Annotated in this window: 32 protein-coding genes; 27 read left to right on the top strand and 5 right to left on the bottom strand. The window is 72.7% G+C overall.

Annotated features, from left to right (window positions below; translation table 11 throughout):
* Positions 1–92 precede the first annotated feature (92 nt).
* Positions 93–338 carry an antitoxin gene (locus ACFWBW_RS08120; protein WP_266881466.1) on the bottom strand — a complete coding sequence of 82 codons (246 nt, stop codon included), beginning with the start codon at positions 336–338 and terminating at the stop codon, positions 93–95.
* Positions 339–360: 22 nt separating this feature from the next.
* Positions 361–576 (bottom strand): gliding motility protein, encoded by a 216-nt coding sequence (locus ACFWBW_RS08115; RefSeq protein WP_327255260.1) that lies wholly within the window; start codon positions 574–576, stop codon positions 361–363.
* A gap of 174 nt (positions 577–750) precedes the next feature.
* Between ACFWBW_RS08115 and miaA the strand changes: the two genes are divergently transcribed.
* The 6 genes from miaA (at position 751) to hflX (ending at position 8739) form a co-directional block, all read left to right on the top strand.
* Positions 751–1689, top strand: a complete 939-nt coding sequence (gene miaA / locus ACFWBW_RS08110) for a tRNA (adenosine(37)-N6)-dimethylallyltransferase MiaA (protein ID WP_385369516.1) — start codon at positions 751–753, stop codon at positions 1687–1689.
* Between the two features lie 132 nt (positions 1690–1821).
* Positions 1822–2346, top strand: coding sequence for a hypothetical protein (locus ACFWBW_RS08105; RefSeq protein WP_385369610.1), 525 nt, complete (start codon positions 1822–1824; stop codon positions 2344–2346).
* Positions 2347–2414: 68 nt separating this feature from the next.
* Complete coding sequence (gene dapF, locus ACFWBW_RS08100) at positions 2415–3290, top strand: diaminopimelate epimerase (RefSeq protein WP_385369514.1); 876 nt, start codon at positions 2415–2417, stop codon at positions 3288–3290.
* Between the two features lie 140 nt (positions 3291–3430).
* Positions 3431–5530, top strand: a complete 2100-nt coding sequence (locus ACFWBW_RS08095) for a RelA/SpoT family protein (protein ID WP_385369512.1) — start codon at positions 3431–3433, stop codon at positions 5528–5530.
* A 76-nt stretch (positions 5531–5606) separates the two neighbouring features.
* Positions 5607–7055, top strand: coding sequence for a M1 family metallopeptidase (locus ACFWBW_RS08090; protein WP_385369510.1), 1449 nt, complete (start codon positions 5607–5609; stop codon positions 7053–7055).
* A gap of 175 nt (positions 7056–7230) precedes the next feature.
* Positions 7231–8739: a GTPase HflX gene (gene hflX, locus ACFWBW_RS08085; protein WP_385369508.1), complete on the top strand. Its 1509-nt coding sequence runs from the start codon at positions 7231–7233 to the stop codon at positions 8737–8739.
* A 77-nt stretch (positions 8740–8816) separates the two neighbouring features.
* Here hflX and ACFWBW_RS08080 read toward each other — a convergent pair whose 3' ends face one another.
* Positions 8817–9986 (bottom strand): hypothetical protein, encoded by a 1170-nt coding sequence (locus tag ACFWBW_RS08080; RefSeq protein WP_385369506.1) that lies wholly within the window; start codon positions 9984–9986, stop codon positions 8817–8819.
* A gap of 377 nt (positions 9987–10363) precedes the next feature.
* Here ACFWBW_RS08080 and ACFWBW_RS08075 point away from each other — a divergent pair, with 377 nt between their 5' ends.
* From ACFWBW_RS08075 to ACFWBW_RS08055, 5 genes are all read left to right on the top strand, one after another.
* Positions 10364–11698, top strand: coding sequence for a diaminobutyrate--2-oxoglutarate transaminase family protein (locus ACFWBW_RS08075; RefSeq protein ID WP_385369608.1), 1335 nt, complete (start codon positions 10364–10366; stop codon positions 11696–11698).
* 2375 nt (positions 11699–14073) lie between these two features.
* Entirely contained in the window at positions 14074–15972 is a 1899-nt protein-coding gene (locus tag ACFWBW_RS08070; protein WP_385369504.1) for an IucA/IucC family protein, read from the top strand.
* A gap of 33 nt (positions 15973–16005) precedes the next feature.
* On the top strand, positions 16006–16722 hold the full coding sequence (locus tag ACFWBW_RS08065) for a GNAT family N-acetyltransferase (protein ID WP_385369502.1): 717 nt from the start codon (positions 16006–16008) through the stop codon (positions 16720–16722).
* A gap of 117 nt (positions 16723–16839) precedes the next feature.
* The gene (locus tag ACFWBW_RS08060) at positions 16840–18726 is read left to right on the top strand and encodes an IucA/IucC family protein (RefSeq protein ID WP_385369500.1); all 1887 of its coding nucleotides are present in this window, start codon (positions 16840–16842) and stop codon (positions 18724–18726) included.
* Positions 18727–18778: 52 nt separating this feature from the next.
* Positions 18779–20749: an ATP-dependent DNA helicase gene (locus tag ACFWBW_RS08055; RefSeq protein ID WP_385369498.1), complete on the top strand. Its 1971-nt coding sequence runs from the start codon at positions 18779–18781 to the stop codon at positions 20747–20749.
* Between the two features lie 156 nt (positions 20750–20905).
* On the opposite strand, the gene lexA is transcribed toward ACFWBW_RS08055, so the two are convergent.
* A complete protein-coding gene (gene lexA, locus ACFWBW_RS08050) occupies positions 20906–21697 on the bottom strand; it encodes a transcriptional repressor LexA (protein WP_385369496.1) in 792 nt (263 codons plus the stop codon).
* Positions 21698–22174: 477 nt separating this feature from the next.
* Here lexA and nrdR point away from each other — a divergent pair, with 477 nt between their 5' ends.
* The 10 genes from nrdR to ACFWBW_RS08000 all read left to right on the top strand — a co-directional run bounded on the left by nrdR (position 22175) and on the right by ACFWBW_RS08000 (position 33844).
* Positions 22175–22684, top strand: coding sequence for a transcriptional regulator NrdR (nrdR, locus tag ACFWBW_RS08045; RefSeq protein ID WP_250748823.1), 510 nt, complete (start codon positions 22175–22177; stop codon positions 22682–22684).
* 144 nt (positions 22685–22828) lie between these two features.
* Positions 22829–25723 carry a vitamin B12-dependent ribonucleotide reductase gene (locus ACFWBW_RS08040; RefSeq protein ID WP_385369494.1) on the top strand — a complete coding sequence of 965 codons (2895 nt, stop codon included), beginning with the start codon at positions 22829–22831 and terminating at the stop codon, positions 25721–25723.
* 254 nt (positions 25724–25977) lie between these two features.
* A complete protein-coding gene (locus ACFWBW_RS08035; protein WP_385369492.1) occupies positions 25978–26718 on the top strand; it encodes a class I SAM-dependent methyltransferase in 741 nt (246 codons plus the stop codon).
* Positions 26719–26946: 228 nt separating this feature from the next.
* Positions 26947–27771, top strand: a complete 825-nt coding sequence (locus ACFWBW_RS08030; RefSeq protein WP_385369490.1) for an arylamine N-acetyltransferase — start codon at positions 26947–26949, stop codon at positions 27769–27771.
* 32 nt (positions 27772–27803) lie between these two features.
* Positions 27804–28409 carry a YdbC family protein gene (locus tag ACFWBW_RS08025; RefSeq protein WP_250748831.1) on the top strand — a complete coding sequence of 202 codons (606 nt, stop codon included), beginning with the start codon at positions 27804–27806 and terminating at the stop codon, positions 28407–28409.
* Positions 28410–28516: 107 nt separating this feature from the next.
* Entirely contained in the window at positions 28517–29176 is a 660-nt protein-coding gene (locus ACFWBW_RS08020; RefSeq protein ID WP_385369488.1) for a histidine phosphatase family protein, read from the top strand.
* A gap of 11 nt (positions 29177–29187) precedes the next feature.
* The gene (locus tag ACFWBW_RS08015) at positions 29188–30102 is read left to right on the top strand and encodes an ADP-ribosylglycohydrolase family protein (protein WP_385369486.1); all 915 of its coding nucleotides are present in this window, start codon (positions 29188–29190) and stop codon (positions 30100–30102) included.
* Positions 30103–30228: 126 nt separating this feature from the next.
* Entirely contained in the window at positions 30229–31935 is a 1707-nt protein-coding gene (locus ACFWBW_RS08010) for a DUF4173 domain-containing protein (RefSeq protein WP_385369484.1), read from the top strand.
* 542 nt (positions 31936–32477) lie between these two features.
* Complete coding sequence (locus ACFWBW_RS08005; protein WP_385369482.1) at positions 32478–33188, top strand: ribonuclease HII; 711 nt, start codon at positions 32478–32480, stop codon at positions 33186–33188.
* Between the two features lie 59 nt (positions 33189–33247).
* Positions 33248–33844 (top strand): hypothetical protein, encoded by a 597-nt coding sequence (locus ACFWBW_RS08000; protein WP_385369480.1) that lies wholly within the window; start codon positions 33248–33250, stop codon positions 33842–33844.
* Positions 33845–34057: 213 nt separating this feature from the next.
* On the opposite strand, the gene ACFWBW_RS07995 is transcribed toward ACFWBW_RS08000, so the two are convergent.
* A complete protein-coding gene (locus ACFWBW_RS07995) occupies positions 34058–34687 on the bottom strand; it encodes a hypothetical protein (RefSeq protein ID WP_385369478.1) in 630 nt (209 codons plus the stop codon).
* A gap of 366 nt (positions 34688–35053) precedes the next feature.
* Here ACFWBW_RS07995 and ACFWBW_RS07990 point away from each other — a divergent pair, with 366 nt between their 5' ends.
* From ACFWBW_RS07990 to ACFWBW_RS07965, 6 genes are all read left to right on the top strand, one after another.
* Positions 35054–37204, top strand: a complete 2151-nt coding sequence (locus ACFWBW_RS07990) for a RecQ family ATP-dependent DNA helicase (RefSeq protein ID WP_385369476.1) — start codon at positions 35054–35056, stop codon at positions 37202–37204.
* A 250-nt stretch (positions 37205–37454) separates the two neighbouring features.
* Positions 37455–38744 (top strand): DUF4192 domain-containing protein, encoded by a 1290-nt coding sequence (locus ACFWBW_RS07985; protein WP_385369474.1) that lies wholly within the window; start codon positions 37455–37457, stop codon positions 38742–38744.
* 407 nt (positions 38745–39151) lie between these two features.
* On the top strand, positions 39152–41086 hold the full coding sequence (locus ACFWBW_RS07980) for a glycogen debranching N-terminal domain-containing protein (protein WP_385369606.1): 1935 nt from the start codon (positions 39152–39154) through the stop codon (positions 41084–41086).
* 138 nt (positions 41087–41224) lie between these two features.
* Entirely contained in the window at positions 41225–41971 is a 747-nt protein-coding gene (locus ACFWBW_RS07975; protein WP_385369473.1) for an NUDIX domain-containing protein, read from the top strand.
* 206 nt (positions 41972–42177) lie between these two features.
* Positions 42178–43980, top strand: coding sequence for an ATP-binding cassette domain-containing protein (locus tag ACFWBW_RS07970; protein WP_385369471.1), 1803 nt, complete (start codon positions 42178–42180; stop codon positions 43978–43980).
* Positions 43981–44130: 150 nt separating this feature from the next.
* Positions 44131–45072, top strand: a complete 942-nt coding sequence (locus ACFWBW_RS07965; RefSeq protein ID WP_385369469.1) for a FadR/GntR family transcriptional regulator — start codon at positions 44131–44133, stop codon at positions 45070–45072.
* The last annotated feature ends 115 nt before the right edge of the window (positions 45073–45187 follow it).

Here is a 45187-nt window from a genome sequence, read left to right as displayed (position 1 = left end):
TTGTTGTTGGGTGCGAAAAAGGAAAGCCACAACAAGAAAGGGTCCCCCCCCCCCAGCTTCCCCCCCCCCCCTTCCGGGATTCCGGGACCGCGTCAGGAAGCGGCCGGCGGCGTCGGCCCGCCGGGAGCGTCCTTGTGCGCGATCTTGCCCAGGGCGTCCTTCGCCTTGTCCGCGCCGCTAGAGATCTGGCCGCTGTACTTGCCCTTGGTCTTGGAGTCGACGGCCTTGGCCACCTTCTCCAGATTCTGGGTGATCTTGCCCTCGTGCTGTGCAGCGAGGTCGCCGACCTTGTCCTTGGCGGGCGCGAGCTTGGCCTTCAGATTGTCCAGCAGGCCCATGGGTCACCTTCCAATAGCGAGGCTACGTACGGGCACCCTCTGCGGCCTCGCTGTCCGCGCTGACCTCCGCCGACTGCTGCTTCGGGATCTCGACGGCTTCCACCGCGCTCTCCTCCGCCACAGCCTGCTCGGTCCCGGCCTCGTCGGCCGTCGCGGACTCCGCCGTCAGATCCGCGGAAACGGCCTCATCGGTCGTCGCCTGGGTCTTACGGCCGAGAAGCCGGTCCAAAATGCCCATGTCTACTCCTATAACGTTACTCGTGTGAGTGAAGTTCCGCCGTGGACGGGCCGTCGTACGGCAGGCGCGCGGCGGGCCGGAACCCCGCCAAGGCAACGACCTCGGTCCGGTCCCGTCACGTAGCTCGATCGGGTACATGGCGTGGCCTTGACCGGGGGCTGCGAGACTGGTGCGGTGAGGAAAGCAGCCCCCGCCCCGCGGGTCATCGCCGTCGTAGGACCCACCGCGGCCGGAAAGTCCGATCTGGGCGTAGCACTGGCCCGTCATTTCGACGGCGAAGTCGTCAACGCGGACTCGATGCAGCTGTACCGGGGGATGGACATCGGTACCGCCAAACTGACGACCGAGGAGCGCGGAGGGGTCCCGCACCACCTCCTCGACATCTGGGACGTCACCGAGACGGCGAGCGTCGCCGAGTACCAGCGCCTCGCCCGCGCCGAGATCGACAAGCTGCTCGCCCAGGGCCGTACGCCGGTCCTCGTCGGCGGTTCCGGCCTCTACGTCCGCGGCGCGCTCGACGCCATGGAGTTCCCCGGTACCGACCCCGAGGTCCGGGCCCGGCTGGAGGCCGAGGTCACCCTGCGCGGCCCCGGCGCCCTGCACGCCCGCCTCGCCGCCGCCGACCCGGCCGCCGCGCAGGCCATCCTGCCCAGCAACGGCCGCCGCATCGTGCGCGCGCTGGAGGTCATCGAGATCACCGGACGGCCCTTCACCGCGAACCTGCCCGGCCACGAGTCCGTCTACGACACGGTCCAGATCGGCGTGGACGTGGCCCGGCCCGAGCTCGACGAGCGGATCGCGCTGCGCGTGGACCGGATGTGGGAGGCCGGGCTGGTGGACGAGGTCCGCACGCTGGAGGCCGCCGGCCTGCGGGGCGGAATCACCGCCTCCAGGGCGCTCGGCTACCAGCAGGTGCTGGCCGCCCTGGCCGGGGAGTGCACGCAGGAGGAGGCGCGCGCCGAGACGGTCCGCGCCACCAAGCGGTTCGCCCGCAGGCAGGACTCGTGGTTCCGCCGCGACCCGAGGGTGCACTGGCTCAGCGGGGCCGCCGAGGACCGGGAAGAACTCGCCGGACTCGCGCAGTCGTTGGTCGAACGAGCGGTCACAGCCTGATCACGTGATGGCATCGGGACGCCCCGCACGCCCGTCCCGGGCCTGACGGCGTGCCATCATCAAACTTCCGCCGGTGCCGTCACCGGTGGTGAACGACGGCGTACGAAGTCCAAGTGGGGAGGGCGCGTGGCGATGGAGGCCGGCCCTCGTGACACCGGTCGGGACGACACCCGGCGGGAAGCGGACCCGATGCTTCACGGCGCCCTCGCCGACGGCGACGGGCTCACCGACGGCCTCGGACTGCCCGCGGATCCCGCGCGGCTGACCCCCGACGGCCCGGACGCGCCCGACTCCGCCGAGGCGGAGGCGGCCGCCGCCCCCGCCTTCGAGGTGGAGCTGCGCCCGCAGCGCCGGCTGAGGCTCTGGCAGATCGCCCCCATCGTCATGCTGGCCGCGGCCGGATCCCTGATGTTCGCCTTCCCCCTCGCCTTCGAGTTCGGCGACGGCGGAGCGGTCGTCGCCATGCTCGGATTCCTCATCAGCTGCTGCGCGGGCGGCTGGGGCCTGATGGCCGCGCGCCGCGTGGGCTACGCCCTGCCGGGGCTCCCGGCCCGCGGTTCGGGGCAGCGGCCCGACTGGCGCCTCGCCCTGCTGTACGCGCTGGTCGCGCTGGGCGTCGTAGCGCTCGCGGTGTACCGGGTGGCCCGGCTCCGCTAGCGGGGCGGCCCGGCTGCGCCGACAGGGCGGCCCGGCTGTGACGGGCACCGGCTCGGTACCATGGGCGGGTGACGCAGACGAGCCTCTCCTTCCTCAAGGGCCACGGCACCGAGAACGACTTCGTGATCGTCCCGGACCCGGACAACGCCATCGAGCTGACGGCCTCCGCCGTCGCGCGGCTGTGCGACCGAAGGGCCGGGATCGGCGCGGACGGCGTCCTGCACGTCGTGCGCTCCGCCGCGCACCCCGAGGCGGCGCACCTGGCCGACGAGGCCGAGTGGTTCATGGACTACCGCAACAGCGACGGCTCCATCGCCGAGATGTGCGGCAACGGCGTCCGCGTCTTCGCCCGCTACCTCCAGCACGCGGGGCACGCGGAGCCCGGCGACCTGGCCGTCGCCACCCGCGGCGGGGTCAAGCGGGTGCACCTCGACAAGACCGGCGACGTGACCGTCTCCATGGGCCGCGCCGAGCTGCCCGAGGGCGAGGTCACCGTCTCCGTCGGGGACCGGTCCTGGCCCGCGCGCAACGTCAACATGGGGAACCCGCACGCGGTGGCCTTCGTCGACAGCCTGGACGATGCCGGGAAGCTGCTCGACCCGCCCCCGTACAGCCCGGCGTCCGCCTACCCGACGGGTGTCAACGTCGAGTTCGTCGTCGACCGCGGCCCGCGGCACGTCGCCATGCGGGTCCACGAGCGCGGCTCCGGCGAGACCCGCTCCTGCGGCACCGGCGCCTGCGCGGTCGCCGTGGCCGCCATCCGCCGCGACGGCGCCGACCCGGCCGCCACCGGCGCGCCGGTGACGTACACCGTCGATCTGCCCGGCGGCACCCTGGTCATCACCGAGCACCCCGACGGGCGGATCGAGATGACCGGACCCGCCGTGATCGTGGCCGAGGGCGAGTTCGATCAGGCCTGGCTCACCGAAACGGCTTTCGCCTGAAGCTTCCCTCTAATGGGTGATCCATTTCACGCTGAGCGAGAGGTGGACTGCGCCACGTGGTGGGGTCGGTAGCATCAGGCACCGGCCCTGAGGGCTCACCCCATGCCCACCACCGCCGGTCGATGCCGTCGGAGGTGCCCATGAGTGCAGAGGCCACGAACCCCGAAGCACGTCCCGAAGCGCTCCCTGAACTTCGCAGACGTGGCAGGACCAGGCTTGACCTGCGACGACTCGGACGCGCCGCGCTGCTCGGTCCCACGCCCCGGGACCGGCTGCCGGACGCCATCGGCCATGTCGCCGAAGCGCACCGCGCTCATCATCCCGACGCGGACCTGTCGCTCCTGCGCCGCGCGTACCTGCTCGCCGAGACCTCGCACCGCGGCCAGATGCGCAAGAGCGGTGAGCCGTACATCACACATCCGCTCGCCGTCACGCTCATCCTGGCCGAACTGGGCGCCGAGACAACGACTTTGACGGCCTCGCTGCTCCACGACACCGTCGAGGACACCGACGTGACCCTCGATCAGGTCCGCGAGGAGTTCGGCGACGAGGTCTGCTTCATCGTCGACGGCGTCACCAAGGTCGAGAAGATCGACTACGGCGCCGCCGCCGAGCCCGAGACCTTCCGCAAGATGCTCGTCGCCACCGGCAACGACGTCCGCGTGATGTCCATCAAGCTCGCCGACCGACTGCACAACATGCGCACCCTCGGGGTGATGCGGCCCGAGAAACAGGCACGCATCGCCAAGGTCACCCGCGACGTCCTCATCCCGCTCGCCGAACGGCTCGGCGTACAGGCCCTGAAGACCGAGCTGGAGGACCTCGTCTTCGCGATCCTGCACCCCGAGGAGTACGAGCACACCCGCGCCCTCATCGCGGCCCACGCGGGCGAGCGCGACCCGCTGCCGGCCATCGCCGACTCGGTACGGACCGTCCTGCGCGACGCGGGCATCGCCGCCGAGGTGGTCGTACGGCCCCGGCACTTCGTCTCCGTGCACCGCATCTCCCTCAAGCGCGGGGAGCTGCGCGGCTCCGACTTCGGCCGCCTGCTGGTCCTCGTGGGGGAGAACGCGGACTGCTACGCCGTGCTGGGGGAGCTGCACACCTGCTTCACCCCGGTCATCTCGGAGTTCAAGGACTTCATCGCCTCCCCGAAGTTCAACCTCTACCAGTCCCTGCACACCGCCTTCGCGACACCCGAGGGGTACGTCGCCGAGGTCATCGTGCGGACCCGGCAGATGCACCGGGTCGCGGAGGCGGGCGTGGTGGCGCTCGGCAATCCGTACACCTCCCCGCAGCAGGCCGAGTCCGCCGACCAGATCGCGGCGGCCGACTGCGAGGAGGAGCGGGTCGACCCGACCCGGCCCGGCTGGCTGTCGCGGCTGCTCGACTGGCAGCAGTCGGCGCCCGACCCCGACACCTTCTGGGACGTCCTGCGCTCGGAGCTGGCCCAGGACCGGGAGATCACCGTGTTCCGCGCCGACGGGGGCACCCTGGGCCTGCCGGCCGGCGCCAGCTGTATCGACGCCGCCTACGCGCAGTACGGCGAGGCGGCCCACGGCTGTATCGGCGCCCGGGTCAACGGGCGCCTGACCTCCCTGTCCTCCCGGCTCTCGGACGGGGACACCGTCCAGCTCCTGCTCGCGCACGACGCCTCCTCGGGGCCCGCCGCCGACTGGCTGGAGCACGCCAAGACCCCGGCCGCCCGGATCGCCATCAGCAGCTGGCTGGAGTCCCACCCCGACGGGGTCCGGCCCGCCGACGCCGCCCCCAGGGCGCCGCTGTCGGTGATCGGCCTCCGCAGCGGCGGGGGCAACGCCGTCGCCGACCTGCCGGACGCCACCGTGCGGCTCGCCGGATGCTGCACCCCGGTGCCGCCGGACGCCGTCGAGGGCTTCGTCGTACGCGGCGGGGCCGTCACCGTGCACCGGGTCCACTGCGCGACGGTGGCCCAGATGCGGGCCGTGGGGCGGACCCCCATCGCCGTGCACTGGCGGGCGACCGCGGACTGCCGGGTCACCCTGCTCGCCGAATCGTTCGGCCGCCCGCACCTGCTGGCCGATCTGACCGAGGCCATCGCCCGCGAGGGGGTCGAGGTGGTCTCCGCGACGGTGGAGCCGCCGGTCGAGCAACGGGTCCGGCACAGCTACACCTTGCAGCTGCCCGACGCGACGGGCCTCCCGGCGCTGATGCGGGCCATGCGGGACGTGCCCGGCGTCTACGACGTCAGCCGGGCGTAAGGAGTCCGACCCCTTTCGGGTGGAGCCGTCGCGCGCCGTTCGCGGGCGCGTGGCGGGCGCTGATAAGCGGTGGGGGATGCAGCTCACCTCCCGGCGCCTGCGCGCCGCCCTGCTCGCCGCGGCCTCCCTCACCCTCGTCGCCGCCGTCGTGCCGCCGCCCCGGGCGCTCGGCATCGGCGACCCGCTCTTCCCCGAGCTCGGCAACCCCGGGTACGACGTGCTCGCCTACGACCTGTCCTTCTCCTACAAGGACAACAGCACCCCCCTCGACGCGGTCACCGTCATCGACGCGCGCAGCCTCGCGCGGCTCGAAACCGTCAACCTCGACTTCACCCACGGGAAAGTGGCCTCCGCCGAGGTCAACGGCGAACCCGCCGCCTTCGCGAGCGTCGGCGAGGACCTCGTACTGACCCCGGCCCGGCCCGTGGAGCCCGACCTGCCCCTCCACATCACCGTCCGGCACACGAGCGACCCGCGCGGCCGCGGCGACGGCGGCTGGGTGGTCACCGAGGACGGCCTGGCGATGGCGAACCAGGCCGACGCCGCGCACCGGGTCTTCCCGTGCAACGACCACCCCGCCGACAAGGCGTACTTCACCTTCCGCGTGAGCGCGCCGGCCGGGACGACGGCCGTGGCCAACGGGGTGCCGGGCGCGCTGCCGGCCCGCCGGGCGGGCGCCGCGACCACGTGGACGTACCGGACGCTGCACCCGATGGCCACCGAGCTCGCCCAGGTCTCGATCGGCGACTCGGCCGTGGTCCACCGCACCGGGCCGCACGGACTGCCGCTGCGCGACGTGGTCCCCGCGGCGGACCGGGAACGGCTGGAGCCCTGGCTGAAGAAGACCGCCGGACACATCGAGTGGATGGAGGCACGGGTCGGCCGCTACCCCTTCGAGAACTACGGGGTGCTGATCGCGAAGGCCCGTACCGGCTTCGAGCTGGAGACGCAGACCCTGTCGCTGTTCGAGAGCGCGCTCTTCGCGGGCAGCGGCGGCTACCCCGAGTGGTACGTCGAGTCCGTGATGGTCCACGAGCTCGCCCACCAGTGGTTCGGCGACAGCGTGAGCCCGCGCACCTGGTCCGACCTGTGGCTCAACGAGGGCCACGCCACCTGGTACGAAGCCCTGTACGCGGACGGCCTCGGCAAGTACTCCCTGGAGCGGCGGATGCGCGAGGCGTATCAGCGCTCCGACCAGTGGCGCGCGGACGGCGGCCCCCCGGCCGCGCCGAAGCCGGCCGCCCCGGGCCAGAAGATCGGGCTGTTCCGGCCCGCGGTCTACGACGGCGCCGCGCTGATCCTTTACGCGCTGAGGCAGGAGATCGGGGTCAAGGCCTTCGACCGCGTGGAGCGGCGCTGGGTGGGCGAGCACCAGGACGGGGTCGCGGGCACGGAGGACTTCGTCCGACTGGCCTCGCAGGAGGCGGGCCGGGACCTGGGGGCGTTCCTGAAGCCGTGGCTGTACGGGAAGAAGACGCCGGCGATGCCGGGGCACCCGGAGTGGAGCGCCGCGAAAAGCGTGTGACGCGTGCGGAACGGGCATGCCACCATCGACGAGGCCGTTCCGCGGCGCGCCACCGGGAATCTCGGGGGAGTGTCACACGTTGGACGTGACAGTGTTATGTCACGCGCGGGAGTAGCTTTGGCCTTGGCTCCGCTTCGCCTGACGCGGACGCATTCGAAAACGACGTAAGGATCCAATGACCTCCTCTTCTTCCCCTTCCCAGGACGCGCGGGACGACGCACAGGATGCGCCGGATCCGCAGAGCTTCACCGAGAGCCTTCGGGCCGACGCCCTGATGGAAGAGGACGTCGCCTGGAGCCACGAGATCGACGGCGAGCGGGACGGCGCCCAGTACGAGCGCTCCGAGCGCGCGGCCCTGCGCCGCGTGGTCGGCCTCTCCACCGAGCTCGAAGACGTCACCGAGGTCGAGTACCGCCAGCTCCGCCTGGAGCGGGTCGTCCTCGTCGGCGTATGGACCTCCGGCACGGTGCAGGACGCGGACAACTCCCTCGCGGAGCTGGCCGCCCTCGCCGAGACGGCGGGCGCGCTCGTACTCGACGGAGTGATCCAGCGCCGCGACAAGCCCGACCCGGCCACCTTCATCGGTTCCGGCAAGGCGCGCGAGCTGCGCGACATCGTGATGGAGAGCGGCGCCGACACCGTCGTCTGCGACGGTGAGCTCAGTCCCGGCCAGCTCATCGCCCTCGAAGACGTCGTCAAGGTGAAGGTGGTCGACCGGACCGCTCTCATCCTCGACATCTTCGCCCAGCACGCCAAGTCCCGAGAGGGCAAGGCGCAGGTCGCACTCGCGCAGATGCAGTACATGCTGCCGCGACTGCGCGGCTGGGGTGCCTCGCTGTCCCGTCAGATGGGTGGCGGCGGCGGTGGCGGCATGGCCACCCGCGGCCCCGGTGAGACCAAGATCGAGACCGACCGGCGCCGGATCCGCGAGAAGATGGCGAAGATGCGCCGGGAGATCGCGGAGATGAAGACCGGCCGTGACATCAAGCGGCAGGAACGGCGCCGCAACAAGGTGCCCTCGGTCGCCATCGCCGGATACACCAACGCCGGCAAGTCCTCGCTGCTCAACCGCCTCACCGGCGCGGGCGTCCTGGTGGAGAACTCGCTGTTCGCCACCCTCGACCCGACCGTGCGCCGGGCCGAGACCCCGTCCGGCCGGATCTACACGCTGGCCGACACGGTCGGCTTCGTCCGGCACCTGCCCCACCACCTCGTCGAGGCGTTCCGCTCCACGATGGAGGAGGTCGGCGACTCCGACCTCATCCTGCACATCGTGGACGGCTCGCACCCGGCGCCGGAGGAGCAGCTGGCGGCGGTCCGCGAGGTCATCCGCGAGGTCGGCGCCGTCAAGGTGCCCGAGATCGTGGTGATCAACAAGGCGGACGCGGCCGACCCGCTGGTGCTCCAGCGCCTGCTGCGGATCGAGAAGCGCTCCATCGCCGTCTCGGCGCGCACGGGTCAGGGCATCGAGGAACTCCTCGCGCTCATCGACGCCGAGCTGCCGCGGCCGGCGATCGAGATCGAGGCCGTCGTGCCCTACACGCGCGGCGGGCTGGTCGCCCGGGCCCACGCCGAGGGTGAGGTGATCTCCGAGGAGCACACCGCGGAGGGCACCCTGCTCAAGGCGCGGGTGCACGCGGAACTGGCGGCGGAGTTCGCTCCGTACGTGCTCGCGAAGCACTGACGCCGACGCGCACCGCGTGAACGACTGAGGGCCCCCGCAGCAGCGGGGGCCCTCAGCCATGTGGTGCGCCGATGCGCTTACTTGAACTTGCCGCTCACGGCGTCGAAGACGCCCTTCGCCTCCGGACCCAGCCGGGGCCCGGCCAGCCAGCCGGCCTTGGCGGGGCCGATGGAGGTGTTCGACACCAGCGCGGGCTTGCCGTCGCTGCCCGCCGCGACCCAACCGCCGCCCGAGGAACCGCCGGTCATCGTGCAGCCGATGCGGTACATCGCCGGGTCGGTCGCGTTCAGCGACAGCCGGCCCGGCTTGTCGGCGCACTGGAAGGCACGCTGGCCGTCGAACGGAGCCGCCGCCGGGTAGCCGGTGGCCGTGATCTTCGCGATCTTGGGCGTGGCCTGGGCGTTGAACTCCACCGGGAGCGCCGTGCCGACCGTCTCCTCCAGCGACTTGCCGCCACCCTTCTCCGGGGTCACGTGCAGCACCGCGAAGTCGTACGGGGCACCCGCGCCGCCGGTCGGACCGCCGGTCGCGATCCACTGGTCGGAGGTCTGCGCCCAGTCGCTCCACCACACGCCGTACGGGGCCACTTCCTCGCGGGGCGCACCCTTGAGCGCGGCCGCCGACTTGCCCTTGTTGTTGTACGACGGGACGAAGGCGATGTTGCGGTACCAGCCGCCCGACTTGCCCGCGTGCACGCAGTGGCCGGCCGTCCAGACCATGTTGGACTTGCCGGGGTGCGCCGGGTCCTTGACCACGGTCGCCGAGCAGACCATCGAGCCCTCGGGACCGTCGAAGAACACCTTGCCGGAGGGCGGAACGCTCTTGTGGTAGGGCGGGGTCGCCGCCTTGGCGGCCACCGGAGCCGGGGTCGGGTCGGTGACGCCCTGGTCCTTGCCCGCGTCCGGATCGACGGCGGGAGGCTGCGGAGTCTTGGCGGCGTCACGCATCCGGTCCGGGTCCCAGAGGTCCTCGATGATCGGGTTGATGTAGTCGCCCGCCTCGCGGAGCCAGTCCTCCTTCTTCCAGTTCTTCCACTCACCCCCCTTCCACTTCTCCAGGTCGATGCCGTGCTCCTTGAGCTTGTCCTTCAGCCCGTCCGGGATCTTCACCCCGTCCAGGCTGGTGGGCAGGCTCGCTGCCACGGTCGGCTTGGCGTCGGTCTCACCGTCGCCGGGCCCGCAGGCCGCGGCGGTCAGCGCGAGCGCGGCCGAGCACAGGATCGCGGTGACCGGTCGGATCGGTCGCATGTCGTGAATCCCCCTGGATGGTTCTTGGATCGGGATGGTGCGTGGGTAGGCGGGCGCCTGGTTGCAGCACCCCACTATGCCGCTGCCGTGGGGGACGGCACAGCCCGGGGCACCGGTTCCCCCTGGCGGGACAAGGATCTTGGGCCCACCCGTGATCCGTCGCCGCCACCGTCGTTGGTACGTACGGGGGATGGGGGAGCAGCGTGGATGTTCGAAGCGCACCCCGGAAGAGCAACCGTGCGGGAGGAGCGACACTCGTGCCTTTGAAGGCTTGGGCGGGCGAGCAGGCCACGGCCGGGGCGGAGGTCCCGGCGCAGGCGAACCGGGTTCCGGGGGCAGGGCAGTTCACGGATCCGGGGCTGGATGCGGCCCCGGGGCTGGATGGGGCTTCGGGCCCGCCCGGGGCTCCCGGGCCGGCCGGGGCTCCCGGGGGTGAGGGAATCCTGCGCAGGCAGGCGCAACGGGAGTCCGCGGCGCGGACGTACGCACGCTCCCTGCCCATCGTGCCCGTGCGCGCGAGGGGGTTGACCATCGAGGGGGCGGACGGACGCCGCTATCTCGACTGCCTCTCCGGCGCCGGAACCCTCGCCCTCGGCCACAACCACCCGGTGGTGCTCGAAGCCATCCGCGGGGTCCTCGACTCGGGAGCCCCGCTGCACGTGCTGGACCTCGCGACTCCGGTCAAGGACGCCTTCACCACCGAGCTGTTCGCCAACCTGCCGGCGGAGCTGGCCGCGGACGCCCGCATCCAGTTCTGCGGCCCGGCCGGCACGGACGCGGTGGAAGCCGCGCTCACCCTCGTCCGCACCGCGACCGGCCGGTCCGGGATGCTCGCCTTCACGGGGGCCTACCACGGGATGACCGCGGGAGCACTGGCCGTCTCCGGAGGGTCCGCGGACGTACGGGTGACCCGGCTGCCCTATCCGCAGGACCACCGCTGCCCGTTCGGAGTCGGCGGGGCCGAAGGCGCGGAACTGTCCGCCCGGTGGACGCGGAACCTGCTCGAGGACCCCAAGAGCGGGGTGCCCACGCCCGCCGGGATGATCGTCGAACCCGTCCAGGGAGAGGGCGGAGTCCACCCCGCCCCCGACGCCTGGCTGCGCAGGATGCGGGAGATCACGGCGGAGCGGGGGATCCCGCTGATCGCCGACGAGGTCCAGACGGGGGTCGGGCGCACCGGGGCCTTCTGGGGGGTCGACCACGCGGGGGTCGTCCCCGACGTGATGGTGCTCTCCAAAGCCATCGGGGGCAGCCTGCCGCTCGCGGTGATCGTCTACCGGGCGGAGCTGGACCAGTGGGCCCCCGGCGCCCACGCCGGCACCTTCCGCGGCAACCAGCTGGCCATGGCGGCGGGCACCGCGACGCTGGCCTACGTCCGGGAGAACGGCCTCGCGGAGCGCGCGCGGACCCTGGGCGCGCACATGCTCGCCGCGCTGCGCGGGCTGATCCCGGCCCACCCGTGCGTGGCGGACGTACGGGGCCGCGGGCTGATGATCGGCGTCGAACTGGCCGACCCCGACACCGGGGAAGCCTCGCCCGACCTCGCGGTGGCCGTCCGCCAGGCCTGCCTGGACCGGGGCCTGATCGTCGAACTCGGCGGCCGCCACTCCAGCGTCGTTCGCCTCCTCCCGCCCCTCACCCTGACCGACGAACAGGCCTCAGCCGTCCTCGACCGCCTCGCCGACGCCATCTCCGCCGCCTCCCGCCGCTAAGGACCCCGATGCCCGACCCCCTCCACCCCTCGGCCCCCTTCCCGCCCCCCGCCGACCCCCTCCACCCGAGGCCCCCCTCGGCCCCCACCCTCCTGCCATCGACTCCGGCGCACCCACCTGCCAACCCCGTACAACCACCGCAGCCCACTCCTGCGCTACGGTCCGCGCAGCCTCCGGCTGAGCCCGCGCCGCAGCCCACCGATGCGTTGCCGTGGCCCGCCGCTGCCTCCGCCTGGCCGCAGTCGACTGACGGGCTGCCTTCACCGCTTCCGCAGGCCGCTGCGGTGCCGCCCTCTTCGACGCCGGCCGTTCCACCACGGCCCGCCCTTGCCGCGGCTGATTCTGCGCCGCCGATTCCGGAGCCCGCTGATTCGCCCCTGTCGACGGATGCTTCGCCCGCCCTGGCCTCCGCCCCCGACCTGGTGCCGTCGGTGTCCGCTGATCGCCCGGCTTCCCTGCCCTCCCCGGCCGCCGACACCTCGCCCTTCCCGCTATCGGTCGATCCTTCGAGGCGCCTGCCCATGACGACGGTGCCCGTTCCCCCGCCATCGATGTCCGCTGCCGGTCCGGGTTCGGCGATTCCCCCGACTACGCCTGTCCCGCCTTCCTCGGTGTCCCCGGCGCCCGTTGATCGGCCACGTTCCCCCCTTACTGCGGTGTCGGCTGCGGCTGCGGTGCCGCAGCCCATGTCGATGCCCGCCGCTCGGCCGGTGATGTCGGCACCGGCGGTGGGTACGCCACCCCGCGCGGGGGGCGGTGCGGTCCCGTCTCCGGACGCCCCGGACTCTCTCGCTCCTCTCGGGCACGGGCACACGCCCTCCATGCCCGGCCCCATCGACTCCTCACCGCTGCCGACCCCGGAGGAAGCCGGACCCCTCTCCACGGCGGCAACCCCCCTTCCCGGTGTCCCGACCACAGTTGACGCATCCCCTGAGGCCGCCCCGGATCCGGCCGTACCGCTCGGGCACCGGCCCTCGCTGCTGCCGACCGTTTCCGCAGGCCCCTCGCAACCACCGCCACCCCCTGCACCCGGGCCCCGGCCCGTCGCCGAGACCATGACGCCGCCGTCTCCCAACACCCCAGCCGGACCTGCACCGCAGCCGCCCCGGACCTCCGGAGCTGCTTCGACGCCGCTTTCACCCCCGACCCTCGGCGCTGTGGCTTCACCGCTGTCGCCCCCACCTCTCGCTAATGCGTCTACGCCGCTGTCGTACCCGCCCCTCGGCGTCGCGTCTACGCCGCCGTCAACCCCGGCACGCGACGGTGCGCCTGCGCCGCTGCCGCCCCAACCCCTCGGCGCTGCGCCTACGCAGCCGCCCACCCCTCCTCTCAGCGGCGCGTCTACGCCGCTGTCGCCCCCGGACTTCGGCGGCGGCGCGTCTACGTCGCTGCCGGGCGACCGCCCCTCACCGTCCCTGACGGCCTCCACCGGGCATTTCCCGACCCGGCTCGGGAAGCCTTTCGGTACGGAGCCCACGGCTCCCGGTCCGAGCCCGACCCCCTCCGTTCCCGGAGCCCCGGACGGGCCGGCTCCAGCCGGCGCCACCTCGGACGTGCCGGCTGCGCCCGCGCGACCCACCTCCTCCGTCTCCCCGGACGGCAGGCCGGCCCCGTCACCTTCCGGTGCTACGGCCCGACCCGAGCCGCTCACTTCTCCTCCGGCCCCGGGCAGCGAACCTCTGCCCGCCGACGACGCCGCGTGGCAGTCGCCGCCCGCTCCAACGGAACGTTCCCCCCAGCCCCTGCTCGCCCCCGTGGACAGCGCTCCCCGGCCCGCCGCCCACCCGGCCGTGTCCGCCGGCCCTTCCCCCGCCGCCACCGCGTGGCCGCCCCTGCTCGCTCCAGGAGGCAGTGCCCCCCGGCCCGCCGCCGACCCGGCCGTGTCCGCGGGCGCTTCGCCCGGCCCCACCGCCTGGCCGCCGTTGGCCGGTGCCGCGGCATGGTCCGGGGTGCCGGCTGCCGGTGAGGCCCCGGGCGGTGCGCCTTCACCCTCGGCTTCCCCCGCGCCTTCGCAGCCGGCTTCCGGTGGTGCGGCCGACCCTGGTCCGGCAAGCCGGGCAGGGGGGCTGCCGGCCGGGGGTTCCGCGCACGCCCTCACCGCGCGGCCCGGGGCGGAGGCTGCCGGCCCCGGCCCCGGTTCGTCGGCCGACTCGGCGCAGCCCGGCCCGGGGAGCACGGACGGGCTGCCCTCGGAGGGACAGGGCAAGGCCGCACCCAAGAGCCCTTCCGCCGAGGGCTTGTCGGGCCACGGCTCCGGCGGCGCGCCCATCGCCGCCCACGACGCGGTGGCCCCGCGACCCGGTGCAGCCGAACCGGGGGACCGGTCCGCGCCGCCGGGGGACGGTTTCACCGGTCCTGCCGGTGTGTTCCCGGGCATGCCGGCCGCCGGCCTGCCCTGGCCGACGGCTGTGCCGCAGGCATCCGCCGCGGTGCCACGGCAGAAGGACGGCGCCGTCCGACCCCGCGCGGGAGCGGCGGACCCGTTGGACCATCCCGACCCAAGGGTCGCCGCCGAGGCCGCCTCGGTGGAGAACCTGCTGCGCTGCTGGGTCCGCGAGACCGGACTCGAACAGCCCGTGGGTCCCGTCCTGCGCATCCCCCTCCCCGCATCGGGCGCCGCCCTGCTCGTCGCCGTCCGCTACTGGTCCGCCACCGGCTGGCACCGCTTCGGCCCGGCCCGTATCGAAGGCGTCCCCGCCGACGCCCCCGCCGTGGACGCGGTCACCCTCGGGGCGCTGATCTCCCGCGAAGGCGACGGCGGCCCCGGAACCGGCGCCCACAGCGACAGCGCCCAAAGCGCCAACCCCCCAAGCGACCGTGCCCACAGTGACGGCGTGCCTGGCGGCGCGGACCTCGTCGGCCGGGTCGCCGACTCGGTGCGCCGGACGGCCGAGTTCATCACCGACCGCCGCCAACGCCCGGCCGCACCCGCCCCCGTAGGCGCGGACCGGTTCCTCACCGCCGAACAGTCCCTCCTCCTCGGCCACCCGCTGCACCCGACCCCGAAGAGCCGCGAAGGGCTCTCCGAAGCCGAAGTGCGCCGCTACTCACCCGAACTCCACGGCTCCTTCCCCCTCCACTGGGTAGCGGTCGAACCCGCCGCCCTCGCCACCGACTCCGCCTGGACCGAACGCGGCCGGCCGGTCTCCGCCGCCCGGCTGCTGGGCCGCCTCGCTCCCGGCCTCCAGGTGCCCGACGGCGCCACCCCCCTTCCCCTTCACCCTTGGCAGGCCCGCGACCTGCTCCAGCGCCCCGCGGTAACCGCCCTCCACGACGCGGGACTCCTGCACGACCTGGGCCCGTACGGCGCCCCCTGGTTTCCGACCTCCTCCATCCGCACCGTCCACCTGCCCGGCGCACCCGCGATGCTCAAGCTCTCCCTGGGCCTGCGGATCACCAACTCCCGTCGCGAGAACCTCCGCAAGGAACTCCACCGCGGCATCGAGGTGCACCGGCTGCTCCGCACCGGACTCGCCGAGCGGTGGCAGGCCGCCCACCCCGGCTTCGACATCGTCCGCGATCCCGCCTGGGTGGCCGTCGACGCCCCGGACGGCACGCCCGTTCCCGGACTCGACGTCCTGCTGCGTCACAACCCCTTCCGACCGGGCGACGACGCCCTCTGCGTCGCCGCGCTCACCGCTCCCCGCCCGTGGCCCGGGCGGACCACCATGAGCTCCCGCCTCGCCGAGACCGTCTCGCGGCTCGCCGCCACCACCGGGCGGACGACCTCCGCAGTCGCCGCCGAGTGGTTCCTGCGCTACCTCGAACACGTCGTCCTGCCGGTCCTCGCCTTCGACGCGCTCGCCGGCATCGCCCTCGAAGCCCACCAGCAGAACACGCTGGTCCTCCTCGACCCGGCCGGGTGGCCGGTCGGCGGCCGCTACCGCGACAACCAGGGCTACTACTTCCGCGCCTCCCGCCGCGCGGAACTGGAGCGCCGGCTCCCCGGAATCGGCGCCACGAGCGACACCTTCGTCTCCGACGCCGTCACCGACGAACGCTTCGCCTACTACCTCGGCATCAACAACGTGCTCGGTCTCATCGGGGCCTTCGGATCCCAGCGGCTCGCCGACGAACGCGTCCTGCTGGCCGCCTTCCGTCGCTTCCTCGGCAAGGCCACGGGCCTCGGCCCGCTTCCCGAGAGGCTGCTCGACTCGCCCACCCTGCGCTGCAAGGCGAATCTGCTCACCCGCCTCGGTGGCCTGGACGAGCTCGTCGGCCCCGTCGACACCCAGTCGGTCTACGTCACCATTGCCAACCCCCTTCACGATTGACGCGCCAGCACCGAAACGGAGAAGAGCCCCCCGATGCCCTCCACCGACTTCCACACCGGAGTGCTCCACACCGGAGTGCTCCACACCGGCGTGCTCCTCACCGATGCGTTCCGCACTGATGCGTTCCACACCGACGTGCCGCGTCTGCGCGCCGAGTCGCTGCCCCAGCTCGCCGAGGCCGATCTCCTCGACTCCCCGGCTGCCTGGGGCGGCGTCACGACGCGGTCCGGTGCCTTCCGCCTCGAACCCGTACGGCTCGACCGCGACCTGGACCTGCTCACCGTCTGGATGAACGACCCGCAGGTGGACGCCTATTGGGAACTCGCCGGCCCGGCCGGTGTCACCGCCGCCCACGTTTGGGCACAGATGGTCGGAGACAGTCGCAGCATCCCGTGCCTCGGCCTCCTCGACGGCACGCCGATGAGCTACTGGGAGATCTACCGGGCCGACCTCGACCCGCTCTCCGCGTACTACCCGGCGCGCCCCCACGACACGGGTATCCACCTGCTCATCGGGGACGGCACGAACCGCGGCCGAGGTCTGGGCACCGCGCTCCTGCGCGCCGTCGCCGACCTGGTGCTCGACAACCGCCCCCGCTGCATGCGCGTCATCGCCGAACCGGACATCCGCAACACCCCCTCCGTATCGGCCTTCCTGAACTCCGGCTTCCGCTGCCCCACCGAAATCGACCTGCCCGGCAAACGAGCTGCCCTGATGATCCGCGAGCGGGCGCTGCGCAATCTCCTCTGAGTGCCGCCCACGCTTCCCGTACATCCAGGCCGTTCCTGCCTATTGCTTCATTTCCCGTACCTCTCACCTCGAAAACCCTGCGCCGCGCAGCAAAATTTCCCGACCCTGAGGAGTCCCGTGCAGATCTTCTCCGCAGCCCCCGACTCCCCAGGCCCCCACTTCTCGGACACCGTGCCCCCGTCGCCCCAGCACCCGTGCACACCGCCCGAACTGAACCGTCCGACCTGGGATTTCGCCGCCCGTCGCCTGCTCGCCAAGATGCTCGGCGAGTTCGCGTACGAGGAGATCATCACCCCGGTCCCCGCCCCGGCAGCCTCCGGTGATGCCTGGACGCTGACCCTCGACGACGGCAGCAGCCTCGGCTTCCGGGCACGCCGCCGCTCGTACGGCAGCTGGCACGTCGCACCCGACACGATCACCCTCACCCCGCAGCCCGCCACATGCGGGGCGCCCGCCGAGTCCGGCCCGCCGACCGCCTTCGGGGACCCGTACGCCTTCCTCATCCGCGCGCGCACCCTCCTCGGCCTCGACGGCGCCACCCTCGGCCACCTCGTCCGGGAGCTCAGCGCCACGCTCGCGGCCGACGCCCGCATCGACCACACCGCGCTCACCGCGGACGTCCTCGCCGACCTCGACTACGCGGCTCTCGAAGGCCACCAGACCGGCCACCCCTGGCTCGTCCTCAACAAGGGCCGGATCGGACTCTCCGCCTCCGATACCGCCGCCTGGGCGCCCGAGGCCCGCACCGCCCAGCGCCTGCCCTGGCTGGCCGCGCACACCTCCCTCGCGCACTACCGCGGCACCGCCGGCCTGGAGGACCCCGCCCGCCTCTACTCCGCCGAGCTCGACCCCGTCACCCGCGCCCTCTTCGACCGGACCCTGCGCGACCGCGGCCTCGACCCGCTCGGCTACCTCTACCTTCCCGTCCACCCCTGGCAGTGGGACGAGGTCCTCCTGCCGCTCTTCGCGCCGGCCCTCGCCGCAGACACCCTGGTCCCGCTCCCCGCCGACCCCGACCTCCGCCTGCCCCAGCAGTCGATCCGCACCTTCCTCAACATCACCCGCCCCGACCGCCACAGCGTCAAACTGCCGCTCTCCGTCTTCAACACGATGGTCTGGCGCGGCCTGCCCTCGGACCTGGCCCTCGCGGCGCCCGCCGTCACCGCCTGGATCCACTCCCTGCGCGACGGCGACCCCTTCCTCCGTGAGGAGTGCGGGGTGATCCTGCTCGGCGAGGTCGCCTCCGTCACGGTCCGCCACCCCGTCTACGACGAGCTCCCGGAAGTCCCGTACCAGTACAAGGAGCTCCTCGGCGCGATCTGGCGCGAGCCGCTGACCGGCCACCTCGCCCCCGGCGAGCGCGCCCGCACCCTCTCCTCGCTCCTGCACACCGATCCCCGCGGCCGGTCCTTCACCGCCGAGCTCGTCGCCCGCTCCGGCCTGACCCCCATGGTCTGGCTCCAGCGCCTGTTCGCCGCCCTGCTTCCCCCGCTGCTCCGCTTCCTCTACCGCTACGGCACTGTCTTCTCCCCGCACGGAGAGAACGCCGTCGTGATCTTCGACGAGCACGACGTCCCGGTGCGGCTCGCGGTCAAGGACTTCGTGGACGACGTCAACATCTGCGCCGAACCGCTGCCCGAGCTGGCGGCCATGCCCGACGAGGTCCGCGCGGTCCTGCTCGCCAAGCCCGCGGACTTCCTGCCCCAGTTCATCCACTCCGGGCTCTTCGTCGGCGTCTTCCGCTACCTCTCCGCCCTCTGCGAGGACCGGCTCGGGGTTCCGGAGGACACGTTCTGGTCCCTCGTACGGGCGGAGATCCTGCGCCACCAGGCCCGCTTCCCGGAGCTCAAGGAGCGCTACGAGCTCTTCGACCTCCTCGGTGAACGCATCGCCAGGCTCTGCCTCAACAGGAACCGTCTCTACGAGGACGGCTACCGCGACCGGCCCGACCGCCCGCACGCCGTGCGGTACGGCACCGTGGCGAACCCCCTCCACCGGTCATGACCGCTCGCCGGTGCGGTCACTGTCGGCGGGGCCCCGTAGGGTTGGCACTGCTATGACGAAGCCCTCCCTCCCCGACCTGCTGCACGCCGCCGTCTCCGCCGTCGGCGGCACGGAGCGCCCCGGCCAGGTGGCCATGGCCGAAGCCGTCGCCGAAGCGATCGACGACAACTCCCACCGCCTCATCCAGGCGGGTACCGGTACCGGTAAGTCCCTGGGCTACCTGGTGCCGGCCCTCGCGCACGGCGAGCGCGTGGTCGTGGCCACGGCGACGCTGGCCCTCCAGCGCCAGCTCGTCGAGCGCGACCTGCCCCGGACGGTGGAGGCGCTGCATCCGCAGCTCCGCCGCCGCCCGCAGTTCGCCATGCTCAAGGGCCGCTCCAACTACCTGTGCCTGCACCGTCTGCACGAGGGTGCCCCGCAGGACGAGGAGGAGGGGCTCTTCGACCAGTTCGAGGCGGCCGCCCCGACCAGCAAGCTCGGCCAGGACCTGCTGCGGCTGCGCGACTGGGCGGACGAGACCGAGACGGGAGACCGCGACGACCTCACCCCCGGCGTCTCCGACAAGGCCTGGGCGCAGATCTCCGTCTCCTCCCGCGAATGCCTGGGCGCCACGAAGTGCGCGTACGGCGCGGAGTGCTTCGCGGAGGCCGCCCGCGAGCGGGCCAAGCTCGCGGACGTGGTCGTCACCAACCACGCACTCCTCGCCATCGACGCCATCGAAGGTGCCCCGGTGCTCCCGCAGCACGAGGTGCTGATCGTCGACGAGGCCCACGAGCTGGTGTCCCGGGTGACCGGGGTCGCCACGGGAGAGCTCACCCCTGGCCAGGTCAACCGCGCCGTGAAGCGTGCGGCGAAGCTGGTCGACGAGAAGACCGCCGACTCCCTGCAGACCGCTTCCGAGACCTTCGAGCGGGTCATGGAGCTGGCCCTGCCCGGCCGGCTGGAGGAGGTCCCCGAGGACCTCGGCTACGCGCTGATGGCCCTGCGGGACGCCTCGCGCGCCGTGATCTCGGCGATCGGCAACACGCGCGACAAGTCCGTCCACGACGAGGACGCCGTTCGCAAGCAGGCGCTCGCCGCGGTGGAGAGCGTGCACGGGGTGGCGGAGCGGATCGTGGCCGGTTCCGAGTACGACGTGGTCTGGTACGAACGCCACGACCGCTTCGGCGCCACCCTCCGGGTGGCTCCGCTCTCGGTGTCCGGTTTGCTGCGCGAGAAGCTGTTCGCCGACCGCTCGGTGGTCCTGACCTCCGCGACCCTCAAGCTGGGCGGCGACTTCAACGGGGTCGCGGCCTCGATGGGCCTGTCCCCGGAGGGCGTCGAGGGCGAGGACGTGCCGCAGTGGAAGGGCCTCGACGTCGGCTCGCCCTTCGACTACCCCAAGCAGGGCATCCTCTACGTCGCCAAGCACCTGGCCACCCCCGGCCGCGAGGGCACTCGCGGCGACATGATGGACGAGCTCGCCGAGCTGATCGAGGCGGCGGGCGGCCGCACCCTCGGACTGTTCTCCTCCATGCGCGGAGCGAAGGCCGCCGCCGAGGAACTGCGCGGCCGGCTCGAGAACCCGATCCTGCTCCAGGGCGAGGAGACGCTCGGCGAGCTGATCAAGGCCTTCGCCGCCGACCCGAAGACCTGCCTGTTCGGGACCCTGTCGCTGTGGCAGGGCGTGGACGTGCCGGGGCCCAGCTGTCAGCTGGTGATCATGGACAGGATCCCGTTCCCGCGTCCCGACGACCCGCTGATGAGCGCACGGCAGAAGGCGGTCGAGGAGCGCGGCGGGAACGGCTTCATGTCCGTCGCGGCGACGCACGCGGCACTGCTCATGGCCCAGGGCGCGGGCCGGCTCGTACGGGCCACCGGAGACAAGGGAGTCGTAGCGGTCCTGGACCCCCGGCTGGCCACGGCCCGGTACGGGAGCTTCCTGCGGGCCACGCTGCCGGACTTCTGGTACACCACGGACCGCAATCAGGTCCGCCGCTCGCTCGCCGCGATCGACGCAGCGGCGAAGGCCGACGAGAAGTAGCTGACGGGAGCACGAGCGGGACCATCGATCGAGCAACCCGAACGGGGAGCAACCACCTCCGCGAGAGCGGCGGCGGTTCAGCCGCAAAGGGTGAGGGCACAAAGCAGCTCCGGGACCGGCGCAGTGGGTCCCGGAGCTGGATGGTGGCGCAGGCGATCAGAGCCGGCGCAGGACGGCCACGACCTTGCCGAGGATGGTGGCCTCGTCGCCGGGGATCGGCTGGTACGCGGCGTTGTGCGGGAGCAGCCAGACATGGCCGTCCTCGCGCTTGAAGCGCTTGACCGTGGCCTCGCCGTCGAGCATGGCGGCGACGATGTCGCCGTTCTCCGCGACGGGCTGGCGGCGGACCGTGACCCAGTCGCCGTCACAGATGGCGGTCTCGATCATCGAGTCGCCGACGACCTTGAGGCAGAACAGCTCTCCGTCGCCGACGAGCTGGCGGGGGAGGGGGAACACGTCCTCCACCGACTCCTCGGCGAGGATCGGGCCACCGGCCGCGATCCGGCCCACCAGGGGGACGTACGAGGCCGCGGGCTTGCCCGTGGTGTCCGTGGGCTGCGAGCTGGGCTGGTCGGAGCCGCGCACCTCGTACGCCCGGGGGCGGTGGGGGTCACGGCGCAAAAAGCCCTTGCGCTCCAGGGCCATCAGCTGATGCGCGACCGAAGAGGTGCTGGACAGGCCGACGGCCTGGCCGATCTCCCGCATCGACGGCGGGTAGCCGCGCCGCTGCACCGAGTCGCGAATGACTTCGATGACCCTCCGCTGCCGGTCCGTGAGCCCGGAGCTGTCGGCGCGGATGCCTGGAGGTCGCCCTGGCAGCGAGCGTGCGGGGCGTACGGGCTCCGCCTCCGGGTTCAGACTTGCGTCATTCATGGCATGCACCGGCTCGAGTCGGCTCTGGGAGCGGTTCTGGGCAGTGATGGTGGCACTGTCTGCGGTGGTGGTCACGTCGGCCCCTCTCGAAATGTTCTCCCTAGCTGGACAACGGTAGTTGCTTTCGAAAGGTTGCGCCAAACACACGTTCGAGTGAAAAATCGGAGATCACCCACCGTGTTCACTTCGTGAGGTGTATATGCCGCCGACGGGCCGTCCGGACCGAACGGGGGTTCGGCTCCGGAGCCACTGCTTACGGTACCCTTCCGGGTCGGGTCGCCACCGTCCGGGTCAGCGCCCAGTGTGGCACCGCGAGGCCTGTTATCCGGCCATCGGACGCCGCGACACGCGGAGCGGTGTAAATCCACCACAACCCAAGATCTAGTGGTTGGATGAGCGCTGCCACCCAGAAGTTGTGGTCCTCGGTCTGCCGGGGTCCCCGACATCGCATATGCTTGTGGCTGCTTCGAGAGCCTCCGACAGAGCTTCGACTCTGCCGTTCAGGGGCCTCTCGAGGTGATTCAGTCGTGCCAAGAGGAGGGTGAGGGAACCATGCACTGCCCCTTCTGCAGGCACCCCGACAGCCGTGTCGTCGACAGTCGCACCACCGACGACGGCACGTCGATCCGCCGGCGCCGCCAGTGCCCCGACTGCTCCCGTCGCTTCACGACGGTGGAGACGGCCTCACTGATGGTGATCAAGCGCAGCGGGGTGACCGAACCCTTCAGCCGCACCAAGGTCATCTCCGGCGTGCGCAAGGCATGCCAGGGACGGCCGGTCACCGAGGACGCCCTCGCCAAACTCGGCCAGCGGGTCGAGGAGGCGCTGCGCGCCACCGGAAGCGCCGAGCTGACCACCCACGACGTGGGTCTGGCCATACTCGGCCCGCTGCAGGACCTCGATCTGGTCGCGTACCTCCGGTTCGCGTCCGTTTACAAGGCGTTCGACACACTCGAAGACTTCGAGACCGCCATCGCGGAACTCCGCGTGCCGCGGCCTCACGAAGAGTGCGAGCCCGGTGGGACCGCTCCGGTCCCCGTGCCCGCCTCCGCCGCCGACTGACCGGCCTGCCCGTTCCCCGTCGCTCGCGCGGCGTGGAACGGCCGGTGGGTCCGGCGAAGAAGACGTAGATACAAGACACACAGCACCGTGCCGCGGAATAGCGCTGGCACTTTAGGGCGTTTTGCCCGCATTGGGAGGAACGGCATGACAGAGACGGCGAGCAGCTCGGCACGAGGTTCCCGCGCCAAGGGCACCAAGACTGCCAAGAGCGGCCTGCGTATCGAGCGCATCCACACCACCCCGGGCGTGCACCCGTACGACGAGGTGACCTGGGCGCGCCGCGACGTCGTCATGACCAACTGGCGCGACGGCTCGGTGAACTTCGAGCAGTACGGCGTCGAGTTCCCCGACTTCTGGTCGGTGAACGCGGTCAACATCGTCACCAGCAAGTACTTCCGCGGTGCGGTCGGCAGCCCGCAGCGCGAGACCGGTCTGAGGCAGCTCATCGACCGGATCGTGAAGACGTACACGAAGGCCGGCGAGGACTTCGACTACTTCACGTCGCCCGCCGACGCGGAGATCTTCGAGCACGAGCTGACCTACGCGCTCCTGCACCAGATCTTCAGCTTCAACTCGCCGGTGTGGTTCAACGTCGGCACGCCCCAGCCGCAGCAGGTCTCCGCCTGCTTCATCCTGGCCGTCGACGACTCCATGGAGTCGATCCTCGACTGGTACAAGGAAGAGGGCATGATCTTCAAGGGCGGCTCCGGCGCCGGCCTGAACCTCTCCCGCATCCGCTCCTCCAAGGAGCTCCTCTCCTCCGGCGGCAACGCCTCCGGCCCGGTCTCCTTCATGCGCGGCGCCGACGCGTCCGCCGGAACGATCAAGTCGGGCGGCGCCACCCGCCGTGCGGCCAAGATGGTCGTCCTGGACGTGGACCACCCGGACGTCGAGGACTTCATCGCGACCAAGGTGAAGGAAGAGGAGAAGATCCGCGCCCTGCGCGACGCGGGCTTCGACATGGACCTGGGCGGCGACGACATCACGTCCGTCCAGTACCAGAACGCCAACAACTCCGTCCGCGTGAACGACGAGTTCATGACGGCCGTCGAGAACGGCACCGAGTTCGGCCTGCGGGCCCGCATGACCGGCGAGGTCATCGAGACGGTCGACGCCAAGTCGCTCTTCCGCAAGCTCGCCGAGGCCGCGTGGGCCTGCGCCGACCCGGGCATCCAGTACGACGGTGTGATCAACAACTGGCACACCTGCCCCGAGTCCGGCCGCATCACCGCGTCCAACCCGTGCAGCGAGTACATGCACCTGGACAACACGTCCTGCAACCTCGCCTCGCTGAACCTGATGAAGTTCCTCGACGACGACGGCAAGGGCAACCAGTCCTTCGACGCCGAGCGCTTCTCCAAGGTCGTCGAGCTGGTCATCACCGCGATGGACATCTCCATCTGCTTCGCGGACTTCCCGACGCAGAAGATCGGCGAGAATACCCGCGCCTTCCGCCAGCTGGGCATCGGCTACGCCAACCTCGGCGCCCTGCTGATGGCCACCGGCCACGCGTACGACTCCGACGGCGGCCGCACCCTCGCCGCGTCGATCACCTCGCTGATGACCGGTACCGCGTACAAGCGCTCCGCCGAGCTGGCCGCGATCGTCGGCCCGTACGACGGCTACGCCCGCAACGCCGAGTCGCACAAGCGCGTCATGAAGCAGCACGCCGACGCCAACGCCGTCGCGCCGCGCACCGAGGACCTGGACAACATCATCTGGGCCGCGGCCACCGAGGCCTGGCAGGACGTTGTCCGCCTCGGCGAGAAGAACGGCTTCCGCAACTCGCAGGCCTCCGTCCTCGCGCCGACCGGCACCATCGGTCTCGCGATGTCCTGTGACACCACCGGTGTCGAGCCGGACCTGGCCCTGGTCAAGTTCAAGAAGCTCGTCGGCGGCGGCTCGATGCAGATCGTCAACGGCACCGTTCCGCAGGCCCTGCGCCGCATGGGCTACCAGGAAGAGCAGATCGAGGCGATCGTCGCCCACATCGCCGAGCACGGCGTGGTCGTCGACGCCCCGGGCCTGAAGCAGGAGCACTACTCGGTCTTCGACTGCGCGATGGGCGAGCGTTCCATCTCCGCGATGGGCCACGTGCGCATGATGGCCGCGATCCAGCCCTGGATCTCCGGCGCGATCTCGAAGACGGTCAACATGCCGGAGACGGCGACCGTCGAGGAGATCGAGGAGATCTACTTCGAGGCGTGGAAGCTGGGCGTCAAGGCGCTCGCGATCTACCGCGACAACTGCAAGGTCGGCCAGCCCCTCTCCGCGAAGAAGAAGGAAGAGGAGAAGGAGGAGGTCACCGCCAAGGCGGAGGACACCATCCGGACGGCCGTCGAGAAGGTCATCGAGTACCGCCCGGTCCGCAAGCGCCTCCCGAAGGGCCGCCCGGGGATCACCACCTCCTTCACGGTCGGTGGCGCCGAGGGCTACATGACCGCGAACTCCTACCCGGACGACGGTCTCGGCGAGGTCTTCCTGAAGATGTCCAAGCAGGGTTCGACCCTCGCGGGCATGATGGACGCCTTCTCGATCGCCGTCTCGGTCGGTCTGCAGTACGGCGTCCCGCTGGAGACGTACGTCGCGAAGTTCACGAACATGCGCTTCGAGCCGGCCGGTATGACGGACGACCCGGACGTGCGGATGGCGCAGTCGATCGTCGACTACATCTTCCGTCGTGTGGCGCTCGACTTCCTGCCCTTCGAGACCCGCTCGGCCCTCGGCATCCACTCCGCCGAGGAGCGTCAGCGCCACCTGGACACCGGTTCCTACGAGCCCCTCGACGAGGAGCTCGACACGGAGTCCCTGACCCAGGCGGCCCCGCTCGCCGCGGTCCAGACCGTTCCGGCCGTCAAGCCGGTCGCGGTCGTCCCGGTCCCGGCCCCCAAGACGGCGCACTCCAACGCCGAACTGGTCGAGATGCAGCTCGGTGTCTCCGCCGACGCCCCGCTCTGCTTCTCCTGCGGTACGAAGATGCAGCGCGCCGGCTCCTGCTACATCTGCGAGGGCTGCGGCTCCACCAGCGGCTGCAGCTGACATCGGGCGGGAGCGCGCCGGACGCACTGTCCGGCGTAGCCCGCGCAGGTAGCTGACCAGCAGTTTCACGAAGGGGACCGGCCTCAGGCCGGTCCCCTTCGTCGTGTCTGTGCCCTGTGCGCGGCAATGATCTTTGTGGGTTCTGCCAGTACGGCGGTCCGCCGGGGTGCGGGAAGACTGCCCGTCGGGGTCGCGGCGCATCCCGGGAACGGGGGCCGAGGCCATGAACGCGACGAACCACGGGGGAGAACACGATGAGTGCACAGCAGTATGACGAGATCGGCGAGGCGTACGAGGGATTCAAGGCCCTGCCCCTGGAGCAGTACGTGGTGGTGCCCGGCTTCCTGGCCCTGGTCGGGGACGTGAGCGGCAAGTCGGTCCTCGACCTGGCTTCCGGCACCGGTTTCTACAGCCGCGAGTTCAAGCGGCGCGGTGCCGCGGACGTGATCGGCATCGACATCTCCGGCGAGATGGTCGCCGTCGCGCAGAAGCTGGAGGAGCAGAATCCGCTGGGTGTGCGCTACGAGGTGGGCGACGCGTCCGAACTGCGGCCCTTCGAGCAGCGCTTCGACATCGGTCTCGCGGTCCAGCTGCTCAACTACGCGCCGGACACCGCCACCACCGAGCTGATGTGCCGCAACATCCACCGGAGCCTGAAGCCCGGCGCCGAGCTGTTCCTGCTCAACCAGTCGCCCGACTACCGCTTCGACGGGCCGACACCGGAGAAGTACGGCTTCCGCAGCGTGCTCACCGGCGAAGAGGGCGAGACCGGACCGAGGGTCCGGACCACGGCGCTGCTCGACCCGCCGGTCTCCTTCGTCGCCAACCGCCCGCGCCGCGAGGTCTACGAGAAGTGCCTGGAGGCGGCCGGGTTCAGCGAGCTGACCTGGGTCCCGCTGGAGGTGTCGGAGGCGGGCCTGCGCGAGTTCGGTGCGGACCACTGGGCGGACCTCTACGCCAACCCCCCGCTGGAGATGCTGCGCTGCCGCGCCTGACCGCCGATCGGGTCGAGTAGCCGAGTAGCCGAGCAGCGGGAGTAGCCGAGCAGTCGAAGGAGCGGGGACCGGCCGGGTGCCGGTCCCCGCTTCGTGCGTCGCTGGGGAAGGCGTCCACCGTGGGCGGGTACCCGCGGAATTCCGGCCACCGGCCGGTCACGGTGATGATGGTGTGAGGCGGGGCCGGGGAACGCCCCGCGAATTCGTGATGCGCAGAACGGGGAAGCCATGTGGAGCGGTGAAGAGCTGGACCTGGACGCCTACCTGGCGAGGATCGGCTGGGACAGCGGGGAACTCCGGGCGGACCTCGCGACGTTGAAGGCAGTACACCGGGCCCACACCGGTGCGATCACCTTCGAGAGCCTGGACGTGCTGTTCGGCCGCCCCGTCGGGCTGGACGTCAAGACGGTCGAGGACAAGCTCGTGCACGAGCGCCGCGGCGGCTACTGCTACGAGCAGAACACCCTGCTGGCCGCCGCCCTGCAGCGGATCGGCTTCGAGGTCTCCGGACGCGGCGCCCGCAACCGCACTCGGGGGGACGCCCTGACCGCGGTGACGCACGCCGTCCTCGTCGTCACCGTGGACGGGGAGCCCTGGCTCTGCGACGCCGGGTTCGGCTGGCAGGGACCGCGCGAGCCCGTGCCGCTGACGAGCCCCGGCGCCGAAGTGCGGCAGGGGGAATGGGCGTTCCGCGTCCGGGAGGAATCGGAGGGGGTCCTCGCGCTCGGCGCACGCCGCGAGGGCGCCTGGCGCGACCTGTACGCCTTCACCCCGCAGCCCTACCACCCCGTCGACTACGTGGTGCTGAACCACTACAGCTCCTCGCACCCCCGCTCCTCCTTCGTCGGCCGGGTCGTCGTCCAGCGGCAGGGCGACTTTGAGCGCAAGGCCCTCGTAGGGCGGGAGCTGTCCCGGCTGTTCCCCGACGGGCGGGTCGAGCGGCGAGACGTGCCGGCCGAGGAGCTGCTCGCCCTGCTCGGCCGGGAGTTCGGGCTTCGGCTGTCCGAGCGGGATGCGGATGAACTCCTTCGGATGTACCGCGCCGAGGACTGACCCGGGCCCCGCCGGGACCGTACGATGGCGCAGTGCTGGTCAAGTGGATTCGCTGCACGGTGACGGACCGACGCGGGTTCGAGCGCGGGCAGCGCAAATGGGCGGGACTGCCGGGGGAGCCGGGATTCCGGGGGCAGGGCGGCGGCTGGAGCCGGGGCCGGCAGGGGGTGGCGCACGTCTTCACCTTCTGGGAGAGCCGCTCCTTCTACGACTCCTTCATGGCCCGCTCGCACGACCGGCTGGCCGCTTCGCAGAACGGCACCTACACCGACGCGCGGGTCACGCTCTTCGACCACCGCTTCGACGTGAAGACCGGCTTCGAGCCGCGGTTCACCGACGCCGACGTCGTCAGGGTCGCGCACACCAGGGTGCGGGAGGGGCGCGTGGACCATTTCGCGCTCATGCAGGAGAAGGTCTGGAACCCGGCCATGGCGGGCTCGCCCGGCATGGTCCGGGGCCTCTTCGGCGAGGCTCCGGGTCGCGAGTTCCTGGTGCTGTCGATGTGGCACGCGGCGGCGGAACACGGCAAGTACCGGCAGGAGCGCGTCGAGAGGCTGTCGCTGCGCGCCCAGATCCAGGCCGACGTGGAGGCCCTCACCGGGGACGTCGTCGACCTCGAACCCTCCTGGACCGTCTGACCGTACGCCGTGTGCGGCCCCTGCGGAGAGCTGACCGCGGGGCGGCCACCGGGGCCGTACGGCGAGCCCGGTCCGCGCGCCCGCCGATGGCCGAATAGGGTCGTGGGATGGTACGACCACGGCGCATCGTCCTTGTCCGGCACGGGGAATCGGAGGGCAATGCCGATGACACGGTGTACGAGAGGGAGCCCGACCACGCCCTCCGGCTGACCCGCACCGGGCGCGAGCAGGCCGCGGAGGCCGGCGGACGCCTGCGAGAGCTCTTCGGGGACGAGCACGTCAGCGCGTACGTCTCCCCGTACCGCCGGACCCTGCAGACCTTCCGTGAGCTGCGCCTGGACCCGACGCGCGTGCGGATGCGCGAGGAGCCGAGGCTGCGCGAACAGGACTGGGGGAACTGGCAGGAACGGGAGGACGTACGACTGCAGAAGGCCTACCGGGACGCGTACGGGCACTTCTTCTACCGCTTCGCGCAGGGGGAGTCGGGCGCGGACGTGTACGACCGGGTCGGGGCCTTCCTGGAGAGCCTCTACCGCAGCTTCGAGGCCCCGGACCATCCGGAGAACGTGCTGCTCGTGACGCACGGCCTGACGATGAGGCTGTTCTGCATGCGCTGGTTCCACTGGTCCGTGGCCGAGTTCGAGGCCCTCTCCAACCCGGGCAACGGCGAATACAGGGTGCTCCTGCTGGGTTCCGACGGCCGGTACCGGATGGACCGCCCGTTTGAGCGGTGGACCACACCCGAGCCTTATGACCTGGACGGCTAGAGTGACGCGCGATGACCGCTGACTCCTCTCCCGAAGGGCGCTACGCACGCGCCATGGCCAGCCTCCGCGGGCTGGCCCTGGGCGACGCACTGGGTTCCCAGTACTTCGTCCCCGTGAACTACCCGCTGCTCAAGCGGCGCGAGCTGCCCGCCGGCAGCGATCCGTGGCAGTGGACCGACGACACCGAGATGGCCTGCTCGGTGGTGGCCGTGCTCGCCGCGCACGGCCGGGTGGACCAGGACGCGCTCGCCGCCTCCTTCGCCCACCACCACGACTTCGACCGCGGCTACGGGCCCGCCGTGAACCGGATGCTGCGCCTGGTCCGCGAGGGCGCGGACTGGCGCACGCTCGCCGCGGAACTCTTCAACGGGCAGGGCTCCTGGGGCAACGGCGCGGCCATGCGGGTCGCCCCGCTGGGTGCCTGGTACGCCGACGACCCGGAGCAGGCCACCCACCAGGCGGAGATCTCCGCCTACACCACCCACCAGCACCGCGAAGCGGTGTGCGGCGCGATGGCCGTGGCCGCCGCGGCCGCGCTGGCGGCCGATCCGGCCGGGCCGCCGAAGGCGGCCGACCTGCTGGACGGCGTGATCGCGCTGGTCCCGCGGAGCGCGGTGGGCGCCGGGGTGCGGCGGGCGCGCGACATGCTCGACTACGGCGACGCGACCACCGTCGCCGCCGTACTGGGCTGCGGGCGGCGCACCAGCGCCCACGACACGGTGCCGTTCGCCCTGTGGTCGGCGGCGCGGTGCCTGGACGACTACGAGCGGGCCTTCTGGACCACGGCCCAGGTGGGCGGAGACGTGGACACCACCTGCGCGATCGTCGGCGGAGTGCTGGGCGCGCGCGGGGACGCGGTGCTGCCGCAGGCCTGGCTGGCCCGGACCGAGGCGCTGCCGGCCTGGCTGCCGGAGGCGGCCGGGTAGCCGTTTGTCACGGTCCTGCCACAGGCGTCTTTTGAGCCTGTTCAAAACTGCATATGACCGGCCTACTCTGTCGGCTTCGCCACCCCCGCCCGATGGCCGGGGTGGCCGACAGGGGAGGGGAACCCGATGTCAGCAGAGAACGCCGGTGCGGAGAACGCCGAGACGGCGGATGCCGAGACGGCGGACGCCGCGAGGACCGCGGGCGCGGGGGCCGACGCAGGGTCCGCGCCCCTGGCGCCGCCGGCGCCCGCGCCGCCCGCGCCGCCGCCCGGTTGGGACCCCAAGGTCTGGCGGACCCACCAGTTGCGCAAGGAGCGCGCCTCCTCCGGCGCCTGGTCGATCGCCCCGCTCGCCTGGGCCGAGGCCGCGCGCCCGGCCGCCGTCGGACCCGTACCGGCCGTCGTGCTGGGGGCCGTACTCGCCTCCGGTGTCGCCGCTTCCCTGCTCCTCGGCGAGGGGCTGGGCCCGGGCCTGCTGCTCGCGGTCGTACCCGCGCTGCTCGCCGCCTACGCGGCCGCCCGTGCGGCCGGCCGCAGGCTGCGCCCGTGGACCGCGCTCTGGGCGCTCGGCTGCCTCGCGCTGCTCGCCGTGCCCGCCCTGCGCGCCTCCGCCTGGCCCGCTGTGACGGCCCTGCTCGCGGCCCTCCTGACGGGCGCCCTGGCCCTGCACGGCAGCCGCAGCTGGCCCGGCATCCTGCTCGGCCCGGTCGGCCTCCTGGATTCCGCGGTCCTCGGGGTGCGCTGGGTCTGGAGCGGCCTGCGCTCGCGCGGTGAGGGGCGCCGGGAGCGCTGGCTCCCGGTGGCGAAGGCCGTCGTGGTGGCGGTGGTCCTGCTGGCGCTCTTCGGCACCCTGTTCGCCTCAGCGGACGCCGCGTTCGCGGACCTGCTGAGCGGGCTGACCCCCGACATCAGCGGCATGGGCGGCCCGGTCCGCTTCCTGCTCTTCGCCGGGGGCCTCGTCGTCGCGATCGCCGTTGCCCGCGCGGCCGCCGCCCCCTCCCGCTGGGACCGCATCGCGGTGCGCCCGGGGAAGGCGCGCTCCCGGGTGGAGTGGGCCCTTCCGCTCATCGTGCTGAACCTGCTCTTCGCCGCCTTCAACGCCGTTCAGCTCGCCGTCCTCTTCGGCGGCTACCGCAAGGTCCTGGAGTCCACCGGCCTGACCTACGCCGAGTACGCGCGCCAGGGATTCTGGCAGCTGCTCTGGGCCACCCTGCTCACCCTCGCCGTCATCGCGCTGGCCCTGCGCTGGGCCCCGCGCGACGGGGCCGGCGACCGGCGGCTCGTGCGCGCCGTGCTCGGCACGCTCTGCGTGCTGACCCTCGTGGTCGTCGCCTCGGCGCTGCGCCGCATGGACCTGTACGTGGACGCGTACGGCCTGACCAGGCTGCGCCTGTCGGTCGCCGGTGTGGAGCTGTGGCTCGGGCTGGTCATCGTACTGATCATGGCCGGCGGGCTGTTCGGCGCGCGCTGGCTGCCGCGCGCGGTCGCGGGGAGCGCCGTGGCGGCCGTACTGGCCTTCGGACTGATGTCCCCGGACGGGGTGATCGCGGAGGGCAACGTCACGCGGTACGAACAGGACGGCAAGATCGACCTGGCCTACTTCCAGTCCCTGTCCGCGGACGCCGTACCCGCCCTGGACCGGCTGCCCGAGCCCCAGCGGTCCTGCGCCCTGCGCGGGATCGCCAGGGAGCTGGCGGAGGCGGGCAGGACGCCCTGGTACGCGACGAGCCTGGGGGAGCGCCGGGCCCGGGAGATCCTCGACGAGCGCGGGGCGAGTGCGTCGTACGAGCAGTGCAAGAGCTTGGGGGCCTTCAGGAGCCGGGTCGAGTACTAGAACCGCGTCGAGAGCGGTGGAGCCGGGTCGCGTACGTGAGCCCGGTCCGGCCCGGCGCGGAAGGGAGCGGCGCCGGTCCAGGGCGACGCCGGCGCCGACTTGAACCCGAACGGGCGATTCTCGACGCCATGTTGGAGCGCCGAGTGAACGGGGATTCGCGAGTGCGATCGAACGCGTGCGGAGCGGTTCCGTGACCCGGTCCAGGCCGGGCTGTGTGAACCGGTGCACCTGCCGGCCGGAGAGGTGGTGCGCCGTGGAATCGCCTCGGAGGCGTCCGATCGGACGGAATCGGTCCGCTTCTTGCCGAGGTCGTTCCGGCACTGACTGTGGGGCGCTCAAAGGTGTGCGAGAGCGAATCGGCAGACGCTGAATCCGCCGAGATGAACGACGGGGTGATGGTGCCGCTGCTCAGGGTGTGAGACGGGGCGGGGTGGGTGGCGCGGCGCGGAGGTGGCCGGGGTGCGGCGGTAAGGGGGCGGCGGCGCGATGGGGAGGGGGCGGGGTGTGCAGGCGGCCCGGGGCGGCGTAACCTTGCTGGCGCCATGCCGTACGAAGCACCCACTCACACCGTCGAACGCTCCCTCAGAGCGACCACCGGCGCCAAGGTCATCGCCGGGGTCGACGAAGTCGGACGAGGGGCCTGGGCCGGTCCCGTCACCGTCTGCGCGGCGATCACCGGTCTGCGCCGACCGCCCGCTGGACTCACCGACTCCAAACTGCTCTCCCCCAAGCGCCGTGACGCGCTCGTCGGCGTCTTGGAGGGCTGGGTCACGGCCTACGCCCTGGGCCACTCGTCCCCCGAGGAGATCGACGAACTCGGGATGACCGCCGCCCTGCGCCTCGCCGCGGTGCGCGCCCTGGAGGCGCTGCCCGTGCGGCCCGACGCGGTGATACTCGACGGCAAGCACGACTACCTCGGTGCGCCCTGGCAGGTCCGGACGGTGATCAAGGGCGACCAGTCCTGCGTCGCCGTCGCCGCGGCCTCGGTGATCGCCAAGGTCCGGCGCGACCGGATGATGGCCGAAATCGGTGAACGGGGCGACGGAATCGAGCACTTCGCCTTCGCCGCCAACGCCGGATATCCCTCGCCGGTACACCGGGCGGCACTGGAGGAGCAGGGGCCGACCGCGTACCACCGGCTCTCCTGGTCCTACCTCGACGCGCTGCCCCGCTGGAGCCACCTCAAGAAGGTGCGCCGCAGCGAGGAATCGATGGAGCTGGAAAACGGAGGCCAACTCGGCTTCGATTTCTGATCGCACGCACGTGCCACCAACCGGTACGTTTCGCACCGATGTTTGATAGATATCAGCTCATGCCTCTCACCCCCGCCCCCGAGGAGCCTCAGATTCACGAGAGTGCCCAGGGTCCCCGCGTCACGCCGGCCGCGAGCCGCAGCGCGCAGACCCCCCGCCCCGTACCCGGTCCCCGTCCCGCCCCCAGGCCCGCGCCGCCCGCGCCGCGGAAACCGCAGGCCGCCCGCGTTCCGGCAACCCCCACCACCCCCTCCGTCTCGGCATCCGTGCCGCAGGTCCAGCTGATCCCGGCCTCCGCCGAGGGCGCGCTGGACGCGGCCGAAGAGGCTGTGGACCTGCTGCTCGACACCGGGCGCGCGCCCGGCGACATCCTGGTGCTCACCACCGGCGACCCGCACCCGTGGGCCGCGCACGAGCTGTCCTTCGGCGAGGCCGCCTACTGGGCCCTGCACGACGCCCGGGACGACGTCTTCTACGCGGACGCGGCGCAGGTGCAGCGCGCTGCCGGCCGTCCCGTGGTGGTCTTCGCGGCCAACGGCGGACCGGTCGACGCGGCTGCCGCGGCCCTGCCGGTCGCGCTCGCGCGAGCCGGTGCGCTCCTGATCGTGTGCGGCGAGCCGCAGCAGATCAACTCCGTGCTGGGTGCGGGCGTCTGACGCCCTGTACCTCCGCACGGTCGAGGGGCGGGGCGGGCCGGTGGCCGGCCCTGCCGAAGTCCGAGGCCTGACCAGCCGTACGCCCGTTTCCGGGTGTACGGCCGTTGGGCGTCGGCCGTCCCCGGGTACGTGGCCCTGCGCGCTCCGCGCGTGGTGGCAGGGGTTCGGCGTGCAGCAACAGGGGCTCAGCGCGCAGCAGTGCGGCGCAGGGCCTCAGCGTGCAGCGGTGCGGCGCATGGCCTCCGTGGCTCCGCCGCCGCTGCGCAGGGCCAGCGGGGCGAACTCGGACGACGTGTCGCCGAGCCGCTCGGGCCGGGAGTCCGAGCTGGGGCTCCGGCCGCCGCGGCCTTCGCCCAGCACCTGCCAGCCGCCCCGGGTCAGCGTGATGTACGCGCCGCAGCGCAGCCCGTGCAGGGTGCAGGCGTCCCGCAGCCCCCACATCCAGGCGCCGTCCTCCTCGGTCCAGCGCTCGTCGCCGTCGCGGCAGAACAGCAGCACGGCGGTCCGTACCGGGGTCCGCCGCCGCAGGTCGTGCGGAAGGACCCGGCGCAGCCGGGACAGCAGCGCGTTGCGGTACTCCCAGCCGTCGGCCGCGGTGGAGCGCTGAACGAAGGAGGCGCTGGCCACGAGCCGCTCCTCGGGCCCGAGCACGGCGATCACCGCCGTGGACGGGACGGGGCTGTGCCGTGAGTGCAGTCCGCTGACGACCTCGCGCGGATTGCGCAGCAGGGGGACGCCCGACGCCGTCCACTGGGAGGGCTCCAGCAGCCTGCCGTGACGGCTGGCGCCGCCGGTGGCCATGGTCAGGGACGTGGTCGAGGGCGGGGCGAATCCGAAGGTCACGGTCCTCCCTTCGGGTATACGCCCGTGAACGGGCACAGCTGGAGTGCGGGCGCGCCGCGGCACGGCCCAGGAGTGCGCCGGCGAGCCGAGCGGGAGCAAGACAATTCTCGCGTGGCCCGTGAGCATGCGGCAACGAGCAATTGGAGCCGCCGACCGGAATTCGCCGGTATGCCGTTCATATCCTTGCCCCGCCACGCCGAAGATGACTCATTCGGTCCAGGCTGAGTGCCGGTACCAGGGGATACGGCTCTTTGGCGGCTGTCCGGCGTCGGAGCAGTGGTCGCGCGCCGAGGCGCACGGCCCGGGGATCGGACGTCACGCTGGGTGAATTGGCCGATTGTCCTAGGCATCGGGTTGCATGGGGGCATGGACAACCTGGAGCTCCGCGCTGAAGCAGATGCCATCCTCGCCGAGCTGGTCGGCGCCCCGGGGGGTTCGGCGCGGCTGCGGGAGGACCAGTGGCAGGCGGTGTCGGCCCTGGTGGAGGAGCGCCGGCGCGCGCTGGTGGTGCAGCGCACGGGGTGGGGCAAGTCCGCGGTGTACTTCGTGGCCACGGCCCTGCTGCGCCGTCGCGGCGCGGGCCCGACGGTGATCATCTCGCCGCTCCTCGCGCTGATGCGCAACCAGGTCGACGCGGCGGCCCGGGCCGGGATCCAGGCGCGGACGATCAACTCGGCCAACCCGGAGGAGTGGGAGACGATCTACGGGGAGGTCGAGCGGGGCGAGACCGACGTCCTCCTCGTGAGTCCGGAGCGCCTGAACTCGGTGGACTTCCGCGAGCAGGTGCTGCCCAAGCTCGCGGCCACGACCGGCCTGCTCGTGGTCGACGAGGCACACTGCATCTCCGACTGGGGCCATGACTTCCGCCCCGACTACCGCAGGCTGCGCACCATGCTCGCCGAGCTCGCACCCGGCGTGCCCGTGCTCGCCACCACCGCGACGGCCAACGCGCGGGTCACGGCCGATGTGGCCGATCAGCTGGGCACGGGAGGCGGGGGCGCGCTGGTCCTGCGCGGCGCGCTGGACCGGGAGAGCCTGCGGCTTGGCGTCCTGGAGCTGCCCAACGCGGCGCACCGGCTGGCGTGGCTGGGGGAGCGGCTGGGGGACCTGCAGGGCTCGGGGATCATCTACACGCTGACGGTGGCCGCCGCGGAGGAGGTCGCGGCGTTCCTGCGGCAGCGCGGCTATCCGGTGGCCTCCTACACGGGCAAGACGGAGAACGCGGACCGGCTGCAGGCCGAGGAGGACCTGCTCGCGAACCGGGTGAAGGCGCTGGTGGCGACCTCCGCACTGGGGATGGGCTTCGACAAGCCGGACCTGGGGTTCGTGGTGCACCTGGGCTCTCCCTCGTCCCCCATCGCCTACTACCAGCAGGTGGGTCGTGCGGGGCGCGGCGTGGACCACGCCGACGTGCTGCTGCTGCCGGGCAAGGAGGACGAGGCGATCTGGGCGTACTTCGCCTCGGTGGGATTCCCGCCCGAGGAGCAGGTCCGGCGGACCCTGGACGTACTGGAACAGGCCGGTCGGCCGTTGTCGCTGCCCGCGCTGGAGCCCTTGGTGGATCTTCGGCGTTCGCGGCTGGAGACGATGCTCAAGGTCCTGGACGTGGACGGTGCGGTCAAGCGCGTGAAGGGGGGCTGGACCTCCACCGGACAGCCGTGGGCGTACGACGCGCAGCGGTACGAGTGGGTGGCGGCGCAGCGGCAGGCCGAGCAGCAGGCCATGCGGGACTACGTGGCGACCACGGGGTGCCGGATGGAGTTCCTGCAGCGCCAGCTCGACGACGAGAAGGCGACCCCGTGCGGCCGCTGCGACACCTGCGCCGGGCCCTGGCTCGACCCCGCCGTGTCCCACGGGGCCCTCGATACGGCGACCGGTGAGCTGGACCGCCCGGGGGTCGAGGTCGAGCCCCGCCGGATGTGGCCCTCGGGCATGCCCGCGGTCGGCGTCGATCTCAAGGGCCGCATCCCCGCAGGGCAGCAGGCTGCCACCGGACGCGCGCTGGGGCGGCTGTCGGACATCGGGTGGGGCAACCGCCTGCGCCCGCTCCTGTCGGAGCGGGCCGCGGACGGGCCCGTTCCGGACGACGTCCTGGCGGCCGTGGTGACCGTGGTGGCCGACTGGGCCCGTTCGCCGGGTGGGTGGGCCGGCGGCGCGATGGCCCGGCCCGTGGGGATCGTGGCCATGCCCTCCCGCTCCCGCCCCCAGCTGGTGGGCTCGCTCGCCGAGGGCCTGGCCCGGGTCGGCCGGCTCCCGCTGCTGGGGAGCCTCGCCTACACCGCGCAGGCGGGCGAGTACGGCGCACACCGCAGCAACTCCGCCCAGCGGCTGCGCGCCCTGGCCGCCTCGTTCGCCGTGCCCGAGGAACTCGCCGCCGCCCTGGCCGCCACCCCGGGACCGGTCCTGCTCGTCGACGACTACGCCGACTCCGGCTGGACCCTGGCCGTGGGAGCACGCCTCCTGCGCCAGAGCGGAGCCGACCAGGTGCTTCCCCTGACCCTGGCCCTGGCGGGGTGAAGGCACCTGTCCCGGCCCGGTGGCCGTGGCCGTAGTCGTAGTCGTAGTCGTAGTCGTGGCCGGATGGGTGCGCAGTCCGTTGATGCGGTAGTCCGTGCTGCTGCTGCTGCTGCTGCTGTCTGGTCTGGTCTGGTCGGGGCTGATCGGTGCTGGTTGGCGCTGCTCGGGGCTGCTCGGGGCGGGGTGGGCGTCGGTTCGGGCGTTATCCACAGGGGTTTCCGGATTCGCCCGGACACGGGACCTTCGTGACATGACGAACAATCACGAAGCGCCACACACACCGTCCGACCCCTCGTCCACCAACCCGTCCGGAGGCGTGGACGCGTCCCGGATCACCCTGCGCAGTCCGGCCGAACTGGCCGACGCGCTGCCCTACATGCTCGGCTTCCACCCGAGCGACTCCCTCGTCATGGTCGCGGTCCACGGGGAGGCCGGCCGCTTCGGCGGCCGGCTCCGGGTGGGCATCCCCGCGGCTCCCGAGGAATGGGAGGACACCGCCCGGCAGGTCGCCGACTGCCTGATCCGCGGCAGCGTGCGGCGCGGAGCCCGGCCCGACGGCATCATCGTCTTCCTCTGCCAGGACCCGCACCACGGCGACAGCGCGCAGCGGGTGATGACCAGGCTGCGGCCGCTCGCCCAGCGGATCCGGCTGGCCTGCGGGGCCCTGGACGTGCCCGTACTGGAGGCCCTGTGCCTCTCCGCCGGGCGGTACTGGTCCTACTGCTGCCCGGACGAGCGGTGCTGCCCCGCCGAGGGCAGTGCTCTGGCCGCACCCGGAACTTCCGTGATGGCCGCCGCGGCCACGTTCGCCGGACTCCAGGTACGCGGCTCCCTCCGGGAGATCGAGCACAGGCTGACACCACTGCGCGGGACGGTGGCCCGCGAGATGGAAGGCGCCCTGGACCGTGCGGCCGTCGCGCTGGTGCCGAAGATCCTCGACGGGGCCACCCGTGAGGAGGTGGGGGCCGAGACCGTCCTGCTCGCCCGCGCGCTGATCCAGCGCATGACCCTCGCCCCGCCTGCCGAAGGCGGCTCCGGGGCCGATGCCTGGGACGACGCGCTACTGGGCCACGACGAGGCCGCCTCGTTGATCCTCGGGCTCCAGGACCGGGAGATCCGCGATATCGCCGCCGAGTGGATGGAGGGCGAGGAGGCGGCACCCGCCCTGCGGCTGTGGCGGGCCCTGTCCCGGCGCTGCGTCGGGGCCTACGAGGAGCACGCGGCGGCTCCCCTCACCCTGGCGGGCTGGGTCTCCTGGTCCACCGGGGACGAGCCGACGGCCAGGATCGCCCTGGGACTGGCCCTGCGGGCGGACGACGGGTACCGCTTCGCGCAGCTGCTCCACCACGCCTGCAACGAGGGGATCGACCCGGAGGGGCTGCGCGAGTGCCTCCGGGAGGAGCGGCGGCGACGGGAGCCGCGCCGGGGGCGCCTGCCGGCAGGAGCGCGGCGGGCGGGAGCCGCCACCAGGCCGCCCGGCCGCCCGGGGAAGGCGAGCAGCCGCCGCGGGTCCGGCAGCACCGCGGGGAGCGAGCAGTGAACCGCGGACGCGGAAGGGGAGGGGCCGGGCGCGCGGGCAGGGGCAGGGGCAGCGGCATGGCTCAGGGCCGGGACCGGGACCGGGGCCGGGAGGGAGGCGCCTTCGCCGGCGGGGGGCGCGGACGGGGCGAAGGCTGTGCGTCCGTGCTCCGGGGGTGTCTGCGGGAAGCGGCGCGAGCCGTCCTGCGGCGGCGGCCCCCGCGAAGGCCGGTGCTCCGCCGGGCGCAGCCCCCGCCGGGGCCCGTGACCCGGGCGGGGGCGGGGGCGTTGCGCTGGGGGGTGGTGGGGACCCGGCCGCGCCGCCGCCCAGCCGATCCACCCGGAGCGCAGACAAGGCGACCCATGTCCCACCCCGTACCCCCCGCACGCGTTGCCCCCTCCGGCCTAGCCCCCGTCGGCAGGGCCGACCTGCCGCCCGTGCACGGTGCCGTCATCTGCGTCGCCGCGCCGTGCCTGGTCATCTCGCCCGAGCACGGCCAGCTCACCGGGCGGGGGGTGGACGGGATCTACCGCGCCGGCCTCCGGCTGCTGTCCCGCTGCGTGCTGCGCGTCGGCGGCCGGGACCCGGTCGCGGTCCAGGCCCGCAGCCTCGGCGCCGACCGGGCCTCCTTCACCGCGACCGTGCGGACCGGAGCGGAGCCCGGCCCCGATCCCGATGTCGGAGTCGAGCGGGTCCGGCACGCCGACGGCACCGAGCGGATCACCCTGCGCAGCTTCACCGGCCGTTCCCTGCGGATCCCGGTGGAGGTCTCGCTCGGCACCGACCTGGCCGAGCTGGCAGAGGTGGCCGCCGGCCGGGCCGGGCCGGAGCTGCCCGCCGCGGTGCACGCCGCCGGACTGCGCTGGACCAGCGGCGAGGCCCAGGCCGTCACCGCGGCCGAGCCGCCGCCGGACGACGCGCTGGCCTCGGCCGGGCTGCTGCGCTGGCAGCTCGAACTGCGCCCCGGCGAATCCCGGACCATCGAGCTGCGGACCACCCGGGACCGAGGAGCCCGCGCCCCCGCCGGACAGGTGGCCAATCCGCTGTCCGACGACGCCCGCGCGGAGGGAGACGACCCGCGGGCCGAGGCGTGGCTGCGCACGAGCGTGCAGGACTTGGGTGCACTGCTGCTCAGGGACCCGAAGGAACCGGCCGACAGCTATGCGGCGGCCGGAGTGCCGTGGCGGCTCGGACTGGCTCCGGCGGAATCCCTGTGGGCCGCCCGCATGGCGCTCCCGCTCGGCACCGGACTGGCCGCAGCCACCCTGCGCATCCTGGCCCGGACCCAGAGCGCGGGCCGGGGCGCCGACGCGGGGAAGATCCCGGGACCGCTCCGCGGGGCCGGGCCGCAACTGCCCCCGGGATGCACCGGGACCGAGGCGACGCTCGCCTTCCCCGCGGTCCTCGCCGAAGCCCGGCGCTGGGGGATGCCCGAGGCGGAGGTGGCTGGGCTGCTCCCCGCCGCCGAGCGGTGCCTGGAGTGGATCCGGGGCGCCTTTGGGGAGGACGGCTTCCTGGCCGATCCCGATCCGGGACCCCGGCGCTGTGAAACCCAGGCCCACGCCCATCGCGCCGCGCTCCTCGGGGCCGACCTGCTCGCCGGGTGCGGTCGGCCCGGAGCCGAGGAGTGGCGGGACCGGGCCGCCGAGCTGCGGGAGCGGTTCGCAGCCCGGTTCTGGGTCGACGGCCCCGACGGGGGCCGGCCCGCGGCGGCCCTGCATCCCGACGGGCGGCCCCTGCCCCGGCTGACGGGGGCCGCCGCCCACCTGCTGGACACCGGGCTGCTCGGCGGCGGCCGGCTCGCGCGGGGGCTGCTCGACCGGGTCCGTACCGAGCAGCTGGCACGGCTGCTCGGAGCCCCCGCCATGGATTCCGGGTGGGGGCTGCGGAGCATGGCGGTCCGCGAGCCGGGGCACAACCCGTTCGGGTACCGCTCGGGCGCGGTACGGCCGTACGAGACCGCGGTCGCGGTGGCAGGCCTGGCCCAGGCGGGCTTCGAGAAGGAGGCCACGGGGCTGCTGCGGGGCCTGCTGGATGCGGCGGAGGGCTTCGGGTACCGCCTCCCGGAGATGTACGCCGCCGAGCAGCGCACCGCGGGCAGCGCTCCGCTTCCGCATCCGGCGGCCTGCCGGCCGGCGGCGGTCGCGGCTGCCGCCGGGATCCACGTACTGACCGCACTGGCCGGGATCCGCCCGGACGCCCCCGCCGGCACGGTAGCGCTCGTGCCGCTCCCCGGCGCTCCGCTCGGTGGGCTCCGCCTCTCGGGACTGCGGGTTTCGGGGGAACCCTTCGCCGTCCGGATCAGCCGGCTGGGCCTGGGCATGGTGGAGGAGGCCGCCGATGCGCTGCAACTGGGCGGGTAGCGGCGGCGGGGATGAGGACAGGGGGCACCCCGCCGATCCGGCCGGATCGGGCCCGGGCTTCCGCTTCCGTGGCCGGTTCCGTGGTCCGAAGATCTCCAAAGCTCTGTTTATCGTCAGGCAGACGACTATGATCGCGGCATGTCGCCCTACGACCCGTCGGCCTTTCCGCCCTTCGCCGTCACCGTCGACCTGGTCGTGCTCACCGTGCGGCGCCATGCGCTCTGCGCGCTGGTCATCCGACGGGGTGAGCAGCCGTTCCAGGGACGCTGGGCACTGCCCGGCGGCTTCGTGCGCGGGGACGAGGACCTGTCGGCGGCCGCGGCCCGCGAGCTGTCCGAGGAGACCGGCCTCTGCGCCCACGACCCGGCCGCCCCGGACGTGGGCAACGGGGCGCATCTCGAACAGCTCGCGACCTACGGTGATCCGAAGCGGGATCCGCGCATGCGCGTGGTCAGCGTGGCACATCTGGTGCTGGCTCCGGATCTGCCCGCGCCCCGGGCCGGCGGCGATGCCAACAGTGCGCGCTGGGCCCCCGTCGACGAGCTCCTGTCCACGGACGGCCAGTCCGGCGCCGGACTCGCCTTCGACCACGAGCAGATCCTCGCCGACGGGGTCGAGCGGGCCCGCTCGAAGATCGAGTACTCCTCGCTGGCCACCGCCTTCTGCCCGCCCGAGTTCACCGTCGGCGAGCTGCGCCGGGTCTACGAAGCGGTCTGGGGAGTCGCCCTCGACCCGCGCAACTTCCACCGCAAGGTCACCGGCACCCCCGGGTTCCTGGTGCCCGCCGGGGGGACGACGACGCGTCAGGGCGGCCGTCCCGCCCAACTGTTCCGGGCCGGCGGGGCAACGCTGCTCAACCCTCCGATGCTGCGCCCGGAGGTCTGAGGACCAGGCGTCCCGCACCGACCCCGGGACGCCACCCGAGCCGGCATCCCGGCCGGTGTCCGGCCTCGCGCACCCGTGGACAACGGCCTCGGCGCCGACACGGGCGCGATTCGGGGCGAGCTTCGCCTCAAATCGGACATATCGCGTTATCTTGTTGGCGGTATTCACCCTGCCGCAGAGCGGTCTCACCCCCCGCGAGAGAAGCGATGCTCCAGGCCATCGGACTCACCAGCGCCCCCCGTCGAAACCTCCCGCCCCTCGTGGACGACCTCACCTTCGAGGCCCGCCCCGGGAGCGTGACCGCACTGCTCGGCGAGCCCGGATCGGGCAAGACCACCGCCCTGCGGCTCATGCTCGAACTCGAACCGGGCCGCGGAGTCACCTACTTCCGCGGGCGCCCCCTGCACCGGATCCCGCATCCGGGCCGCGAGGTCGGCGTGCTCCTCGGCGATCTCCCCGGCAACCCCTCGCGCACCGTGCGCGGCCAGCTGCGGATGCTCTGCGCCGCCGCAGGCGTGCCGGCCGCCCGGGCCGACGCCATGCTGGAGGTCGTCGGCGTCGCGGGACTGCGCGACCAGCGGCTCGGTTCGCTCTCGCTCGGCATGGAGCGAAGGGTCGCGCTGGCCGCCGCCCTGCTTGCCGACCCCTGCACGCTCCTCCTCGACGAGCCGGCCGCCGGGCTCTCGCCCCGCGAACGGAGCTGGCTGCACGGGCTGCTGCGCGGCCATGCGTCCCTCGGCGGCGCGGTGCTCTTCACCACCGACGACGCGAAGGAGGCCGCCCGCAGCGCGGACCGGGTCGTGAGCATCGAGGCGGGCCGGCTCGTCGCCGACCAGGACGCCGCCGACTTCGCCCGGACCCGGCTCCGGCCGCGGGTCGCCGTGCGCACCCCGCACGCCGCCCGGCTGGCCGACGTACTGGGCCGTGAAGCGCGGGCTGCCCAGCGCACGGTGGAGATCGTGGAGGAGAGCGGCAGCCGGCTGTCCGTCTACGGCAGCAACTGCGCCGAGGTCGGCGAGGCCGCCTTCCGGCACGGTGTGCTCGTCCACCAACTCGCCGACGAGACCGGCGACGCGGGAGCGCCGCCGTCGCTGCCGCGCGCCCGGGACCGTGCCGGATCCGGAACCGGGGCCCGGGCCACGGCCGCCGACGGAGCGCCGGCCGAGGCCGGCGCGGGCGCCCGGGACCGGCCACGCCCGGCACGCACCGGGCCGCCCGCCTCGGCCGTGCGCCGGCTCGGCGGCCCGCTCAGGCCCCTGCGCTACGAGCTGCACCGGCTCTTCGGCACCGCCACGCCCGTCCTCACCGCCGCCTTCGTCGTCGCCGTCTCCGTCGTCACGGCGCTGGTCCTGGCCCGGATCGGCCACACCCCGCAGAACCGGTTGCTCGCCGCCTGGCCGGAGTTGCTGCCGCTGCCGCCCGCTGCGCTCGGCGCCGGATTGCTCGGAGCCCTGGCGTTCGGCGAGGAGTACCGCTATCCCGCGCTCGCCGCCGACCGCGGCACCGTCCCGCGCCGGCTCGGGCTGCTCACGGCGAAACTCGGCGTCAGTGCCGCGATGGCGCTGCTGCTCGGCGCCCTCGCCGTGACCGCCGACGCCGCCGCCCTGACACTGGTGTTCGGCAGCGGCCCGCTCCGTACGCCCGCGGAGTGGATCTCCCCGGGCGCGAGTTGGGCGGGGCTGCTCATCGGCTGCGCCTGGTCCGGAGTCCTGGCCTCGGGCGTCTTCCGGTCCGCCTCCGCCGGCCTGGCCGCGGTGCTCGCCGTACCGGTGATGGTCGTACCGCTGGTGCGCAAGGCCCTGGACGGCCCGTCCGCGTACCCGGTCACCGGACTCGCGGAGCGGCTGCGCGGCCTGGCCTGGGCGCAGTGGCCGCCGGAGGCGGACCGGGTGGTGCTCGGGGCGATCCGGGTGATGGCCCAACCGGTCGGCACCGCACTGGTGTTGTCGCTGATGGTCCTGTTGTGCGCCTATGGGTTCACAGGACTGCGCGGCCGCGTCCGTCTGTGAGGGATCGTTGGTGATCGTTCCGGTGCGGGTCCGGACCCAACGGGACCGTTGTGGCCCACATCAAGCCCGGCGGACCGCAACTCCCCGCAAAAGGCCCGGTTCTTTACGATAAGTCGTCAATTGCGTAGGTGGCACCGATCACCCTTTCGTGTGCTTTTCACCAAAGACCTCAAGGGTCGCGGAGACAAGGCCGACAAAGGATTCGTGAGTACCCTTGCGCACACCATGATGACCGCCGCCCGCCATGCCGATTCCGGCCTCGCCGGCGCGGGCGAACTCGACCGCTACCCCTACCCGGAGGCCTCGGGGGCCGACCGGGTGGGAGTGCCCCACTGGGACGGATCCGACGTCGAGTTGAGCCGGGTCGGCCGCCGCGCCGCAGGCAGCCGCGGCCGCGGGCTGCACGGCCAACTCGTCCAGCAGCTCGGCCAGATGATCGTTTCCGGCGACCTCGGCGCGGACCGCCCGCTGGTCCCCGAGGAGATCGGGCAGCGTTTCGAGGTCTCCCGCACCGTCGTCCGCGAATCGCTGCGGGTCCTCGAGGCCAAGGGCCTCGTCAGCGCCCGCCCCAACGTCGGCACCAGGGTCCGCCCGGTCGCCGACTGGAACCTGCTCGACCCCGACATCATCGAGTGGCGTGCCTTCGGCCCGCAGCGCGACGACCAGCGCCGCGAGCTGGGCGAGCTGCGCTGGACCATCGAGCCGCTCGCCGCCCGCCTCGCCGCCGGCCACGGCCGCCCGGAGATCCAGCAGCGCCTCGCCGACATGGTCGAGATCATGGGACACGCCCTCGGCCAGGGCGATTCGATCACCTTCGCGCGCGCGGACCACGAGTTCCACGCCCTGCTCATCCAGGTCGCGGCCAACCGCATGCTGGAGCACCTCTCCGGCATCGTCTCCGCCGCCCTGCAGGTCTCCGGCAGTCCCATCACCGCCTGCGACCGCCCCAGCGAGACCTGCGTCGCGCACCACGCGCGCATGGTCGAGTGCCTCGCCGCCGGCGACGCGGTGGGCGCGGAGAACGCCATGCGCCAGCTTCTGACGGTGCATCCGGAGGTCGAGCGCGTGGTTCCCGCCCCGCGCGAGCACTGACGGGCGCAGCGCACGCGTGTGGGCGCGGGCGTGAGCGTGTCGATGGGCCGCCGGTCTCGGGTGGTACCCCCCGGACCCGTCCGGGGAGGGGCCGGCGGCAGTGGAGTCCGGCTCC

Source organism: Streptomyces sp. NPDC059957 (genome assembly GCF_042730015.1).
Classification (GTDB): Bacteria; Actinomycetota; Actinomycetes; order Streptomycetales; family Streptomycetaceae; genus Streptomyces.
This window is presented reverse-complemented; position numbering and strand designations above follow the sequence as displayed.

Bases quoted from the DNA above. Each gene is read 5' to 3' on its own strand.
- nrdR (WP_250748823.1), top strand. From the start codon at position 22,175: ATGCACTGCCCCTTCTGCAGGCACCCCGACAGCCGTGTCGTCGACAGT.
- ACFWBW_RS08005 (WP_385369482.1), top strand. From the start codon at position 32,478: ATGCCGTACGAAGCACCCACTCACACCGTCGAACGCTCCCTCAGAGCG.
- ACFWBW_RS08095 (WP_385369512.1), top strand. From the start codon at position 3,431: ATGAGTGCAGAGGCCACGAACCCCGAAGCACGTCCCGAAGCGCTCCCT.
- ACFWBW_RS07990 (WP_385369476.1), top strand. From the start codon at position 35,054: ATGGACAACCTGGAGCTCCGCGCTGAAGCAGATGCCATCCTCGCCGAG.
- ACFWBW_RS08010 (WP_385369484.1), top strand. From the start codon at position 30,229: ATGTCAGCAGAGAACGCCGGTGCGGAGAACGCCGAGACGGCGGATGCC.
- ACFWBW_RS08035 (WP_385369492.1), top strand. From the start codon at position 25,978: ATGAGTGCACAGCAGTATGACGAGATCGGCGAGGCGTACGAGGGATTC.
- ACFWBW_RS08000 (WP_385369480.1), top strand. From the start codon at position 33,248: ATGCCTCTCACCCCCGCCCCCGAGGAGCCTCAGATTCACGAGAGTGCC.
- ACFWBW_RS08105 (WP_385369610.1), top strand. From the start codon at position 1,822: ATGGAGGCCGGCCCTCGTGACACCGGTCGGGACGACACCCGGCGGGAA.
- ACFWBW_RS07970 (WP_385369471.1), top strand. From the start codon at position 42,178: ATGCTCCAGGCCATCGGACTCACCAGCGCCCCCCGTCGAAACCTCCCG.
- ACFWBW_RS08080 (WP_385369506.1), bottom strand. From the start codon at position 9,986: ATGCGACCGATCCGACCGGTCACCGCGATCCTGTGCTCGGCCGCGCTC.
- ACFWBW_RS08120 (WP_266881466.1), bottom strand. From the start codon at position 338: ATGGGCCTGCTGGACAATCTGAAGGCCAAGCTCGCGCCCGCCAAGGAC.
- ACFWBW_RS08015 (WP_385369486.1), top strand. From the start codon at position 29,188: ATGACCGCTGACTCCTCTCCCGAAGGGCGCTACGCACGCGCCATGGCC.
- ACFWBW_RS07985 (WP_385369474.1), top strand. From the start codon at position 37,455: ATGACGAACAATCACGAAGCGCCACACACACCGTCCGACCCCTCGTCC.
- ACFWBW_RS08020 (WP_385369488.1), top strand. From the start codon at position 28,517: ATGGTACGACCACGGCGCATCGTCCTTGTCCGGCACGGGGAATCGGAG.
- ACFWBW_RS08115 (WP_327255260.1), bottom strand. From the start codon at position 576: ATGGGCATTTTGGACCGGCTTCTCGGCCGTAAGACCCAGGCGACGACC.
- ACFWBW_RS08065 (WP_385369502.1), top strand. From the start codon at position 16,006: ATGCCCTCCACCGACTTCCACACCGGAGTGCTCCACACCGGAGTGCTC.
- ACFWBW_RS08040 (WP_385369494.1), top strand. From the start codon at position 22,829: ATGACAGAGACGGCGAGCAGCTCGGCACGAGGTTCCCGCGCCAAGGGC.
- ACFWBW_RS07975 (WP_385369473.1), top strand. From the start codon at position 41,225: ATGTCGCCCTACGACCCGTCGGCCTTTCCGCCCTTCGCCGTCACCGTC.
- ACFWBW_RS08055 (WP_385369498.1), top strand. From the start codon at position 18,779: ATGACGAAGCCCTCCCTCCCCGACCTGCTGCACGCCGCCGTCTCCGCC.
- hflX (WP_385369508.1), top strand. From the start codon at position 7,231: ATGACCTCCTCTTCTTCCCCTTCCCAGGACGCGCGGGACGACGCACAG.
- ACFWBW_RS08030 (WP_385369490.1), top strand. From the start codon at position 26,947: ATGTGGAGCGGTGAAGAGCTGGACCTGGACGCCTACCTGGCGAGGATC.
- ACFWBW_RS08070 (WP_385369504.1), top strand. From the start codon at position 14,074: ATGCCGGCCGCCGGCCTGCCCTGGCCGACGGCTGTGCCGCAGGCATCC.
- ACFWBW_RS08090 (WP_385369510.1), top strand. From the start codon at position 5,607: ATGCAGCTCACCTCCCGGCGCCTGCGCGCCGCCCTGCTCGCCGCGGCC.